The organism is Aequorivita sediminis, from assembly GCF_032080575.2.
GTDB lineage: Bacteria > Bacteroidota > Bacteroidia > Flavobacteriales > Flavobacteriaceae > Aequorivita > Aequorivita sediminis.
Genome location: NZ_JAVLSO020000001.1, coordinates 403,700 through 460,660 on the forward strand (window position 1 = coordinate 403,700; position 56,961 = coordinate 460,660).

At 36.1% G+C, this 56,961-nt stretch carries 65 protein-coding genes and 1 tRNA gene (2 of these 66 only partly in view); 14 read left to right on the plus strand and 52 right to left on the minus strand.

Translation table 11 applies throughout. The annotated features are described in order from the left end of the window. The 4 genes from RT250_RS01850 to RT250_RS01865 all read right to left on the minus strand — a co-directional run. Positions 1 to 198: the 5' end (the start) of a thioredoxin family protein gene (locus RT250_RS01850; protein ID WP_313111618.1), read on the minus strand. The gene continues 336 nt to the left of window position 1, outside the view; 198 of the gene's 534 nt are visible here — the first part of the coding sequence; the start codon lies at positions 196 to 198; its stop codon lies beyond the left edge, outside the window. Positions 199 to 283: 85 nt separating this feature from the next. Further along, positions 284 to 2,068, minus strand: coding sequence for a peptide MFS transporter (locus tag RT250_RS01855; RefSeq protein ID WP_313111620.1), 1,785 nt, complete (start codon positions 2,066 to 2,068; stop codon positions 284 to 286). A 35-nt stretch (positions 2,069 to 2,103) separates the two neighbouring features. Next, positions 2,104 to 3,507, minus strand: coding sequence for a peptide MFS transporter (locus tag RT250_RS01860; RefSeq protein WP_313111622.1), 1,404 nt, complete (start codon positions 3,505 to 3,507; stop codon positions 2,104 to 2,106). A gap of 33 nt (positions 3,508 to 3,540) precedes the next feature. After that, positions 3,541 to 5,691 (minus strand): S9 family peptidase, encoded by a 2,151-nt coding sequence (locus RT250_RS01865; protein WP_435373066.1) that lies wholly within the window; start codon positions 5,689 to 5,691, stop codon positions 3,541 to 3,543. Positions 5,692 to 6,075: 384 nt separating this feature from the next. Between RT250_RS01865 and mgtE the strand changes: the two genes are divergently transcribed. After that, complete coding sequence (gene mgtE / locus RT250_RS01870) at positions 6,076 to 7,392, plus strand: magnesium transporter (RefSeq protein WP_313111626.1); 1,317 nt, start codon at positions 6,076 to 6,078, stop codon at positions 7,390 to 7,392. A gap of 83 nt (positions 7,393 to 7,475) precedes the next feature. On the opposite strand, the gene RT250_RS01875 is transcribed toward mgtE, so the two are convergent. The 36 genes from RT250_RS01875 to rpsL all read right to left on the minus strand — a co-directional run bounded on the left by RT250_RS01875 (position 7,476) and on the right by rpsL (position 29,963). Beyond that, complete coding sequence (locus RT250_RS01875) at positions 7,476 to 8,390, minus strand: dimethylarginine dimethylaminohydrolase family protein (protein WP_313111628.1); 915 nt, start codon at positions 8,388 to 8,390, stop codon at positions 7,476 to 7,478. A 63-nt stretch (positions 8,391 to 8,453) separates the two neighbouring features. Then, positions 8,454 to 9,740, minus strand: coding sequence for a citrate synthase (locus RT250_RS01880; RefSeq protein ID WP_313111631.1), 1,287 nt, complete (start codon positions 9,738 to 9,740; stop codon positions 8,454 to 8,456). A 180-nt stretch (positions 9,741 to 9,920) separates the two neighbouring features. After that, positions 9,921 to 11,207, minus strand: a complete 1,287-nt coding sequence (eno, locus tag RT250_RS01885; RefSeq protein WP_313111633.1) for a phosphopyruvate hydratase — start codon at positions 11,205 to 11,207, stop codon at positions 9,921 to 9,923. A gap of 43 nt (positions 11,208 to 11,250) precedes the next feature. Continuing rightward, positions 11,251 to 12,360: a glutamine-hydrolyzing carbamoyl-phosphate synthase small subunit gene (carA, locus tag RT250_RS01890; protein ID WP_313111635.1), complete on the minus strand. Its 1,110-nt coding sequence runs from the start codon at positions 12,358 to 12,360 to the stop codon at positions 11,251 to 11,253. A gap of 138 nt (positions 12,361 to 12,498) precedes the next feature. Continuing rightward, complete coding sequence (gene rplQ, locus RT250_RS01895) at positions 12,499 to 12,975, minus strand: 50S ribosomal protein L17 (protein WP_313111637.1); 477 nt, start codon at positions 12,973 to 12,975, stop codon at positions 12,499 to 12,501. A 143-nt stretch (positions 12,976 to 13,118) separates the two neighbouring features. Further along, the gene (locus RT250_RS01900; protein ID WP_139855386.1) at positions 13,119 to 14,111 is read right to left on the minus strand and encodes a DNA-directed RNA polymerase subunit alpha; all 993 of its coding nucleotides are present in this window, start codon (positions 14,109 to 14,111) and stop codon (positions 13,119 to 13,121) included. Positions 14,112 to 14,133: 22 nt separating this feature from the next. Further along, positions 14,134 to 14,739 carry a 30S ribosomal protein S4 gene (rpsD, locus tag RT250_RS01905; RefSeq protein ID WP_237608352.1) on the minus strand — a complete coding sequence of 202 codons (606 nt, stop codon included), beginning with the start codon at positions 14,737 to 14,739 and terminating at the stop codon, positions 14,134 to 14,136. Positions 14,740 to 14,871: 132 nt separating this feature from the next. Continuing rightward, a complete protein-coding gene (rpsK, locus tag RT250_RS01910; protein WP_139855388.1) occupies positions 14,872 to 15,273 on the minus strand; it encodes a 30S ribosomal protein S11 in 402 nt (133 codons plus the stop codon). 11 nt (positions 15,274 to 15,284) lie between these two features. Continuing rightward, positions 15,285 to 15,659: a 30S ribosomal protein S13 gene (gene rpsM, locus RT250_RS01915; protein WP_139855389.1), complete on the minus strand. Its 375-nt coding sequence runs from the start codon at positions 15,657 to 15,659 to the stop codon at positions 15,285 to 15,287. A 3-nt stretch (positions 15,660 to 15,662) separates the two neighbouring features. After that, positions 15,663 to 15,779 carry a type B 50S ribosomal protein L36 gene (ykgO, locus tag RT250_RS01920; protein WP_009779203.1) on the minus strand — a complete coding sequence of 39 codons (117 nt, stop codon included), beginning with the start codon at positions 15,777 to 15,779 and terminating at the stop codon, positions 15,663 to 15,665. A 48-nt stretch (positions 15,780 to 15,827) separates the two neighbouring features. Beyond that, positions 15,828 to 16,043 carry a translation initiation factor IF-1 gene (gene infA / locus RT250_RS01925; RefSeq protein ID WP_139855390.1) on the minus strand — a complete coding sequence of 72 codons (216 nt, stop codon included), beginning with the start codon at positions 16,041 to 16,043 and terminating at the stop codon, positions 15,828 to 15,830. A gap of 104 nt (positions 16,044 to 16,147) precedes the next feature. Beyond that, positions 16,148 to 17,491 carry a preprotein translocase subunit SecY gene (gene secY / locus RT250_RS01930; RefSeq protein ID WP_139855391.1) on the minus strand — a complete coding sequence of 448 codons (1,344 nt, stop codon included), beginning with the start codon at positions 17,489 to 17,491 and terminating at the stop codon, positions 16,148 to 16,150. A 12-nt stretch (positions 17,492 to 17,503) separates the two neighbouring features. Beyond that, positions 17,504 to 17,956 carry a 50S ribosomal protein L15 gene (gene rplO, locus RT250_RS01935; RefSeq protein ID WP_139855392.1) on the minus strand — a complete coding sequence of 151 codons (453 nt, stop codon included), beginning with the start codon at positions 17,954 to 17,956 and terminating at the stop codon, positions 17,504 to 17,506. Between the two features lie 14 nt (positions 17,957 to 17,970). Next, on the minus strand, positions 17,971 to 18,150 hold the full coding sequence (gene rpmD, locus RT250_RS01940) for a 50S ribosomal protein L30 (RefSeq protein ID WP_139855393.1): 180 nt from the start codon (positions 18,148 to 18,150) through the stop codon (positions 17,971 to 17,973). An 11-nt stretch (positions 18,151 to 18,161) separates the two neighbouring features. Continuing rightward, complete coding sequence (gene rpsE, locus RT250_RS01945) at positions 18,162 to 18,686, minus strand: 30S ribosomal protein S5 (RefSeq protein WP_139855394.1); 525 nt, start codon at positions 18,684 to 18,686, stop codon at positions 18,162 to 18,164. Between the two features lie 8 nt (positions 18,687 to 18,694). Then, a complete protein-coding gene (gene rplR / locus RT250_RS01950) occupies positions 18,695 to 19,051 on the minus strand; it encodes a 50S ribosomal protein L18 (protein ID WP_313111654.1) in 357 nt (118 codons plus the stop codon). An 11-nt stretch (positions 19,052 to 19,062) separates the two neighbouring features. Beyond that, a complete protein-coding gene (gene rplF / locus RT250_RS01955; protein WP_313111655.1) occupies positions 19,063 to 19,605 on the minus strand; it encodes a 50S ribosomal protein L6 in 543 nt (180 codons plus the stop codon). A gap of 15 nt (positions 19,606 to 19,620) precedes the next feature. Continuing rightward, positions 19,621 to 20,022, minus strand: coding sequence for a 30S ribosomal protein S8 (gene rpsH / locus RT250_RS01960; RefSeq protein WP_139855397.1), 402 nt, complete (start codon positions 20,020 to 20,022; stop codon positions 19,621 to 19,623). An 89-nt stretch (positions 20,023 to 20,111) separates the two neighbouring features. Continuing rightward, positions 20,112 to 20,381, minus strand: a complete 270-nt coding sequence (gene rpsN / locus RT250_RS01965; protein ID WP_237608356.1) for a 30S ribosomal protein S14 — start codon at positions 20,379 to 20,381, stop codon at positions 20,112 to 20,114. Positions 20,382 to 20,384: 3 nt separating this feature from the next. Then, the gene (gene rplE, locus RT250_RS01970; RefSeq protein WP_313111659.1) at positions 20,385 to 20,936 is read right to left on the minus strand and encodes a 50S ribosomal protein L5; all 552 of its coding nucleotides are present in this window, start codon (positions 20,934 to 20,936) and stop codon (positions 20,385 to 20,387) included. 2 nt (positions 20,937 to 20,938) lie between these two features. Continuing rightward, positions 20,939 to 21,253, minus strand: a complete 315-nt coding sequence (gene rplX / locus RT250_RS01975; RefSeq protein ID WP_139855400.1) for a 50S ribosomal protein L24 — start codon at positions 21,251 to 21,253, stop codon at positions 20,939 to 20,941. 13 nt (positions 21,254 to 21,266) lie between these two features. Then, on the minus strand, positions 21,267 to 21,635 hold the full coding sequence (gene rplN, locus RT250_RS01980; protein WP_045079247.1) for a 50S ribosomal protein L14: 369 nt from the start codon (positions 21,633 to 21,635) through the stop codon (positions 21,267 to 21,269). Between the two features lie 2 nt (positions 21,636 to 21,637). Then, the gene (gene rpsQ / locus RT250_RS01985; protein WP_139855401.1) at positions 21,638 to 21,901 is read right to left on the minus strand and encodes a 30S ribosomal protein S17; all 264 of its coding nucleotides are present in this window, start codon (positions 21,899 to 21,901) and stop codon (positions 21,638 to 21,640) included. 15 nt (positions 21,902 to 21,916) lie between these two features. Further along, positions 21,917 to 22,108, minus strand: coding sequence for a 50S ribosomal protein L29 (gene rpmC / locus RT250_RS01990; RefSeq protein ID WP_165146668.1), 192 nt, complete (start codon positions 22,106 to 22,108; stop codon positions 21,917 to 21,919). Positions 22,109 to 22,119: 11 nt separating this feature from the next. Next, positions 22,120 to 22,539: a 50S ribosomal protein L16 gene (rplP, locus tag RT250_RS01995; protein ID WP_062622470.1), complete on the minus strand. Its 420-nt coding sequence runs from the start codon at positions 22,537 to 22,539 to the stop codon at positions 22,120 to 22,122. Positions 22,540 to 22,557: 18 nt separating this feature from the next. Next, on the minus strand, positions 22,558 to 23,280 hold the full coding sequence (gene rpsC, locus RT250_RS02000; protein WP_139855403.1) for a 30S ribosomal protein S3: 723 nt from the start codon (positions 23,278 to 23,280) through the stop codon (positions 22,558 to 22,560). A 4-nt stretch (positions 23,281 to 23,284) separates the two neighbouring features. Next, entirely contained in the window at positions 23,285 to 23,695 is a 411-nt protein-coding gene (gene rplV, locus RT250_RS02005; protein ID WP_139855404.1) for a 50S ribosomal protein L22, read from the minus strand. A 6-nt stretch (positions 23,696 to 23,701) separates the two neighbouring features. Further along, entirely contained in the window at positions 23,702 to 23,980 is a 279-nt protein-coding gene (gene rpsS, locus RT250_RS02010) for a 30S ribosomal protein S19 (protein WP_139855405.1), read from the minus strand. A gap of 3 nt (positions 23,981 to 23,983) precedes the next feature. Next, positions 23,984 to 24,808 carry a 50S ribosomal protein L2 gene (rplB, locus tag RT250_RS02015; RefSeq protein ID WP_313111666.1) on the minus strand — a complete coding sequence of 275 codons (825 nt, stop codon included), beginning with the start codon at positions 24,806 to 24,808 and terminating at the stop codon, positions 23,984 to 23,986. Between the two features lie 26 nt (positions 24,809 to 24,834). Continuing rightward, positions 24,835 to 25,125: a 50S ribosomal protein L23 gene (gene rplW / locus RT250_RS02020; protein ID WP_139855407.1), complete on the minus strand. Its 291-nt coding sequence runs from the start codon at positions 25,123 to 25,125 to the stop codon at positions 24,835 to 24,837. Positions 25,126 to 25,132: 7 nt separating this feature from the next. Beyond that, on the minus strand, positions 25,133 to 25,762 hold the full coding sequence (gene rplD / locus RT250_RS02025) for a 50S ribosomal protein L4 (RefSeq protein WP_313111667.1): 630 nt from the start codon (positions 25,760 to 25,762) through the stop codon (positions 25,133 to 25,135). Next, positions 25,762 to 26,373 (minus strand): 50S ribosomal protein L3, encoded by a 612-nt coding sequence (rplC, locus tag RT250_RS02030; RefSeq protein ID WP_139855409.1) that lies wholly within the window; start codon positions 26,371 to 26,373, stop codon positions 25,762 to 25,764. Before rplC ends, rplD begins: the two co-directional genes overlap by 1 nt. 207 nt (positions 26,374 to 26,580) lie before the next feature. Continuing rightward, the gene (gene rpsJ / locus RT250_RS02035) at positions 26,581 to 26,886 is read right to left on the minus strand and encodes a 30S ribosomal protein S10 (protein ID WP_010181931.1); all 306 of its coding nucleotides are present in this window, start codon (positions 26,884 to 26,886) and stop codon (positions 26,581 to 26,583) included. Between the two features lie 11 nt (positions 26,887 to 26,897). Beyond that, positions 26,898 to 29,027, minus strand: a complete 2,130-nt coding sequence (gene fusA, locus RT250_RS02040) for an elongation factor G (protein WP_313111670.1) — start codon at positions 29,025 to 29,027, stop codon at positions 26,898 to 26,900. 3 nt (positions 29,028 to 29,030) lie between these two features. Beyond that, a complete protein-coding gene (gene rpsG, locus RT250_RS02045; protein WP_139855411.1) occupies positions 29,031 to 29,507 on the minus strand; it encodes a 30S ribosomal protein S7 in 477 nt (158 codons plus the stop codon). Between the two features lie 81 nt (positions 29,508 to 29,588). Next, complete coding sequence (gene rpsL, locus RT250_RS02050; protein ID WP_073215344.1) at positions 29,589 to 29,963, minus strand: 30S ribosomal protein S12; 375 nt, start codon at positions 29,961 to 29,963, stop codon at positions 29,589 to 29,591. A 417-nt stretch (positions 29,964 to 30,380) separates the two neighbouring features. Here rpsL and RT250_RS02055 point away from each other — a divergent pair, with 417 nt between their 5' ends. The 5 genes from RT250_RS02055 (at position 30,381) to rlmB (ending at position 38,085) form a co-directional block, all read left to right on the plus strand. After that, the gene (locus RT250_RS02055) at positions 30,381 to 32,078 is read left to right on the plus strand and encodes a POTRA domain-containing protein (RefSeq protein ID WP_313111673.1); all 1,698 of its coding nucleotides are present in this window, start codon (positions 30,381 to 30,383) and stop codon (positions 32,076 to 32,078) included. A 121-nt stretch (positions 32,079 to 32,199) separates the two neighbouring features. After that, complete coding sequence (locus tag RT250_RS02060) at positions 32,200 to 35,250, plus strand: SusC/RagA family TonB-linked outer membrane protein (RefSeq protein ID WP_313111675.1); 3,051 nt, start codon at positions 32,200 to 32,202, stop codon at positions 35,248 to 35,250. Positions 35,251 to 35,273: 23 nt separating this feature from the next. Then, complete coding sequence (locus RT250_RS02065) at positions 35,274 to 36,704, plus strand: RagB/SusD family nutrient uptake outer membrane protein (RefSeq protein ID WP_313111676.1); 1,431 nt, start codon at positions 35,274 to 35,276, stop codon at positions 36,702 to 36,704. 19 nt (positions 36,705 to 36,723) lie between these two features. Further along, positions 36,724 to 37,152: a hypothetical protein gene (locus RT250_RS02070; RefSeq protein ID WP_313111677.1), complete on the plus strand. Its 429-nt coding sequence runs from the start codon at positions 36,724 to 36,726 to the stop codon at positions 37,150 to 37,152. Positions 37,153 to 37,347: 195 nt separating this feature from the next. Then, the gene (gene rlmB / locus RT250_RS02075; protein ID WP_313111679.1) at positions 37,348 to 38,085 is read left to right on the plus strand and encodes a 23S rRNA (guanosine(2251)-2'-O)-methyltransferase RlmB; all 738 of its coding nucleotides are present in this window, start codon (positions 37,348 to 37,350) and stop codon (positions 38,083 to 38,085) included. A 138-nt stretch (positions 38,086 to 38,223) separates the two neighbouring features. Here rlmB and RT250_RS02080 read toward each other — a convergent pair whose 3' ends face one another. Further along, positions 38,224 to 39,003 carry a rhomboid family intramembrane serine protease gene (locus RT250_RS02080; protein WP_313111681.1) on the minus strand — a complete coding sequence of 260 codons (780 nt, stop codon included), beginning with the start codon at positions 39,001 to 39,003 and terminating at the stop codon, positions 38,224 to 38,226. Positions 39,004 to 39,096: 93 nt separating this feature from the next. Between RT250_RS02080 and RT250_RS02085 the strand changes: the two genes are divergently transcribed. Next, positions 39,097 to 40,374 (plus strand): replication-associated recombination protein A, encoded by a 1,278-nt coding sequence (locus tag RT250_RS02085; protein WP_313111683.1) that lies wholly within the window; start codon positions 39,097 to 39,099, stop codon positions 40,372 to 40,374. On the opposite strand, the gene RT250_RS02090 is transcribed toward RT250_RS02085, so the two are convergent. The 6 genes from RT250_RS02090 to radC are packed head-to-tail and all read right to left on the minus strand — an operon-like array spanning position 40,371 to position 45,865. Then, positions 40,371 to 41,177 carry a hypothetical protein gene (locus tag RT250_RS02090; RefSeq protein ID WP_313111686.1) on the minus strand — a complete coding sequence of 269 codons (807 nt, stop codon included), beginning with the start codon at positions 41,175 to 41,177 and terminating at the stop codon, positions 40,371 to 40,373. The two genes, RT250_RS02085 and RT250_RS02090, sit on opposite strands and share 4 nt — an antisense overlap. Next, a complete protein-coding gene (locus RT250_RS02095; RefSeq protein WP_313111687.1) occupies positions 41,177 to 42,589 on the minus strand; it encodes a DUF5723 family protein in 1,413 nt (470 codons plus the stop codon). Before RT250_RS02095 ends, RT250_RS02090 begins: the two co-directional genes overlap by 1 nt. A 4-nt stretch (positions 42,590 to 42,593) precedes the next feature. Next, on the minus strand, positions 42,594 to 43,139 hold the full coding sequence (locus RT250_RS02100; protein WP_313111689.1) for a hypothetical protein: 546 nt from the start codon (positions 43,137 to 43,139) through the stop codon (positions 42,594 to 42,596). A gap of 49 nt (positions 43,140 to 43,188) precedes the next feature. Further along, a complete protein-coding gene (locus RT250_RS02105) occupies positions 43,189 to 43,878 on the minus strand; it encodes a YjjG family noncanonical pyrimidine nucleotidase (protein ID WP_313111691.1) in 690 nt (229 codons plus the stop codon). Continuing rightward, the gene (locus RT250_RS02110; RefSeq protein WP_494337393.1) at positions 43,868 to 45,163 is read right to left on the minus strand and encodes a DUF7033 domain-containing protein; all 1,296 of its coding nucleotides are present in this window, start codon (positions 45,161 to 45,163) and stop codon (positions 43,868 to 43,870) included. The genes RT250_RS02105 and RT250_RS02110 overlap by 11 nt, the downstream gene beginning before the upstream one ends. A 6-nt stretch (positions 45,164 to 45,169) precedes the next feature. Beyond that, positions 45,170 to 45,865: a RadC family protein gene (gene radC / locus RT250_RS02115; RefSeq protein WP_313111694.1), complete on the minus strand. Its 696-nt coding sequence runs from the start codon at positions 45,863 to 45,865 to the stop codon at positions 45,170 to 45,172. Positions 45,866 to 46,214: 349 nt separating this feature from the next. Here radC and RT250_RS02120 point away from each other — a divergent pair, with 349 nt between their 5' ends. From RT250_RS02120 to RT250_RS02150, 7 genes are all read left to right on the plus strand, one after another. Further along, the gene (locus tag RT250_RS02120) at positions 46,215 to 46,727 is read left to right on the plus strand and encodes a YceI family protein (RefSeq protein WP_313111696.1); all 513 of its coding nucleotides are present in this window, start codon (positions 46,215 to 46,217) and stop codon (positions 46,725 to 46,727) included. Positions 46,728 to 46,839: 112 nt separating this feature from the next. Beyond that, complete coding sequence (locus RT250_RS02125) at positions 46,840 to 47,718, plus strand: pirin family protein (protein WP_313111697.1); 879 nt, start codon at positions 46,840 to 46,842, stop codon at positions 47,716 to 47,718. 53 nt (positions 47,719 to 47,771) lie between these two features. Beyond that, entirely contained in the window at positions 47,772 to 48,749 is a 978-nt protein-coding gene (locus tag RT250_RS02130) for a quinone oxidoreductase family protein (protein WP_313111699.1), read from the plus strand. Between the two features lie 164 nt (positions 48,750 to 48,913). Further along, on the plus strand, positions 48,914 to 49,750 hold the full coding sequence (locus RT250_RS02135; RefSeq protein WP_313111701.1) for a DUF5996 family protein: 837 nt from the start codon (positions 48,914 to 48,916) through the stop codon (positions 49,748 to 49,750). 334 nt (positions 49,751 to 50,084) lie between these two features. Continuing rightward, positions 50,085 to 50,978 carry a pirin family protein gene (locus RT250_RS02140; protein WP_313111703.1) on the plus strand — a complete coding sequence of 298 codons (894 nt, stop codon included), beginning with the start codon at positions 50,085 to 50,087 and terminating at the stop codon, positions 50,976 to 50,978. Beyond that, positions 50,975 to 51,550, plus strand: coding sequence for a TMEM175 family protein (locus RT250_RS02145; RefSeq protein WP_313111705.1), 576 nt, complete (start codon positions 50,975 to 50,977; stop codon positions 51,548 to 51,550). The genes RT250_RS02140 and RT250_RS02145 overlap by 4 nt, the downstream gene beginning before the upstream one ends. A 4-nt stretch (positions 51,551 to 51,554) precedes the next feature. Beyond that, the gene (locus RT250_RS02150; protein WP_313111707.1) at positions 51,555 to 51,761 is read left to right on the plus strand and encodes a (4Fe-4S)-binding protein; all 207 of its coding nucleotides are present in this window, start codon (positions 51,555 to 51,557) and stop codon (positions 51,759 to 51,761) included. Positions 51,762 to 51,897: 136 nt separating this feature from the next. On the opposite strand, the gene RT250_RS02155 is transcribed toward RT250_RS02150, so the two are convergent. From RT250_RS02155 to RT250_RS02175, 5 genes are all read right to left on the minus strand, one after another. Next, a tRNA-Arg gene (locus tag RT250_RS02155) sits at positions 51,898 to 51,971 on the minus strand. 317 nt (positions 51,972 to 52,288) lie between these two features. Then, entirely contained in the window at positions 52,289 to 52,741 is a 453-nt protein-coding gene (locus tag RT250_RS02160; RefSeq protein ID WP_313111709.1) for a GatB/YqeY domain-containing protein, read from the minus strand. Positions 52,742 to 52,899: 158 nt separating this feature from the next. Continuing rightward, a complete protein-coding gene (ftsZ, locus tag RT250_RS02165; RefSeq protein WP_313111710.1) occupies positions 52,900 to 54,876 on the minus strand; it encodes a cell division protein FtsZ in 1,977 nt (658 codons plus the stop codon). A 50-nt stretch (positions 54,877 to 54,926) separates the two neighbouring features. Beyond that, positions 54,927 to 56,288, minus strand: a complete 1,362-nt coding sequence (ftsA, locus tag RT250_RS02170) for a cell division protein FtsA (protein WP_313111712.1) — start codon at positions 56,286 to 56,288, stop codon at positions 54,927 to 54,929. Between the two features lie 4 nt (positions 56,289 to 56,292). Then, positions 56,293 to 56,961, minus strand: the 3' portion of a protein-coding gene (locus tag RT250_RS02175; RefSeq protein ID WP_313111714.1) for a cell division protein FtsQ/DivIB. The gene runs 48 nt beyond the window's last position; only the last 669 of its 717 coding nucleotides appear in the window; its start codon lies off the right edge, out of view; its stop codon occupies positions 56,293 to 56,295.

Below are 56,961 nucleotides of genomic sequence, written 5' to 3' on the forward strand. Positions count from 1 at the left end.
TATTACACTTTTATCGCTAAATGTATTTTTGTCGAGCATTTTACACGGACCACACCAAGTGGTATAAACATCCATGAAAATTTTTTTCGGATTTTCTTTCTGGGCTGCTAAGGCTTCATTCATTGTCATCCAATTTATCTTTTGAGCATTAACACTACCTAGGGTAAACAGGAAAACAATTATTAAAATATTTCTCATTAAAATCTTTTTAGTAATTCAAAAGTAAAGAAACAAAAAACGTTCCACAAAATGGAACGTTTTTTTATAAATTAACGGATATGAATTAACGTATACCGTGCATCAATCTTTTTAATACTGGGTTTAAAAGCATTGCTATAAATCCAACAATAATTGGTACTACAGCAAAAATTAAGAAGAAAGTTCCTAAAGAATATTCCTCAGAAATTTTGTCAATCATACCTCCCATTGTATTTGCAGCTTTTTGCCCTACAGCAATTGCTAAATACCAAACTCCAAACATAAAACCTATCATTCGTGCAGGAACTAATTTACTTAGGTATGAAAGTCCTAATGGAGAAAGACAAAGCTCTCCCATAGTGTGGAATAGATATGCTAAGATTAAAAATATCATACTTACAGAGGCTGTTCTTGCTCCAGGAGGGATATCGGATGCACCATATGATAGTATAGCAAACCCAAGACCTAGTAAAACTAACCCAATTCCATACTTCATTGCAGCACTCGGATTGTATTTACTTTCCCACCATTTTGAGAATACCGGTGCTAAGGTAATAATGAAGAATGAATTTAGAATTCCAAACCAAGTAGCATCTACTTTTAATTCTTCTGAAAAAGCTTTATCATAAATACGATATAAAACCAATGCCCAAACTAGGATAAATGCTATTGCTAGAACAATATTAGAGGCACCAATTTTGGTAAATGTCTTTTTAAAAATTAATACAATTACATACGTTATAATAATCAAGGGAATTGTAGTTAATAGCCCATCGACTATTTTAAAGATTATAGCTGCATTTCCTTCTAAATTTCTATCGGTATAGTCACTTGCAAACAATGTCATCGATCCTAATGATTGCTCAAAGAAAGCAAAGAAAAACACTGTGAAAAGAGCGAAAATTGTAACTGCAATTAATCTATCTCTAACTATAGGCAAATATCTTGCAATACGTGTTATCAATAAGACTAAGAACATAACTAACGCGGCTAAAACAACCACATTTGTACCACTCATTCCTCCTACTTCAAATGGAACTAAAGATTTAGAATAGATTGTATCTAAAGGGTCATTAAAGAGATACAACAAACCACCAATTGAGGATAGCACTATTAACACATAATCGAATGTAGTAAACGGGTTAAGTTTTATCGCTGCTTCTACTTCTTCTTCAACTTCTTCTTTATCTGCACCTTTTTCAACATTTAATACTATATCTTTTTTCTTTGAAGGTCTAGCTCCAACTTTCCCGAAGATTTTATGAGCTAAAATAAATTGAAGCATTCCAAGGAACATGAATATACCTGCTAAACCAAAACCATATGCCCATCCGTAATTTTCAGCTAAGTAACCACATAACATCATTCCGAAAAATGCACCTGCATTTACTCCCATATAAAAAATGGTATAAGCCCCATCTTTTTTGGATTCACGCGTTTTATACATTTCAGAAATAATAGAAGTAATATTCGGCTTAAAGAAACCAGTTCCAATTACTAATAGCGCCAAGCCTAAATAAAATGAAGATGTTGTTTCTAATGCCATTGCTGCGTGACCAAGTGTCATTACAATACACCCAATTACAACAGCAACTCTATACCCTGTAAATTTATCGGCTATCCATCCTCCAATAATTGGGGTTAGATATAATAGTGAAGCATATGTACCTATTAAAGACAGCGCATGTTCGCGAGGCCAATCCCAACCAGGGTTATCACTCATTAAGGGAGCTGTTAAAAACAATATCAATAGAATACGCATTCCATAAAAGGAAAAACGCTCCCACATTTCAGTAAAGAATAAAATAAATAATCCAACTGGATGCCCTAAAACAGTGTCTTTAAATAAATTTTCAATATCCGTTTTCATTTGTATGTAGTTTGGTTTAAATAACTCGCTAAAAATTAATTACTTGATTTGATATCCTCATTTGCAAGTTCGTACGGTTCTTGTTCCATAATTTCACGCTCATTTTCTTCAGCACCATGAGTAAGACTTTCTAGTTTTCTTCTCACTAAAAGAACCAATATACCAAAAGAGACTGCAAAAATTGCTATCCCAGTAAATACGGTAAACTCTCCTAAATCTGAAGCTGACTGCCCCAACAAGCCGGCTAATAAATTTCCAAATCCTGTCATCGCAAAGTAAACACCCATCATTAATGAAGCGTACTTCAATGGAGCTAACTTCGTAATATAGGATAGGGCGACAGGAGAAAGGCAAAGTTCACCAATAGTATGGAACAAATAAGCTAAAACTAACCAATACATAGCTGAAGACCCTTCATTGTTATACTCACCAGCAGCAGCCGTCATAAAGAAGAAACCAAGTCCCATTATTACCAAACCAATACTCATTTTAAAGAGAGAAGTAGATACTTTTCCTTTTAATTTTCTTTTAGCCCAATAGGCCGCAACGACAGTACCGAATATTATGATAAACATTGCATTAAGAGATTGAAACCAGGATGCTGGCACTTCCCATCCTAGTAAGAAACGATCTGTTTTTTCTGAAGCATAAAGATTCATCAATCCACCAGCTTGCTCAAAAGCTCCCCAGAATACAATAACTAGAAGAAAAGAGATAAATAAAACTATCATTCTATCTTTTTCTATTTTAGTTAATGGTCTTTTCATTGCAGCTTGTTCTTCTAGATCAATAGATTTGTTTGTATTGTTTCCAACGTATTTTAAGTGTTTTTGACCAACTAAATACTGTAAAAGTCCTAATGCCATTCCAATTGCCGCAAGTCCAAAGCCATAATGCCATCCGTATGTCTCACCTACATAACCTACGATAATACTAGATAAAAAAGCACCTACGTTAATTCCTATATAGAAAATTGTAAACCCTTTATCTCTCCTAATATCACCATCTTTATAGAGTCCTCCAACCATTGTTGAAATATTCGGCTTAAGCATACCTACACCAGCTACAATTAGTCCAAGTCCAGAGTAAAAAGCCCACATTTCTTCTATAGAAAGTATGGCGTGACCTGCAACTAGCAGTATACCCCCAACAAGTACAGATTGTTTTTGACCTAAAAATTTGTCGGCAATCCATCCACCGGGAATCGATGCTACATAAACAAACATTGTGTACCAACCATAAACCGAAAGTGCTTCAGCATTCGTCCAACCTAATCCTGGGTTTGCACTCGTAGTTTCTGCTACTAAATAAAGAACCAAAATAGCACGCATTCCATAATACGAAAAACGTTCCCACATTTCGGTAAAAAATAGAATATAGAGTCCTACGGGATGACCGAATAATTCCTTTTGCTTTTGATATTGTAATGCGTCTGACATATATTAATGTTGATTTAAATTATTGTTGATATTTTACAAGTTATTCTTAATGAAATCAGTTAGTAAGGTATATAGATGTAAACGAGTGTTTCCTCCATATATACCGTGGTTTTTATCTGGGTAAATACGCCAGTCAAATTGTTTATTGGCTTGTACCAGTTCTTCAATTAAGCGCATTGCATTCTGTACATGCACATTGTCATCTGCACTTCCGTGAATTAATAAATATTTTCCTTCTAATCCGTCTACGTGAGAAAGCGGTGAATTATCATCATACCCTGATGCATTTTCCTGCGGAGTTTGCATATAACGCTCTGTATAGATGGAATCGTAGAATCTCCAGCTTGTAACTGGAGCAACAGCAATTGCCATTTCAAATGTATCTGGCGCTTGAAATAAAGCGTTAGACGACATAAATCCACCATAACTCCATCCCCAAATTCCAGTTCTAGAAGAATCGATGTATGGTAAACTACCTAGTTTTTTTGCTGCCGCGATCTGATCTTCAACCTCATACTTACCCAATTCTTTTTGAGTCATTTTTTTGAAATCACGACCTTTGAATCCTGTTCCACGCCCATCTACACAAACAACAATAATATCTAATTGATTTACTAGCATTTCGTGCCAAAAGTCATTTGTGCCCATCCAACTGTTAGAAACACTTTGCGAACCTGGTCCAGAATATTGAAACATAAATAATGGATACTGCTTAGACTCGTCAAAGTCTAAAGGCTTTATCATATACATATTTAAGTCTTCCCCATTCACATTGATAGTAGTGTACTCTTTTGGTGAAATATTATAAGAAGCTAATCTATTTTTTAAACCATTGTTGTTTTTAATCTCACGTAGTAGTTTACCAGTTTTAGCCTCGTGAAGTGTATATACAAAAGGTGTTTTAGAATCTGAAAATGTATTAATAAAATAAGTAAAATCTGAACTAAATGAAGCATTATTAGTTCCTATCTTTTGCGTTAAACGAACCTTATTTTTTCCCGATGGTAAAATAGAGTAAACATCGCGATTAATACTTCCGTTTTCAGTACTTTGAAAATATATACGACCCGTATTTTGATCGAAACCGTAATATCTAGTTACTTCCCAAGGACCACTAGTAACTTGATGAAGAAGTTTTCCGTCTTTATCATATTGATAAATATGGTTCCACCCATCTTTCTCGCTAGTCCAGAAGAAACTATTGTTATTTAAAAATGTAAGGTTGTCGGTTACATCAACATAGGCATCATCTTTCTCAGCTAAAATTAATTTTGAAGTATTGTTTAACGTATTCACAAAAACCAAATCAATAACATTTTGATGGCGATTGGTAAGTTGAACACTTAAAGTGTTATTGTCTTGCGTCCACAATAAACGCGGAATGTAGTAACTGTTATAGTTGGAAAGATCTACTTCAGAAGTTTTTTTGCTTTTAAGATCGTACAGTTGTAACGAAACTTTAGAGTTTTTCTCACCCGCTTTTGGATACTTAAAAGTATCGGCAGAAGGGTAAAGTTCCTTGCCGTATAAATCCATGTTGAATTGGGGAACTTCAGTTTCATCAAATTTTATGTAAGCTAATTTATCACCATTTACACTCCATTCAAAAGCACGAACAAAAGCAAATTCCTCTTCATAAACCCAATCAGCAATACCATTGATGATACTATTCTTTTTACCATCGGTAGTAATTTGGGCTGTTTCATTGGAATTTAAATCTTTAATAAAAAGATTATTTTTAAATCCGTAAGCTATTTTGTTCCCATCGTTACTAAGGGTCGGCTCCTGTATTTTATTAGTAGAAACAAGGGTAAATTCTTTAGTTTTTACATCGTAAACATAATATGTTCCCAATGTTGAACGACGATAAACCTGCTGTAGCTCTGTTGAAAAAAGAATTTTAGATTCGTCCTTACTCAATTCATAAGAAAGCACTAAATCGATTCCTTTTAAATCTTTAGTATTTAAAAGTGTTCTTACTTTTTTACCACTTTTATAATCGTAAACATCGATAGATGATTCTTTGGATTGTCGGTCGTAGTTAAGCACCGCATATTCTTTACCGTTCTTCAAGGAACGTAGAACATCAAGGCCTTGAGTTCGAAATGCACCACCCCAAATTTCTTCAAGAGTTATGTCTTTTTGCTGGGCAGTAATAGCAGAAAATGCTGTGAAAAACAGCATTATAAATGAAAGGGAAATTAATTTCTTCAAAGTGTTAAAATTTGATAGGCCAAGTTTACTAATTTTTTGTGAAATTGAAGGTCGTTTTTTTGTTAAATAAGCCATTATCGCACTATTTATTTGTAATTACAATCTGTTGTAACCCCACACAATCCAATCTACGTATAAGAAAATAAATTATAATTCATAAAAATTAATTTTACGAGGCTCCTTAAGCTTAATTAACAAGTTAATTTTATTATGTTAAAATAAATTACCGATAAACCATAAAGATTAAAATCTAATTTACATTAAAGCCCTTCTTACCTTTATTGATTATATTTACGCAAGTTCACCTTTCCTATTTCTAAAAATAACACTTCATATCATTGCAATTAGTTAGTTATGGTAAATTTTCAAAATCAACATCCAGCCGACGTAGCTGAGCAATTAAGAGAAATGGACAACGACGAAAGAAACTTGTCTTTTTTAATGCTTACACCTGAAAAAAAAACTGAGGTTTTTCGTTTTTTAGAGCCATCATTTCAAATAAAGATCATCAAAGCTTTAGGAAATCAAGAGCTATCTGATGTTTTAAACAATTTACCCCCTGACAACAGAACTAAGCTTTTTGAAAACTTTCCAGACTATCTTATTAAGACTTCCATAAACCTTTTAAACCCTGAAGAAAGAGAGATTGCACTCAGTTTAATTGGCTATAAAAAAAATAGTATAGCGCGATTGATGACCCCTCATTATATACAAACAAAAGCAGAGAAAACTGTTAGTGAAGTATTATCATTTATAAAAAAAGAAGGAAAAAAAGCAGAGACTTTAAACTTTGTTTATGTCGTTGATAATGAAAACAAACTCATTGATGACCTTAGGATAGGACAATTACTACTAGCCGATTCTGACACAGAGATATCCGAATTAATGGATCGTCACGTATTAGCCATCACCTCTACAACCGCTGTAGAAGATGCTGTGGAAATTTTTGATAAGTACGATCGCTCAGCCTTACCAATTATCACAGAAAGTGGTGTATTAGTAGGCATAGTAACTTTCGACGATATATTAGACAGAGTTCAAGAACAAACCACTGAAGAAATTCAAAAATTTGGAGGTACTAAAGGATTAGAAATGTCGTACACCGAATCAACGCTTTTTGACCTTGTAAAGAAAAGAGCAAGTTGGCTGGTGATTCTGTTTTTTGGTGAAATGCTCACCGCTTCAGCTATGGGGATTTTTGAAGGGGAAATTGAAAAAGCGGTTGTACTTGCGTTGTTTGTTCCACTTATTATTTCAAGTGGTGGTAACTCTGGTTCGCAAGCAGCATCATTGATTATTAGAGCAATGGCCTTAAAAGAATTAAAGCTAAGAGACTGGTGGTATGTAATGAAAAAAGAACTACTCTCAGGGGTGTTGCTTGGCGCAATTTTAGGATCTATAGGATTTTTACGAATAATGTTATGGCAAAAAATAGGATTCTACAATTACGGCGAGTTTTGGCTTGAAGTTGCATTAAGCGTTTCGGTTTCCTTAGTATTTATTGTTCTTTGGGGAACTCTTTCAGGATCTTTAATTCCCTTTATATTGAAATCACTTAAAATGGATCCCGCGACAGCTTCAGCCCCTTTTGTAGCAACCTTAGTAGATGTTACTGGTATAATAATCTTCTTTTCGATCGCTGCATTCTTCCTAGCAGGAAAATTATTGTAGCCAATATCATTTTAAAAATAGAAAGCCATCCGCACGTGGATGGCTTTTATATATTTTTTAAACTTTTAAAATGCGCAGATGTATTAATCTCGAATTAATGGCAATGTAGAGCAGCGCAGCAAACCTTCTTGCTTCGCAATCTCGGCATAAGGTACTTCTTCTACAGTAAAACCTTGTTCACGTAGCCAAGTGTTTAATCTTGTAAAATTCCTTTCTGAAATTACCACATCTGGAGAAATTGAAAAAATATTACTATTCATGTCATACATCTCTCTCTTGCTAATATGGAAACAATTTTCTTTACCGAAGAAATCAACGAGCCACTTGTACTCTTCTTCAACTAAAAATCCTTCTTTATGAATAATTGCTTTTCCTCTACCCAATGGCTGGAAACAGCAATCTAAATGAAGTGCATTATCTTCAGCCACAGTGTTACTTTTTCTAAGGCTAAATGATTTAACCGTTTTATGCGGAAACAATTTTCGAAGGTGTTCTACCCCCTTCATATTTGTTCTAGCCGTAATATAGTCTGAATAATCATCACCGTAATATGTTCCCACAAAAATATAATCTCCCCACGGCATTACATCTCCACCTTCAATATGTGCAGCTTCTGGGAATTCAATTATTTTTGAAGGGTCTATGTCATCAATTACCGAATGAATAGCATCTATTTCTTTACTTCTATCCTCAAGAATATTTGCTTTAAAGAACTTATCTTCAATAACGAAGGCAATATCTCTCGTAAAGATTTGATTGTAGTCTTCTATCGAATCTGGGCGGTAAACTTTTACGTTGTATTTTTCAAATACCGCAGCCACTGCTTCCATTTCCTTAACCATATCTTCATCTTTGGGATATGTACCGGCTTTTATATGTTCTGCAGATTTTGGATCGTATGCGTCTTCTAATTTAGGAACAGGACCATTACTATCTGCACGCCCGAGTACTACGGCACGTAGTTGTGAAATTTCATCGTTTATATTCAGCTTTATCATAATAGCAAATATAGAAAAAGCACCTCTATACCGAAGTGCTTTTAATTTTATTAGAAATAATATTTATCTGTTTTCAACTGTTTTAAATTCGCGCAACTTTTCACCAATATAAATTTGACGTGGACGTCCTATTGGCTCTTTGTTTAAGCGCATCTCCCTCCATTGAGCAATCCATCCAGGCAAACGACCTAATGCAAACATTGGCGTAAACATTTCTACTGGAATTCCTAAGGCACGGTAAATAATACCAGAGTAAAAGTCAACGTTAGGATATAGTTTTCTCTCTACAAAATACGGATCTTCTAAAGCTTCTTTTTCCAATGCTTTAGCGATATCTAAAATATCATCTTGGATTCCAAGATTTTCTAGAACATCATCGGCAGCTTTCTTTATGATTTTGGCACGTGGGTCGAAATTTTTGTAAACTCTATGACCAAAGCCCATTAATCTAAACGGATCGTTTTTATCTTTTGCTTTTGCCATGAACTTTTTAGTGTCACCACCATCTGCTTTTATTTCTTCAAGCATTTCAATAACAGCTTGATTCGCACCACCGTGAAGTGGCCCCCATAAAGCTGCAATTCCAGCAGAAATAGAAACAAATAATCCAGCGTGTGAAGAACCAACAATTCTCACTGTAGAGGTAGAGCAGTTTTGCTCGTGGTCTGCGTGTAGAATCAATAATTTATCTAATGCCTCTAAAACAATTTCATTAGTAGTGTAGTCTCCACTTGGCTTTTTAAACATCATCTTTAAAAAGTTGTCTACATACCCAAGAGTATCTCCACCGTAGTCTAATGGAAGTCCCATACGCTTTCTGTATGTCCAAGCAGTTAACACAGGGAATTTACCAAGAATCTTAACTATAGCCTTATACATATCCTCCTCACTATCAACATTGACAGACGATGGATTAAAAGCTACTAAAGCAGAAGTTAAAGAAGACAACACGCCCATTGGGTGTGCAGCTTTTGGAAATCCATCCAAGATTCTTTTTACATCTTCGTCAACGTGTGACTGCGCTTTAATATCTTCGTGGAATTTATTAAGCTGAACTTCAGTTGGCAATTCACCAAAAATTAGCAAATAGCATACCTCTAAAAAATGTGCTTTTTCAGCAAGTTCTTCAATAGCATAACCTCGGTAACGCAACACTCCTTTTTCACCATCTAAAAATGTAATAGCACTTTCACAAGCACCCGTATTCTTATATCCTGGATCTAAAGTTACAACACCACCGGTACTGCTCCTTAGAGTTTTTACATCTATACCAATTTCATTTTCAGTTCCTTCCACTACCGGGAATTCATATTTTTTACCTTCTATTTCGAGGGTCGCCATCTTTGCCATAAAGTATCGTGTATATTTAATTTTTTCAGAATCGCTAAATTACAAAATTTCAAGCAATTTTTTTAAGTTTTGCCCATTAAGTTAGGTTAAAAAAACCTTAATACGCAGGGCATAGACATCATTTTTATAGACATAAAAAAACCTCGTCTTAAACGAGGTTTTAATTTACTTTATAAATACCTAAATTTTAAAGGCATTTTGCTGTGGAAAGTATGCAACTTCACCCAATTGCTCCTCAATTCTAAGTAATTGATTGTATTTCGCCATTCTATCACTACGTGATGCAGAACCAGTTTTTATCTGTCCACAGTTTAATGCTACTGCAAGATCTGCAATAGTATTATCTTCCGTTTCTCCACTTCTATGACTCATCACCGAAGTATAACCTGCATTATGCGCCATATTCACAGCAGCTATAGTTTCAGTTAAAGTTCCAATCTGATTAACCTTAATAAGAATTGAGTTTGCTATACCTTCTGAAATCCCTCTAGAAAGTCTTTCAACGTTGGTTACAAATAAATCGTCACCTACCAGCTGAACTTTATCACCAACCTTCTCAGTAAGATATTTCCAACCTTCCCAATCGTTCTCATCCATCCCATCTTCAATAGAAATAATTGGATATTTTGAACATAATTCGGCTAAATAATCTGCTTGCTCTGTAGAAGTACGTACTTTTCCTTTTTCGCCTTCAAATTTGGTGTAATCGTATTTACCATCAACATAAAATTCTGCCGCAGCACAATCTAATGCTATCATAATATCATCTCCCAATTTGTAACCAGCTTTTTCAGTAGCTTTTGCAATAGTATCTAAAGCATCTTCTGTTCCGTCTAGCGTTGGAGCAAAACCACCTTCATCACCAACAGCAGTACTCAAACCACGATCGTGTAAAACTTTTTTAAGGTTATGGAAAATTTCTGACCCCATTTGCATAGCATGAGCGAAATTTTCAGCCTTAACTGGCATAATCATAAATTCCTGAAATGCAATGGGTGCATCACTATGAGAACCACCATTTATAATATTCATCATTGGCACAGGAAGTGTTTTAGCACTTACACCACCAACATATCTATATAAAGGCTGCCCTAATTCGTTTGCAGCCGCTTTAGCACAAGCCAAAGAAACCCCTAAAATAGCATTAGCCCCAAGATTTCCTTTGTTTGGAGTACCATCTAGCTCCATCATTGTTTTGTCTATAAGACCTTGTTCAAATACAGAAACACCTAATAGTGTACCTGCAATTTTTCCATTTACATTTTCAACTGCATTTAAAACGCCCTTGCCCATGTAATCTTTTCCACCGTCGCGAAGCTCTACAGCCTCGTGTTCCCCGGTTGAAGCTCCTGATGGCACAGCAGCACGGCCCATATATCCATTTTCAGTAATTACGTCAACCTCTATTGTAGGGTTTCCTCTAGAATCGAAAATCTGTCTAGCATTGATGTCGATAATGATACTCATTGCAATGTTATTAATTGTTAGTTGTTATTTGTTAAGTAAAATACTACTTATGTTTTTCTATTACATCAATAAATTGATCAAAAAGGTATGACGCATCGTGTGGTCCAGGACTTGCTTCTGGGTGATATTGTACAGAAAAAGCAGGTTTGTTTTTCAGACGAATTCCAGCAGCGGTATGATCGTTTAAGTGTTCGTGTGTTATTTCTATAATCGGATTAGTCTCAGCTTCTTCCCTATTGATTGCGAAACCGTGGTTTTGAGAAGTAATTTCACCTTTACCTGTAATAAGATTCATTACTGGGTGGTTAATACCACGATGACCGTTGTGCATTTTATAAGTAGAAACTCCATTTGCTAGGGCCAACATTTGATGTCCTAAACAAATTCCAAACATTGGAAGCTCCTTATCTAGGATAGTTTTTACAACTTCAATTGCACTTTTTAACGGCTCTGGATCACCAGGACCATTTGAAATAAAGTAACCATCTGGATTAAAAGCTTCTAAATCTTCAAAACTAGAATTGTATGGGAATACTTTTATATAACAATCACGCTCGGCAAGCATTCGTAAAATATTCTTTTTAATACCAAGGTCCAAAGCTGAAACTTTATACTTAGCATTCTCATCTCCGAAGAAATAAGGTTTTTTAGTTGAAACTTTTGAAGCTAACTCTAAGCCATCCATATTGGGAACATCGGCTAATTGCTTTTTTAGGCCTTCAATATTATCTACTTCCGTAGAAATTACGGCATTCATCGCTCCGTTATCTCGTATGTAATTTACTAACGCTCGTGTATCAACATCACTAATAGCAAGTAAATTATTTCTATTTAGAAATTCTTCTAGTGAGTCGTCAGCTGCCGGACGTGAATAGTGGTAACTAAAATTACGCACCACCAAGCCTGCAATTTTAATACCTTCCGATTCTACTTCTTCTTTATTAGTACCATAATTCCCAATGTGAGCATTGGTAGCTACCATAATTTGACCAAAGTAAGAGGGGTCTGTAAAAATCTCTTGATATCCCGTCATTCCAGTATTAAAACAAACTTCACCGAAGGCCGAGCCTTCTTTGTTACCTACCGCTTTACCGTAGAACACAGTTCCATCTGCTAATAAAATAAGTGCTTTTTTTCGTGTTTGATATTTCATCTTTTGAAGGCTTTCAACCCATCGATAATCTTTGGGTGACAATTATTAGGTTTCTCAAAAATCTTTGCAAAAATAGTATAAAAAAAAGGGATAAACGAAAACGCTTATCCCTTTGTTATTTTATGAATAAAAAATCATTTATTCTTCTTCTTTTTTAGCTTGTGTAGCTTTTGCTGGAGTAGCTTTTGCAGCACCACTTCCACGACGACTTCTACGAGTAGATTTCTTCTTGGTAGCTTTACCAACATTGTAGATTTCGTTGAAATCAACTAGCTCTATCATTGCCATATCAGCGTTATCACCTAGACGATTACCCAATTTAATAATACGAGTGTAACCTCCTGGACGATCACCAACTTTTGGTGCAACAGTTCTAAAAAGCTCTACAACTGCATCTTTTTGACGCAATTTAGCCATAACCAAACGACGGTTATGAGTAGTGTCTTCTTTAGACTTAGTTACTAATGGCTCAACAAATTGCTTAAGCGCTTTTGCTTTAGCAACCGTAGTGTTAATTCTCTTGTGCTCGATAAGAGAACTTGCCATGTTAGCCAACATTGAGTGTCTGTGGGCAGTTTTTCTTCCTAAGTGATTGTGTTTTTTTCCGTGTCTCATGACATTTTAGTTTTCATCATCTTGCTACAAAATCCGTTCATCGGAGAGCAAACTATGATGGGTTAATTTTAAAGATTTGAGATAATAGACGTGAGATATGAGACTAAAATCTAACATCTCACGTCGAAGGTCTCAAGTCTGTTCTAGTCTTTATCTAATTTATATTTTGCAAGGTCCATCCCGAAGTTTAGGCCTTTAACACTTACTAACTCTTCAAGCTCTGTAAGTGATTTTTTACCGAAGTTACGGAACTTCATCAAGTCGTTTTTGTTGTAAGATACAAGGTCTCCCAAAGTATCAACTTCAGCAGCCTTTAAACAGTTTAGCGCACGAACCGAAAGATCCATATCTACTAATTTAGTTTTAAGCAACTGACGCATATGAAGAGATTCCTCATCATAAGTTTCAGTTTGTGCAATCTCATCAGCCTCTAAAGTTATGCGCTCATCGCTGAACAACATAAAGTGGTGGATTAATGTTTTTGCAGCTTCAGTCAATGCATCTTTTGGGTGAATTGATCCGTCTGTTTGGATTTCGAAAACCAATTTTTCGTAATCTGTTTTCTGCTCTACACGGAAGTTTTCAATACTGTACTTCACATTTTTAATTGGTGTGTAGATAGAATCTGTAAAGATAGTTCCTAAAGGAGCATTGGCTTTTTTGTTCTCTTCTGCAGGAACATAACCGCGGCCTTTTTCGATAGTAATTTCGAAATTAAGGTTTACCTTCTTATCCATATTGCAAAGAACCATATCTGGGTTCAATACTTGGAAACCTGAAATAAATTTTTGGAAATCGCCAGCTTTTAACTGATCCTTTCCAGAAACTGAAATAGTAACTGTTTCGTTATCTATTTCTTCAATTTGTCTTTTGAAACGAACTTGTTTCAGGTTCAAAATAATTTCGGTAACATCTTCCACTACTCCGGCAATGGTAGAAAATTCGTGATCCACGCCTTCGATACGTACCGAAGTAATGGCGAATCCTTCCAAAGAGGATAGTAATACGCGTCTTAATGCGTTACCAATGGTAAGACCATAACCTGGTTCCAAAGGACGAAATTCAAATTTCCCTTCGAAATCGGTAGAGTTTACCATTATAACTTTATCAGGCTTCTGAAAACTAAATACTGCCATAATTGACTTTCTGTGTTTTTTATTATTTAGAATATAATTCTACAATCAACTGTTCGTTGATGTTTTCTGGAATTTGGATACGCTCAGGAATAGAAACAAAGGTTCCTTCCTTTTTCTCTCCGTTCCAAGTAATCCACTCGTAAACGTGACTAGCGTTAGCCAAAGAATCGTTGATTGCTGAAAGAGATTTTGATTTCTCTCTAACTGCCACTACATCTCCAGGCTTAAGTTGGTATGATGGAATGTTTACTTTTTCACCATTTACAGTGATATGACGGTGAGACACAAGTTGTCTAGCACCTGAACGTGTAGGAGAAATTCCCATTCTGTACACTACGTTGTCTAAACGAGACTCACACATTTGAAGCAATACTTGACCTGTAATTCCAGGAGCAGCATTTGCTTTCTTAAACATATTTCTGAACTGACGCTCTAAAATACCGTAAGTGTATTTTGTTTTTTGCTTTTCAGCAAGTTGAATTGCGTATTCAGATTTTTTTCCACGACGACGTGTGTTACCATGTTGTCCTGGAGGGTAATTTCTTTTTTCGAAAGATTTGTCGTCTCCGAAGATTGCTTCCCCGAATTTACGGGCGATTTTAGTTTTTGGACCAGTATATCTTGCCATTTCTAATTTAAGGTTTTGAAGAAAAACTAAATTAAGGTCGTTTTATAGAGAACACTTGGAGGCGCAATAAATTGCACCTCAAGCTCTCGATCCTTTAGTCTTTGATTCCTTCAGATTGATATTTACTATTTATTAAACTCTTCTTCTTTTTGGAGGACGGCATCCGTTGTGCGGCATTGGAGTAACATCGATAATTTCAGTTACTTCAATTCCTGCATTGTGGATAGATCTTATTGCAGATTCTCTTCCGTTTCCTGGACCTTTTACGTAAACCTTTACTTTACGTAAACCAGCGTCATGAGCAACTTTTGCACAATCTTCTGATGCCAACTGAGCAGCGTAAGGAGTATTTTTCTTAGATCCGCGGAAGCCCATTTTACCGGCTGAGGACCAAGAGATAACATCTCCATTTTTATTTGTTAACGAAACAATAATGTTGTTGAAGGAAGCCGTGATATGTGCCTCACCAACAGATTCAACATTAACTTTACGTTTTTTAACTTGTTTTGTAGTCTTAGACGTTGTCTTTGCCATAACTCTAGGTTTTATTTAGTTGCTTTTTTCTTGTTAGCAACAGTTTTACGTTTTCCTTTTCTAGTACGAGAGTTATTCTTAGTACGTTGTCCTCTTAACGGAAGACCTGTTCTGTGACGAATACCTCTGTAACAACCAATATCCATTAAGCGCTTAATGCTCAATTGAACTTCACTACGTAATTCACCTTCGATTTTGAACGATCCAACAGCGTCACGAATAGCACCGATTTCATCATCGTTCCATTCACTTACTTTTTTATCTTCGTCAACTCCGGCTTTGTTCAGAATATCTTGGGCACGGCTTCTACCGATTCCAAAGATATACGTTAACGCGATTACACCCCTTTTGTGCTTCGGGATATCTACACCTGCGATTCTTGCCATAACTTATCCTTGTCTTTGTTTGAACTTTGGGTTCTTTTTGTTAATTACATATAATCTACCTTTCCTGCGTACAATTTTGCAGTCGGCACTTCTCTTTTTTACGGATGCTCTTACTTTCATCTCTCTTTGATTTAATTTATTGTTCAATGAACCTGTGAGGTCCGTTGTTTAGTATCTGTATGTTATTCTCGCCTTAGTTAAATCGTAAGGGCTCATTTCAAGCTTTACTTTATCACCAGGCAACAATTTAATATAATGCATACGCATTTTTCCAGAAATATGAGCGGTTACAATATGACCATTTTCCAATTCAACACGAAACATAGCATTTGAAAGCGCTTCAACTATACTCCCATCTTGCTCAATTGCGTTTTGTTTTGCCATTTTTTATTATAATTTAAATTAAAGGTGATTTTTAAAGAGTGCAAAAGTACAATAAACTTTTTAAAATCTCATACTTGCACCTTAAATAGTTCACCCTATTACATTTAAGCTACCGCTTTTCTGTTTTTTCCTGTTTTCATTAAGCCATCGTAATGACGGTTTAATAAGTAGGAGTTTACTTGTTGCATGGTGTCGATAGCCACACCTACCATAATTAGTAGTGATGTTCCACCATAGAATAATGCCCAACCTTGTTGGATCCCCATTAACTTAACTACGAATGCAGGGAAAATTGCAATCAGCGCTAAGAAGATAGAACCTGGAAAGGTAATTTGAGACATAATTCGATCTAAATATTCTGCAGTCTGACTTCCTGGTTTAATACCTGGAATAAATCCACCACTTCTTTTTAAGTCATCAGCCATTTTGTTCGTAGGAACAGTAATAGCTGTGTAGAAGTATGTGAAAATAATAATCAAGATTGCGAATACTACGTTATACCAAAGGCCAAATATATCACTAAATGTAGCCTGAACACCTTGAGCGAATTCGCTATCAGATAGACTAGCTACAGCAGAAGGTACAAACATAATTGCTTGCGCAAAGATGATTGGCATAACTCCAGATGCATTTAGCTTTAATGGAATAAACTGACGAGCACCAAAAATATTCTTTTCATATCCGCCACTCGCTGTTCTTCTTGCATATTGTACTGGTATTTTACGAACTGCCATTACCAACATAATTGATAATAGAATAATCACAAACCAAATAACCAATTCAATAAGAATCATAATCAAACCTCCGTTTGATTCCATTACTCTTGAAACAAATTCTTGAGCAAACGATTGCGGCATATTTGCGATGATACCCACCATAATAAGTATGGAAATACCATTACCAACTCCTTTGTCGGTAATTTTCTCACCTAACCACATAGCGAATATTGTTCCTGTTACAAGTATAATTACAGATGAAACATAAAACATAAGGCTTTGCCCCATTACAAATGCTTCTGGTGGCACTCCCATTGCTGGAAGACCTGCAAGGTAACTCGGTGCCTGAACCAAACATATACCGATAGTTAACCATCTAGTAATTTGATTGATTTTTTTACGGCCACTTTCTCCTTCTTTCTGTAATTTCTGTAGGTATGGAACAGCAATTTGCATTAACTGTACAACAATAGAAGCTGAAATATAAGGCATAATACCTAAAGCAAAAACAGAAGCGTTGGCAAAAGCCCCTCCTGTAAATGCGTTTAGTAAACCACCAATACCGCCAGAGTCAAATTGACCTGCGAACTGTGCCAACATATCTGCATCTATCCCAGGTAAAACTACTTGTGCACCAAAACGGTACACTAATAGCATTCCTAACGTAAGCAAGATGCGGTTACGTAGCTCTTCTATTTTCCAAACATTTTTTAAGGTATCGATAAATTTCATCCCTATCTTTTGTTACAATATTACTACTTCACCTCCGGCAGCTTCAATAGCTTCTTTTGCCGAGGCAGTAAACTTGTGCGCAGATACTTTCAGTTTTGCTTTTATCTCTCCTCTACCTAAAATCTTAACCATTTCATTTTTTCCAGCAAGACCTAAACCAAATAAGGTTTCAAAGTCAACGGCATCTTTTATTTTCTTGTCGTCAACCAATTGTTGTAAAGTATCGATGTTGATACCTTTATACTCCTTACGGTTGATGTTTGTAAATCCAAACTTAGGAACACGACGTTGTAATGGCATCTGACCACCTTCAAATCCAAGTTTCTTTGAATATCCTGAACGTGATTTTGCACCTTTATGTCCGCGGGTAGCAGTGCCACCTTTACCGGAACCTTGTCCGCGACCTACTCGCTTGCCTTTGTTTTTCGCCGATCCTGCGGCGGGTTGTAAGTTACTTAAATCCATTTTTTCGTGTTTCCTTATTTAGTTTCAACTGAAACTAAGTGATTAACTTTATTGATCATACCAAGTATGCTTGGCGTATCTTCGTGTTCTATGGTTTGCCCTATTTTACGTAGGCCAAGTGCTTCCATAGTTTGTTTTTGGTCTTTTGGGCGATTAATTACGCTTCTAACCTTTGTTACTTTTATTTTTGCCATCGCTTTGATATTTATCCTTTGAATACTTTTTCAAGTGAAATCCCACGCTGGTCAGCAATTGTTTGAGCGCTACGCATTTGCAATAGAGCGTCAAAAGTTGCTTTAACAACGTTATGTGGGTTTGATGATCCTTGAGATTTTGATAATACATCGTGTACTCCAACAGCTTCAAGTACCGCACGTACAGGTCCACCAGCGATAACTCCTGTACCAGGCGCAGCTGGAATAAGATTTACGCGAGCACCACCGTACTTACCTTTTTGCTCGTGTGGAAGCGTTACTTTGTTAAGTGGAATACGAACTAAGTTTTTCTTAGCATCTTCAATAGCTTTTGCTATTGCGCTAGCAACGTCTTTGGATTTCCCAAGACCTTGACCAACCACTCCTTTCTCATCTCCAACAACTACAATAGCTGAAAATCCGAAGGCACGACCACCTTTGGTCACCTTGGTTACACGTTGTACACCTACCAAACGGTCTTTTAAGTCAAGCCCTCCTGGTTTTACTAATTCTACGTTTTTATAATCTTGATACATAATTTTACTTAGAATTTAAGGCCACCTTCTCGTGCACCTTCAGCTAATGATTTTACTCTTCCGTGGTATAGGTAACCGCCTCTGTCGAAAGCGATGGTTTCAACACCAGCTTTAACAGCTTTTTCTGCGATTAATTTCCCAACCATTTTTGCAGCTTCAACTTTATTTGCTTTTGAAGCGTCTATCTCTTTATCTCTTGAAGATGCAGCGGTAATGGTTTTTCCATTTACATCGTCAATTATTTGAGCGTATATTTCTTTGTTGCTTCTGTAAACAGCCAAACGTGGACGACTTTCAGTCCCCTCAACCGTTTTTCTGATTCGCATGCGCAAACGCTCTCTTCTTTCGTATTTTGATAATGCCATAACTCTATTTGTTATGCAGATTTACCTGCTTTTCTTCTTAATTGTTCACCTACAAACTTGATACCTTTTCCTTTGTAAGGTTCTGGCTTACGGAAACTACGAATTTTTGCAGCTACCTGTCCAACTAATTGCTTGTCGTGCGAAGTTAGTTTTACAATCGGGTTCTTACCTTTATCAGATACGGTTTCCACTTTTACTTCTGGAGCGATGTCCATAACGATGTTGTGTGAAAATCCTAAAGCTAAATCTAGTTTTTGTCCTTGGTTGCTCGCGCGGTAACCCACACCAACCAATTCTAATTGTTTAGTCCAACCTTTACTTACACCCTCAATCATATTATTAACTAAAGCTCTGTATAGACCGTGTCTTGCAGTGTGATCTTTAGAGTCTGAAGGGCGTTCCACTATTACGTGGTCATCTTCTACTTTCATGGTTATATCAGAATATTCCTGAGATAACTCACCTAATTTTCCTTTTACGGTAATTACGTTGTCTTTAATATCAACTGTAACTCCTTGTGGGATTACTACCGGGTTTTTACCTATTCTTGACATTTCTTTGTCTATTTTTTAGTAAACGTAACACAATACTTCACCTCCTACATTCTGAGCTTTAGCTTGCTGTCCTGTCATAACTCCTGAAGAAGTTGACACAATAGCAATTCCTAATCCGTTCAGAATACGTGGAAGTTCTGTTGAACCTGCGTATTTACGTAAACCTGGTTTACTAATTCTTTGAATTTTCTTGATCACTGGCTCTTTAGTAAGCTTATCATATTTAAGAGCGATTTTGATGATACCCTGTGGAGTACTTTCGTCATCAAATTTGTAGCTCAATATGTAACCCTGATCAAAAAGGATTTTTGTAATCTCCTTTTTAAGATTTGACGCTGGAATCTCTACTACGCGATGTCCGGCTTTTGCAGCATTTCTAACTCTAGTTAGATAATCTGAAATTGGATCTATATTCATTTATTGATATTTGCGGTTGTGGTTTTTGCCCGTTAATCGAAACAAACCTTCAACCAATTTATATTAAATTTTGGAACAAATTAATGTTCTTACCAAGATGCTTTACGAACACCAGGAATAAGGCCTTGGTTAGCCAATTCACGAAATGTAACACGTGAAATTCCAAAAGTTCTCATATACCCTCTTGGTCTTCCTGTAAGTTTACAACGGTTGTGTAAACGTACTGGAGAGGCATTTTTTGGCAGTTTTTGCAAACCTTCCCAGTCACCAGCTTCTTTTAAAGCTTTGCGCTTGGCTGCATATTTTGCTACCATTTTCTGTCTCTTAACCTCACGGGCTTTCATTGATTCTTTAGCCATCTCTTAGTTCTTTTTAAAGGGTAACCCTAATTCTTGTAATAATGATTTCGCTTCTTTATCGGTATTAGCTGAAGTAACAAATGTAATATTCATTCCTTCAATCTTCTTTACTTTATCGATATCGATTTCAGGGAAGATAATTTGCTCGGTAATTCCTAAAGAGTAATTCCCTCTTCCGTCAAAACCTGTTGCTTTAATTCCGTTAAAGTCACGTACCCTAGGCAATGCTGAAGTAACCAATCTATCAAAAAATTCGTACATGCGTTCTCCACGTAACGTAACTTTTACACCAATTGGCATACCTTTACGTAGTTTGAAGTTTGCAACGTCTTTCTTAGAGATAGTTGGAACCGCTTTTTGCCCGGTTATCTTAGTAAACTCATCAACCGAATAGTCAATAAGTTTCTTATCAGCTACTGCTGCACCCACTCCGCGGGAAACAACAATACGCTCTAATTTTGGTACTTGCATGACGTTTGTGTAACCAAATTCGTCAGTAAGAGCATTGATCACTCTGCTTTTGTACTCGTCTTTAAGTCTTGGTGAATATGCCATAACTATATTGCTTGATTCGATTGTTTTGAAAACCGTACTTTTTTACCATCTTCCATTTTATATCCTACTCTTGTAGCTTTTCCAGATTTTGGATCTACTAAAGATAGGTTTGAAATATGGATAGGAGCTTCTTTCTTAACGATACCACCTTGTGGGTTAGCAGCGCTAGGCTTCTCATGTTTAGAAACCATATTTACTCCTTCTACGATTGCTTTGTTTTTGTCAAGGAATATTTTCATTACTTTACCTTCCGAACCTTTATGGTCTCCGGCAGTAACTACTACTGTATCTCCCGATTTTATTTTAAGCTTTGTCATCTTAGTTTTCATATTAAAGCACCTCTGGTGCCAATGATACTATTTTCATAAATTGCTTGTCGCGAAGTTCTCTTGCTACCGGTCCAAATACACGTGTTCCTCTCATCTCACCTTGTGGGTTTAATAAAACACATGCATTATCATCGAAACGGATGTAAGAACCATCAGGTCTTCTAATTTCCTTCACAGTACGTACTACTACTGCTGTAGAAACTGCACCTTTCTTAATGTTTCCATTAGGAGTAGCTTCTTTTACTGAAACTACTATTTTATCACCTATAGAAGCATACCTTCTTTTTGTACCGCCTAATACACGGATGCAAAGTACTTCTTTAGCACCGGTATTATCTGCGACTTTGAGTCTTGATTCTTGTTGTAACATAATTACTTCGCTCTTTCAATTATTTCTACTAATCTCCAACATTTGGTTTTACTTAAAGGTCTTGTTTCCATGATCCTTACTGTATCACCTTCATTGCAGTTGTTTGTCTCGTCGTGTGCAACGTATTTTTTCGTCTTTGTCACGAACTTTCCGTACATAGGGTGCTTTAATTTCTTAACCTCTGCAACTACAATAGACTTATCCATTTTGTTACTGGTTACCACACCGATACGTTCTTTTCTTAAATTTCTTTTAATTTCTTCCATCTTTCAGCTGTACAATTATTGCACTTCTCTATTAGTTAGTTCGGTCGCTATTCTTGCTATCACTCTTCTTTGAGATCTTAGTTGAATTGGATTTTCCAACGGTGAAATGGTATGAGCCATTTTTAGGTCTACATAAGCCTTTTTAGTTTCAGCAAATGCTTCCTGAAGTTCAGCCGTGGTTGCTTTCTTAATTTCTGATTGTTTCATCTTTCAAAAAATTATGCTTGGAAATCCCGAGACATTACAAATTTAGTTTTTACTGGAAGCTTTTGTGCTGCAAGGCGCAATGCTTCTTTAGCTGTTTCAACTGGTACACCAGATACTTCGAAGAGTATTCTACCTGGTTTTACTACAGCAGCGTAATATTCAACAGCACCTTTACCTTTACCCATACGTACTTCAAGAGGTTTTTTGGTAATTGGCTTATCTGGGAAAATCATAATCCAGATAGACCCCTCTCTTTTCATAAAACGAGTAGCAGCAATACGAGCAGCTTCAATTTGTCTAGCTGTAAGAAATTCTGATTCCAACGATTTTATACCGAAGGTTCCATATGCTAATTGATTACCACGTCCGGCATCACCTTTCATACGGCCCTTTTGATGTTTACGGTATTTTGTTCTTTTAGGTTGTAACATTTTCTTCTGTTTAAAAAATTACTTTCTGCGGCGTGCTTTGTTGCCACCGCGTCCTTGAGCACCTTTACCACCTTTTTTGCCAGTCGAAAGACCAACTAGTGGTGAAAGTTCTCGCTTTCCATATACTTCGCCTTTCATAATCCATACTTTAACACCCAATCTACCATAAGTAGTGTGTGCCTCAACTAAAGCGTAGTCAATATCGGCTCTAAAAGTTGACAATGGAATACGACCTTCTTTGTAAGATTCTGAACGAGCCATTTCTGCTCCATTCAAACGTCCTGAAATTTGAACCTTAATACCTTCTGCATTCATACGCATCGTTGCTGCAATCGCCATTTTAATTGCACGACGGTATGAAATACGGCTTTCAATTTGGCGCGCAATACTTGCAGCTACCAAATACGCATCTAATTCAGGTCTTTTAATCTCATGAATGTTGATCTGTACTTCCTTGTCTGTAATTTTTTTAAGCTCTTCTTTTAGCTTGTCTACTTCCTGTCCACCTTTCCCAATAATAATACCAGGACGGGCAGTGGTTATAGTAACGGTTACAAGCTTAAGCGTACGCTCAATAATTACTCTACTCACACTAGCTTTACTTAAACGAGCGTGGATGTATTTCCTGATCTTGTCGTCTTCGGCTAATTTATCGCCGTAGTCGTTGCCTCCGTACCAGTTGGATTCCCAACCTCTAATGATACCTAAGCGATTTCCGATTGGATTTGTCTTCTGTCCCATTTAATTAATTGCTTTGTGTGTTATCGTTAGCTGCCAATACCAGTGTTACGTGGTTGGAGCGTTTTCTAATTCTGTGTGCACGGCCTTGTGGTGCAGGACGAAGTCTTTTTAACATCGTACCACCATCCACACGGATTTCTTTAACAAAAAGGTCTGCGTCTTCAATTGAAGCATCTTCGTTCTTTTGCTGCCAGTTTGCAATAGCAGATAAAAGTAGCTTCTCTAATTTACGAGAAGATTCTTTTGAACTAAATCTCAATATGTTAAGTGCTTTATCTATTTTCTCACCACGTACCAAGTCTGCCATTAAACGCATCTTTCTTGGTGAAGTGGGGCAATTGTTCAATTTAGCAAAGTATAATGTTTTCTTTGCCTCCTTGATTGCTTCTGCTCTTTCTCTTTTACGAACTCCCATGGCCTATTATTTTTTACCTTTGTTTTTAGCACCTGCATGACCACGGAATGATCTTGTAGGTGAAAATTCTCCTAGTTTATGCCCTACCATGTTTTCTGTTACATATACAGGAACAAATTGACGTCCGTTATGAACAGCAATGGTTTGACCAACAAAATCTGGAGTAATCATAGAAGCACGTGACCAAGTTTTGATAACGGTTTTCTTATTACCTTCAACATTTTGCTGAACTTTCTTGTCTAGTTTATAATGAACGTACGGTCCTTTTTTTAACGATCTTGCCATAACTTATTTCTTTCTACGTTCTAAGATATATTTATTACTTGCTTTCGTTCTAGTACGTGTTCTGTAACCTTTTGCAGGTACACCATTTCTAGAACGTGGGTGTCCTCCTGAAGCTTTACCTTCACCACCACCCATTGGGTGATCTACAGGGTTCATAACAACTGGTCTTGTACGAGGCCTTCTTCCTAACCATCTGCTTCTACCAGCTTTACCTGATACTAACAATTGATGATCGTGGTTTGAAACCGCTCCAATAGTAGCTAAACAATTAGCCAATACCAATCTAGTTTCACCAGATGGTAATTTAATAGTTGCATACTTACCTTCACGAGCCATTAGCTGTGCGAAAGTACCTGCACTTCTAGCCATTACCGCGCCTTGTCCTGGACGAAGCTCGATGCAAGAAATAACTGTACCTAAAGGGATTGCCGAAAGTGGCATTGCGTTTCCAATTTCTGGAGCAACTGAGTCACCAGAAACAATATTTTGTCCAACTTGTAGACCGCTTTGCGCAATTACATATCGCTTTTCACCATCTTGGTAATTTAAAAGCGCGATAAACGCTGTACGGTTTGGATCGTATTCAATACTAGCAACTGTAGCAGGAATTCCCGCCTTGTTGCGTTTGAAATCGATAATTCGATATCTTCTTTTATGACCACCACCTTTGTAGCGCATGGTCATTTTTCCTTGACTGTTTCTACCACCAGATTTTTTAATCGGAGCAAGTAAAGACTTCTCCGGCTTATCGGTTGTAATGGCGTCAAAACCATTAACAACCCTAAAACGCTGACCTGGGGTGATTGGTTTTAATTTTCTTACTGACATTTTTGTCTAATTAGATCTAAGTTATCTTAGATGTTACTGTAAAAATCTATTGTATCACCTTCCGCCACCTGTACGATTGCTTTTTTGTAAGCATTCGTTTTACCAGTTTGGACACCTGTTTTTGTATAACGGGTCTTCCTATCAGGGCGGACATTTATTGTGCGAACTTTTTCAACAGAAACTCCGTAAGTGGCCTCAACCGCTTTCTTGATTTCTATCTTATTCGCCTTTGGGTTCACTACGAAACCAAAAACGTTATTGTCTTCAGCATCTTTAGTAGCTTTTTCCGTAATTATAGGTTTAATTAAGATGTTCATCCTGTTTCTATTTACTTAAGTTTGTTTCAATTCCTTCCAAAGAACCTTCAAACAGCACTAAACTGTTTGCATTCATAATTTTGTATGTACTTAATTGTGAGCTAGTTACAACTTCAGTACCTTTCAAATTGCGAGAGGACAAATATACATTATTATTTAAGTCTCCCAACACAAATAAAGATTTTTTATCGTCTAGTCCTAAGTTCTTTAAAACCGACACAAAATTCTTTGTTTTAGGTGCATCAAAATTCAACTCTTCCATGACGTAGATCGCTTTGTTATTTGCCTTCATAGATAGGGCAGATTTACGAGCTAAACGCTTAAGGTTTTTGTTTAATTTGAATGAGTAGTTACGTGGACGAGGTCCAAACATTCTACCACCACCTTTAAAAACACCAGACTTGATGCTACCCGCACGAGCAGTACCAGTTCCTTTTTGTTTCTTTATCTTTCTAGTAGAACCAGCGATCTCAGCGCGTTCTTTTGATTTATGCGTCCCTTGTCTTTGATTTGCAAGGTATTGCTTTACATCAAGATAAACTGCGTGATTGTTAGGCTCTATTCCGAACACAGCTGAAGAAAGTTCAACTTTTCTACCTGTGTCTTTTCCGTTTATGTCTAATACAGCTACCTTCATTATTTCTCAATCATTACATAAGAGTTTTTGTGTCCTGGGATTGCTCCTTTAACAACAAGTAAGTTCTTTTCAGCAACTACTTTTAAAACTCTTAAATTTTCTACTTTTACTCTTTCGTTGCCCATTTGTCCAGCCATACGCATTCCTTTGAATACTCTCGCAGGATATGATGCAGCTCCAATAGAACCTGGTGCACGTAAACGGTTGTGCTGACCGTGTGTAGCTTGTCCTACACCGCCAAAACCGTGACGCTTAACAACTCCTTGAAAACCTTTACCTTTAGATGTACCTACTACATCAACGTACTCTCCTTCGGTAAAAAGTTCCACAGTAAGTGTGTCACCCAATTTGTAATCTTCTTCAAAATACTTGAATTCGGCGACTTTGCGTTTTGCAACGGTTCCTGCTTTTTTTGCGTGCCCTTCAGCAGCTTTAGTAGCAGTCTTCTTGTCATCGAAACCAAGTTGAAGAGCTTCGTACCCGTCAACCTCTTTGGTTCTGACTTGGGTAACAACACAGGGTCCTGCTTCGATAACGGTACACGGAATATTCTTTCCGTTCTCGTCAAAGATGCTGGTCATCCCTATCTTTCTTCCAATTAACCCAGACATATTTATTAAATTAAAAATTATGAATTTCAAATGCAGAAGTCGATTCCTACATTCTTCCTTCGATTGTTTACTATTTATTGTTTGAAAAACAAACGGGATCAAAATAAATCCGATCCCGAATGTTACTTTGTTTTCCGTTTTTCCGTTGCTAACAAGCTCGGGACATTTTAGTGATCCTGAATTCAGAAAACTGAACTCAAAATTTTATCACACTTTAATCTCTACTTCTACACCACTTGGCAACTCTAACTTCATTAGAGCGTCAATCGTTTTTGAAGAAGAACTGTAGATATCCAAAAGTCTTTTGTAAGAACTTAATTGGAATTGCTCTCTACTCTTCTTGTTTACGTGTGGAGAACGTAATACTGTAAAGATTTTTTTATGTGTTGGTAAAGGAATAGGTCCTGTTACTACAGCTCCAGTACTCTTTACGGTCTTTACGATTTTTTCAGCAGATTTGTCCACCAAATTGTGATCGTAAGATTTTAGTTTAATTCTAATTTTTTGACTCATTGCTGAAATTATTATTCGTTAGCGGTTCCTCTTGCTGCTGCAATTACACTTTCTGATATACTAGAAGGTGTTTCAGCATAATGTGAAAATTCCATTGTTGAAGTAGCACGACCTGATGACAATGTTCTTAATGTAGTTACATAACCAAACATTTCAGAAAGTGGCACTTCAGCTTTGATAACTTTAGCACCGGCACGGTCACTCATACTAGAGATTGTTCCACGACGACGGTTAAGGTCACCAACTATATCACCCATGTTTTCTTCAGGTGTAAGCACCTCAAGTTTCATAATAGGCTCAAGAATTACAGCTCCGGCTTTCTTAGCAACTTCTTTGAAACCAATTTTTGCAGCTAATTCAAAAGATAATGCATCAGAATCCACAGGGTGGAAAGATCCATCTTTTAAAGTAACTTTCATAGCATCAACCTCAAAGCCTGCAAGTGGTCCATTAACCATTGCTTGAGTGAAACCTTTTTCTACAGCTGGGATAAATTCTTTTGGTACGTTACCACCTTTAATAGCGTTAACAAATTCCAATCCAATTTTTCCTTCTTCAGCTGGCTCAAGTGTAAATACAATATCTGCGAATTTACCACGACCACCAGATTGTTTCTTGTAAACCTCTCTATGGTCTGCAACTTTAGTTACAGCTTCTTTGTACTCAACTTGTGGTTGACCTTGGCTTACTTCTACTTTAAATTCGCGACGTAAACGATCAACGATAACATCTAAGTGAAGTTCACCCATTCCCGAGATAATTGTTTGTCCAGAAGCTTCGTCTGTACGAACTTGGAATGTTGGATCTTCTTCAGCAAGCTTAGATAAAGCCATACCTAATTTATCAACATCCGCTTTTGTTTTTGGCTCTACCGCAACCCCGATTACTGGGTCTGGGAAATCCATACTTTCCAAAATAATTGGATGCTTTTCAGCTGTTAGTGTATCACCAGTTTTAATATCTTTAAAACCAACTCCTGCACCAATATCTCCAGCTTCAATAAAATCGATAGCATTTTGCTTGTTAGCGTGCATTTGGTAAATACGTGAAATACGCTCTTTATTACCAGTACGGTTATTTAGAACATATGATCCTGCATCTAAATGACCAGAGTAAGCACGGAAGAAAGCTAAACGACCTACGAATGGGTCAGTAGCAATTTTAAATGCAAGTGCCGCGAAAGGCTCTTCTACACTTGGCTTACGTAATTCTTCTTTTTCAGTATCAGGATTAACACCTACGATACCTTCTTTATCCATTGGAGAAGGCAAGTAACGACATACAGCATCAATTAAGAACTGCACTCCTTTATTTTTAAATGAAGAACCACAAATCATTGGAATGATACTCATATCCATTACAGCGGCACGAAGGGCAGCATGCACTTCATCCTCAGTAATAGAATCTTCATCCTCCATATATTTTTCTAGAAGGTTTTCGTCGTAGGCAGCAACTTCTTCAATAAGCTTACCACGGTACATACGAACTTCCTCTTTCATATCTTCAGGAATTTCAACAACGTCGAAAGTTGATCCAAATGTGTCATCATGCCAAACAATAGCACGGTTTTTCACCAAATCAACAATTCCTTTAAAATCAATCTCTTCACCTAATGGCAATACGATAGGCACTGCATTAGAACCTAACATATCTTTAACCTGCTGGCACACGCCTAAAAAGTTAGACCCATTACGGTCCATCTTATTAACGAAACCAATACGAGGCACCTTATAGTTATCAGCAAGTCTCCAGTTTGTTTCAGACTGTGGTTCTACACCATCAACAGCACTAAACAAGAAAACCAACCCATCTAGTACACGCAATGAACGGTTTACCTCTACGGTAAAATCTACGTGACCAGGAGTATCGATTATATTAAAGTGGTATTCTTTAGTTTCTGGTAATGGCTGTGCATTTTCCATTGGAAATTTCCACTTACAAGTAGTAGCAGCAGAGGTAATTGTAATACCACGCTCTTGCTCTTGCTCCATCCAGTCCATAGTAGCAGACCCTTCGTGAGTTTCTCCTAACTTATGGTTTACCCCAGTGTAAAAAAGGATACGTTCTGTAGTTGTTGTTTTACCGGCATCAATATGCGCGGCGATTCCGATGTTTCTTGTGTATTTTAAATCTCTTCCCATTGTTTAGAATCTGAAATGTGAGAATGCCTTATTAGCTTCTGCCATTTTATGAGTATCCATGCGTTTTTTAACCGCAGCTCCTTCCTCCTTTGCAGCAGCAAGAATCTCAGCAGCTAATTTAGCAGCCATAGATTTCTCGTTTCTTTTTCTTGAATATGTAATTAACCATTTCATTGCAGTTGCAATTTTACGGTCTGGACGAATTTGCATAGGAATTTGGAAGGTTGCCCCACCAACTCTACGACTACGCACCTCTACGTGAGGCATAACATTAGAAAGAGCATCTTTCCAAAGTTCTAACGCAGTTTTTTCGTCGTCTTGCTTCTTTTCTTCTACAATATCAATTGCATCGTAGAAAACTTTAAAAGCCACACTCTTTTTTCCATCCCACATCATGTTGTTTACAAAACGTGTAACCAACTGGTCGTTAAACCGTGGATCTGGTAAAAGGGGTCTTTTTTTGGCCTGTTTTTTTCTCATCTGTTGTTTTGTTAATTGTTAATCGTCAATGCTAATTATATAACCTAGGCTATAAAGCATCAGCTATTAACCGTTTTCATTTTACTTCTTTGGGCGTTTTGCTCCATACTTAGATCTACGTTGCGTGCGGCCTGCAACACCTGCGGTGTCTAAAGCTCCACGAACAATGTGGTATCTAACTCCTGGCAAATCTTTTACCCTTCCACCTCTAACCAATACTATCGAGTGCTCTTGGAGATTATGACCTTCGCCTGGGATGTATGCGTTAACTTCTTTACCATTTGTAAGCCTCACCCTTGCAACTTTACGCATTGCAGAGTTAGGTTTCTTAGGCGTAGTAGTATATACACGCGTACAAACACCACGACGTTGTGGGCATGAATCCAAAGCAACCGATTTACTCTTCTTGGTTATTCTGGTTCTTCCTTTACGTACTAATTGTGAAATTGTTGGCATATAAAATATGTATTATTACTGTTTAAAAATAAAACACCCCTATTTTTAGGGGATGCAAATGTAGAATAAATTTTTTACTAATCAAACCATACTGAATTAATTTTCAGCATACTTCCAATTTTTTTTATAAAATATGGAAATTAGGAAGTTGAAGCTTTAATTTTGAAGACTGCAAACTTAAACTTATCAAAATCATTCAACAACAATTAAATAGCATATCACGTTTAAGGTTATTCAACAAATAACAAATTCAACATTAATAAATACACTTTGGCTACCTAATAGGAAAGCCTAGCCAAACCAACTTATGGTATTTTTATGTATTAGTAAAACAACAGAGTTACATACAGATATAAAAAAATAACAATTTCTATTGAAAACTAAACTTTATCAAATACCAAGAAACTAGATTAAAATTTGAAACAAGCTACAACACTATTTTTACTCCTTAATATATATACCTGTTTAATCTTAGGAATAAACGCTCAGGACCTTACCCTTTCTGTAAAGACGGAAAAACCTATTTCAAAAAATCTCATTGACTCGCTACAAATTCCAAAAACCTTTCAAAACTATTCAGAAATTGAAAGAGAGACAGATACTATTTCACTGAAACTTCAACGCATGGGATTTATTGAAAGTGAATTCCTTCAAATAATTAAAGAAAACGATAGCAGCTATGTTGCAGCTTTTAATCTAGGACGAAAATACGATGAAATAAAAATATATTATTCTGAAGAAAATTTCACCCGAAAAGAATTACAACGAATTTCAAACAATATTACAAATTCCTATTTTACGATAAATTTTGAAACAATAACAAGTTCACTAAACAAACTAACCGCTATACGAAATCAAAAAGGAAATGCTTTTGCGCGTTTACGATTAACAGAATTTCACATTGAAGATAACAACTTGCTCTCGGCATCTCTTTTTGTAGACAACAAGGAAATAAGAACAGTCGACTCTATTATAGTAAAAGGCTATGAAAAATTTCCTATTTCATATTTAAAACACTATGCAGGGACAAAAAAGGGTAAAGTTTTTAACAAAGCAAAACTTCTTAAGCAAAACGACAATTTAAACAATCTAGGATTTGCGTCATCCACAAAACCACCGGAAGCACTTTTTAGAAAAGATTCGACTACGGTGTATTTCTATCTAGAAAAACAAAACAACAACTTATTTGATGGAATACTTGGTTTTGCTACAGATGAAAAAACGCAAAAACTTAACTTCAATGGGTTTTTAAACCTCGAATTAAACAACAATTTAAACTACGGCGAACAACTACACATCAATTATAAAGCTGATGGAGAAGAACAAGTGAGCTTTAGAACAAAGCTCACACTCCCCTATTTGTTCCAATCGCCTTTTGGCCTAAGCGGAGAGCTCAAAATTTTTAAAAGAGACAGTACATTTATCACCTCGGAGCAACAAGTACGAACTACATATCAAATCAACCCCAAATCGGCTACATATATAGGATACAAAAGTTACGACTCTAGTAATCTATTAGATGAGGCTATTGCTGGCAATCCTATTGAAGATTTTAAATCTAATTTCTTTATAGCTGGCGCTTCCTATATAACCACTCAAAACAAAAAGCTTTTCCCTATAAAAAGCAGATTCACCTTAGAAGGAGGAATTGGGAATCGAAAAAAGAACAACATCAATGAAGATCAAATAGGTATCGAAGCACTTATCAGCAACATTTTTAATTTAAACTTTAAAAACTCGATATTTATACAAAACACTACCAACATTTTAATTAGCGATAGCTACCTAACAAATGAACTTTTCCGTTTTGGAGGCATAAATAGCATACGGGGATTTAATGAAAACAGTATAGACGCATCATTCTTTTCCATTATTAACACCGAATATAGATACCAATTCAATGAAGAAGTGTTTGTACACAGCATTATAGACTTAGGATATTTTGAAAACCAAACGCTTACTTTAAAACAAAATCTATACAGCTTTGGTTTTGGGCTTGGGATCAACACCAACACCGGTTTGTTCAGATTAAATGTTGCAAACGGCAACACCGAAAACCAAGATTTTAATTTTTCAAACACTAAAATTCACATCAGTGTTTCGTCAAAATTTTAATAAATCCTTATAACACAAGGATTCACTTTAAAAAGGAAAGTTAAAAATTGGGAGTAAATACTTGTGTAATTAACTTTTTATTGTGATTTTTGCCGTTGGCTAATTCAAATAATTTATAAAAATGAGAACAAAGTTTAGTGGAATCTTAACGCTACTACTAGCGTTAGTTGTGCAGCTTACCTTCGCACAACAAAAAACTATTACAGGTACGGTGACGGACGATACAGGTCTGCCATTGCCTGGTGCAAACGTTATAATAAAGGGTACAAGCTCTGGAACACAATCAGACTTTGATGGATTATACTCCATCTCAGTTAATGTGGGTCAAACGCTTACCTTTAGTTATGTAGGTTTTGACACCAAGGAAGTTAAAGTAGGAGCGCAAAACAGTATTAACGTTACTTTAAATCCAGGTGCAAGCCTAGAAGAAGTAGTTGTTACTGGGTATTCTACTCGTAACCAAACTGTGCAAACTTCAGCTGTTGTATCAATTTCAGCAACTGAACTTTCTCAAATGGCACCTACTACTAGTGTAGATAATATGCTACAAGGTAAAGCCGCTGGGGTGCAGGTAACTGCTGCTAACGGTAAGCCAGGACAAGGAGCTTTCGTTCGTATTCGTGGAACAGGATCTCTTGTTGCTGGTGCATCTTCTCCATTATACATAGTGGATGGCGCGCCAATTAGAGAGCAAGATCTTGCAGGTATCCCACCAGAGGATATCGAAAATATTTCGATTCTTAAAGATGCTCCAACTACAGCTAGATATGGTTCTAGAGGGGCTAACGGAGTAGTTGTAATTACTACAAAGAGCGGTAACAGAAATAGAGAAGCAAAAGTTCGCTTTAGCTCTAGATATGGTACTACTGCTAGAATTACACCAAACTTCGACATGATGAATGCTACTGAAAAGATGGCTTTCGAAGCTCAAATGTATGCTATGGGTGTTGGTAACTCAACTCTACCTGGTGTAGCAACAAATCCTGGGTCTCCAGAAAGAAATTTCTTATTACAAAATGAGACAGATTGGGAAGACTTAATCCTTAAGGATGGTATTATCCAAAACAACAGTGTTTCTATTTCTGGTGGTGCTGAAAAAGTAGATTACTACTTCTCTGTAACAAACGACAGAAACTCTGGTATTATCGATCAAATTGATGGTTTTGAAAGATTAGGTTCACGTTTAAACGTAAACTTTGAAGCAAAAGAATGGTTAAACGTTGGTGTAAACGTAGGTTACTCTCGCTCTATGAGTGATGAGCCACGTGACCGTAACAACGCTCAAAACCCATTCCGTGCAATGTTGGACTACAACCCATACGAAACTGAATTCTTATTAGACGAAAACGGAGAGGTGATTTTAGACGATAGTGGTAACCCAACTTACAACCCAACACGTGGTGGTTTCCCAGTAAGAGGAGCTCTATTAACTGAGCCAGCTGAGGATATCACCAACACATTACTTGGTAGTGTAGATGCAACAGTTACTTTTAACAAGAACTGGAGTTACACTTTTGCAGTTGCAGCTAACTGGAACGCAAAAAGAAGAGAGAGCTACTCAATGCCAGGAGGTATTCTTGACGTTATCTTAGAAGGTGCTGATAACCCTACAGGTAACAAGTTTGATGATCAACAACACCGTGTAGATCTTACTGTAAGTAATAGATTAAACTATCACTTCAATAGAAACAACCACGATTTTAACATCATGGGATTATACGAATACAATATGTACGAGTTTAACCGTCAGTTTGTAAGAAGTAAAGGTTTCCCTTCTCCATTATTGACTACTCAAGCTAACGCAGCTACATTGGATGATGGTTACACAAGTAGACAAAGATTAACGCTGGTATCATACGGAGCTTTTGCCGAGTACGATTACGATGAGCGTTATTTAGTGGGTGCTACAATACGTAGAGACGGATCTTCAAGTTTTGGTAGTGATGTAAAATACGGTACTTTCTATAGTGGAAGTCTTGGGTGGAACATAGCAAAAGAGAACTTCTTCTCTGTAGAGTCTATCGACGACCTTAAACTTAGAGCAGCTTACGGTACTGTAGGTAATAGATTAGGAATTCCTAATTATGCATCACAAGGTACAGTAACTTTCGGTTCTTACCCTGGAGGTTCTTCAACGCTTCCAAGCCAAATTGCCAACCCAGACCTTCAATGGGAAACAACGGAAACGATTAACTTTGGTGTAGAGTTGAACATGTTCAATAAGCGTTTGCGTTTTGTATCTGACTACTTTATTCGAAACACTACTGAATTGTTATTCAGCATTCCTAAAGCATGGGAGTCTGGTGTAGGAACTATCCCAGGTAACTTAGGGGAGATTCAAAACAAGGGTCTAGAAGTTGCATTACAAGGAGACATCGTACGTAACGACGATTTCAAATGGACTTTAGGAGGTAACATTATCTTCTTAGAAAACGAAATCGTTTCTTTACCTGACGGTCAAGATATTACTCCAAATGCATTTAGCATTTTATTTAGAGAAGGTTCTAAAATTAACGAGCACTACTTAGTAAGATATGCAGGAGTTGACCCACAAACTGGACAAGCTCTTTACTACGGTGCTGACAATGAAAAATACACCGCTAACAACCTTCCAGAAGGGGAAAACCGTGTGTTACAAGGAAAGTCAACATTGGCTGACAAAGAAGGTGGATTCTTTACTGATATCAACTACAAAGGTTTCGGTCTTAGAACTGATTTCATCTTCAAATACGGAAACTGGATTAACAACATTGTAAGAGCACAACGTGAAGATCCAACCGACATTGATTCAAACAGATCTACAAGTGCGTTTAACTACTGGAAACAACCAGGTGATACCGATGTACTACCTAGCCCACGTTATGCCAACACTGATGCAGCTGTTGATTCTGATCAATACTTAGAAAAAGGTGATTATATAAGAATGAGAAACATTACTCTATCTTATACATTCCCTAATAGATTCTTAGATAAGACTCCTATTAGCAGCTTAAGAATTTATGCTCAAGGACAAAACTTATTGACATTCTCTAAATTTTGGGGAGATCCTGAAGTAGGTATTTCATCGGGTGAAACAATCTCATATGCGAACACTGTTGCTCCAGGAGAGGTTACATTATACAGTTACCCAAATACTAAGTCATACCAGTTAGGGATAGACGTAAGTTTCTAATTTTAAAAAAACAATAGCAAAAAATGAAAAAATTAATTTATAAAATAGCAGTTTTTGTTTTAGTTGTGGGAAGTTTAACTTCTTGCGATGATAAACTAGAGCAGATTCCTTTTGACGAATTTGGAACTGAGAATGCCTATACGAGTGCAAGAGATTTTGAAAATGCCGTAAGAGGTATCTACTCAACACTTACTTCTGGAACGTTTTATGGTGGAAGTGATGCAGGGGGTATGCTAGACATGCCAGATGTACTTTCAGACAACGTTACTTTAGCACAGATTGGACGTCAATCTAGAGCAAATAACCACAACTTTAGGTATGAAGCATCACAACCAGCGATGTCTGGATTGTATTTCGATGCTTACACGTTAATCTTTAGAGCTAACACCTTATTAGAAAAGGCTGTAGGTTTTGAAGGTGAAACTAAAGCAAACTTCGTTGCAGAAGCTAAAGCGCTAAGAGCACTTGCTTACTTTGACTTGGTTAGATTCTTCGGAAAAATACCAACGCAATCAGGTGATGCTAATGGAAGTTTAGGGGTTCCTTACCTTTCTGAACCAGCACCAAATGCACAGCCAGCACGTGAAACTGTAGGATTCATATACGATCAGATTGTAGCTGACTTAGAAGAAGCTGCTGCAAACATCAATGACACTAACGGGGAAGGCCGTATGGGTAAAGATGCAGTTAACACACTTCTTTCTACAGTTTACTTATACATGGGTAATTGGCAAGAATCTGTTAACGCTGCAAATAGAGTAACTACTTCAGTGGCTTCTAGAGCAGATGTTCCTGGAATATGGACAGACGAAAACGAAAGTGGATTATTATTCCACATTCCAATCGAGCCACCAGTACTTTCTAATACTATTGGTGTAATGTGGAGCCAAGGAGGATTAAACTCTATAACTCCTGAGTACGTAGTTTCTTACGAATTATTCCAGTTATATAGTGATGACGATATCCGTAAAGAGGCTTATATTGCAGAAGGTTCTAAAAGTGGAAGTGACTTTAACGTAATCTACAAATACTTTGGAAGACCAGGTGGTACTCAAGGACAAGTAGACATCAAAATCTTAAGAGCTGAAGAAGCTGTATTAAACAAAGCGGAAGCTTTATTTAACTTAGGACAAGAAGGACCAGCTAGAACGGCTTTAGATGTAATAAGAACTAAGCGTTACACGACTCCTCCAAGTGGAGAAACAGGAACTGCTCTTAGAGATGCTATCCGTTTAGAGCGTAGATTAGAATTTGCATTCGAATCTCATAGATTCTTCGACATTAAGCGTTGGGGTCTTGGTGTAGACCGTGAAAGTTTTGGTGATTTAGCTGATGGTACAGGAGCTGCTTCTGATGTATTGAACTTAGCTGCTGGAAGTAATAAATTCCAAATGCCAATTTCGCAAACTGCCATGGACTTAAATCCAAACTTAATTCAGAATCCTGGTTACTAATTTTTAAATACCAATACAAATGAAAAATATTAAAACAATAATCGCATTTTTATTTACAACGGTACTATTAGTATCTTGTGAAACTTATGAAGATTACGACTCTGAGGCAACTGTTGTAGGTTTTACTAAAAACTCTAGTAACATTAACAGAGTACCAGAAGGGGGAACTAAAGAAGGTACAGTAACATTGTACGTATCTGATGTTTCTAACGCAGACAGAACTTTTACATTAGTGGATCTTCCTGCTGACGAATTCCCAACGGCAACAGATAACTACGAATACCCAAGTTCAGTTACTATTCCAGCTGGAGTTAGAGAAATTGAAGTTACTGTTACTGCTATTGACAACTCAATTTCACCAGACGACAGAACTTTCTTTATTCTTGCAGTACAAGCAGGTGAAGGATATGTTGCTGGAGGTCAAGTACTAATTGGTCTTAAAAACTAAGAACAAATAGGTTAGTACAAACCTTGAATTATATTAAACACCCTTTGGAGTTTCCAAAGGGTGTTTTTGTTATATATAGCTATAAATATATCAACTATGCAAACAAGAGTTTTTGAATTTAAAATTACAAGTATTAGTTTGTCAGTTAATTTATCTAATTTTACCAAAAGCTAAAAAAATAATACTAAGAACTCAATGAGCGATAAGAACAACACTATTTTCGGTATATATCCAGTTAAAGAAGCTTTGTCATCTAATGTAATTTTTGATAAAGTATTTATTCAAAAAGGGGTTGATAGCGATAAAATTGATGGGTTAATAAAAGATCTTGAAAAGGCGAATGTTACAATAAATATAGTGCCTTTTGAAAAGTTGAATAGATTAACTCGTGGTAATCATCAAGGAATTGTAGCAGTAACATCTCCTGTCGCATTTCACAGTTTAGAAAGTGTTGTGGAGCAAACATTAGAAAGCAATAAGACTCCCCTATTTCTAATCTTAGATCAAATAACTGATGTTAGAAATTTTGGAGCAATTTTACGTACTGCAGAATGTACAGGTGTAGATGCCGTTATAATTCAAAAATCAGGAGGTGCACCAGTTTCTGGGGATACCGTAAAAACTTCTGCTGGAGCCATATTTAAAATTCCTATTTGTAAAGTAGATCATATTAAAGATGCAATCTTTTACCTACAAGGCTCAGGAATTTCCACCATTGCCGCAACTGAAAAAACTGATTCTGAAATTTATGGCTTAGATTTAAAAAAGCCCTTAGCTATTGTAATGGGTTCTGAAGGAAAAGGAGTTTCTAAATCTGTATTAACACTAGTAGACGAACGCGCTTCCCTCCCACTACTTGGAGAGATTAATTCGTTAAATGTTTCGGTAGCTTGTGGAGCATTTTTATATGAAGTGGTGCGCCAAAGACTATAAGTAATTCTAGCTCCCAATTAAAACTTGTTAGCATCCCAGATATAATCTATTACCGCATAAATTTACATTGGTGAATTGTAAAAAAATTGATGAACTATAAAATAGATTTAACCGAATATAGTTTTAATGTTCACTTGATCAGTTTTCGTCACTAATGCTATCCGAATTCTTTTTAAACGTATAAACAATTTTAACCCGTTTGGTAATTTGCTCAACGGGTTTTTCATTTTCTATAGTCTCTTCAACAACCTCTTTAGGCAGTTCAATAAAATTTCCATTTTCATCAAATTGTTTTAAAAATGGATCGTCATCGGGATTATAATCTTCTTTTTCCCATTCGTATTTTTTATTTTGAATGGGATTTGTTTTAAAAATAAAGGAAAAAACAAGACCTACTAAAAAGCCTGATAGATGTCCTTCCCATGAGATTTCAGGATTTACCGGAAATACATACCACAACAATCCACCATATAGAAATACCACAGCTAGGGCTAAAGCAGTTAGCTGAAATTGTTTAGAAAAGATTCCTTTGAAGAATAAAAAAGCAGCTAACATATACACTACTCCGCTGGCTCCTATATGAAGCGATTCTCTCCCTATTCCCCAAGTAGCAATACCTGTCAATAAAAGCCCGAATAATAAAACCTTCCACCTGATATTTCTATAGAAATAAAACAAAGCTGAGGATAGAACAAACAAAGGAATGGAATTGTTAAACAGGTGTTTTAAACTTCCGTGAATAAACGGACTAAATACGATGCCTCTTAAGCCCTCTATATGTCTTGGATATACACCAAATTTATTAAAGTTTACTCCAAAGCGAGATTCAAACCAAAATACTATCCATATCGACATTACAAACAGTAATGGATAACCAAAAACATCGGGCGTAAATTTTAATTGATTAGCGTTTTCCATAATCGAGAAGTAAGTTACAAAAAACAATCCCAAAATAAATTTATGATATAATGTCAGTGAATCCGATAGTATAAAATTGTAATTTTGGCGTCTATGAACGCACCACTTGCAGAACGAATACGCCCCACAACTCTTGAAGGATATTTAAGCCAACAACACTTAGTTGGTCCAAAAGGATCATTAACTTCGCAATTAAGCACAGGAATGATTCCATCGATGCTTTTTTGGGGTCCTCCAGGAACTGGAAAAACTACCTTAGCCAATATTATTGCTAATTATACAGATAGGCCTTTCTATACATTAAGTGCTATAGACAGTGGCGTAGCTGCAGTGCGTGAAGTAATTGAAAAAGCTAAAAAAAGCGATAATCTATTTTCTACAAAAAATCCAATTCTCTTTATCGATGAGATTCATCGATTTAGCAAGTCGCAGCAAGATTCACTGTTAGGCGCCGTAGAAAAAGGATGGATAACACTTATTGGTGCTACAACAGAAAATCCAAGTTTTGAGGTAATTCCGGCATTATTGTCTAGATGTCAGGTTTACATTTTAGAATCTTTTAGCCGTGAAGACATGGAAGCGCTTCTAAAAAGAGCTTTAAAAGAAGATGAAATTCTTTCAAAGAAAGACATAAAACTACAAGAAACCGAAGCTTTAATAAGACTTTCTGGCGGAGATGCACGAAAACTTTTAAATATATTAGAGCTTGTTGTTCTATCAGAAAACACCGAGATAATTACAATTACCAACGATTTAGTTATGCAAAAGGCACAAAAAAATACCGTGCTTTACGACAAAACTGGCGAGCAGCATTACGATATTATTTCGGCGTTTATAAAATCAATTCGAGGAAGCGACCCTAATGCGGCAGTTTATTGGTTGGCAAGAATGATTGAAGGCGGAGAAGATATAAAGTTTATAGCTAGAAGGATGGTGATTTTAGCATCCGAAGATATTGGTTTGGCCAACCCAAACGCATTATTATTGGCAAACAGTACTTTTCAAGCCGTTAATTTAATTGGTTATCCAGAAGCTCGAATTATTTTAAGTCAATGTGCCATCTACCTAGCTACCTCAGCAAAGAGCAACGCATCATATAAAGCTATAGGTGAAGCGCAGAGCTTGGTTAGACAAACCGGCGACTTATCTGTTCCTTTATCCATTAGAAACGCTCCAACAAAGCTTATGAAGCAATTAGGCTATGGGAAGGAATATGAATATGCACACAATTATGAAGGCAATTTTGTGCCTCACGAGTTTTTACCTGAAGAAATAAAAGGGACTACCTTTTATAAACCTGGAAATAATGCAAAAGAAAACTCACTTAAAACGTATTTAAAACAGCTTTGGAAGGATAAATACGACTTTTAATTTTGAAGTTTATAAACTTTTAAAAATGCTCCATCGTTAATTTTAAGATCACCAGAAGCATCAAACGCCGCCTTTCCTGTTACACCTGAAGTATCTGTATATTCTAAATGGTTGTTATTAATAACCAAGGTACCTCTTAAAAGCAGACCATCGTTAGCTTTATTAGATTCTTCATAAAGTGAAAAACCTTTATCAGTTTTACGTAGCAAAAACGTTTTTCCTAAGTAAGAATAATTTGAAAACTTAGCTTCTGGAATGTAAATCTGCTTTTTAGTATTTGTATTCTCCTTAACTGTAGATGAAACTACCTCTTCTTTATGTGTTTCTTTGATAGTAACAACTTCTTTATTAGCTGTAGAATTTTCACTCAAAAGAACTACATCTTTTTGCTCAACGCGAAGTGAATTAAAACTATTAAACGCTTTTCTTAACGCATCTTGATATGCTTTGTCGTATTGTTTAAATTTAGTTCTCCCTTCATGAGTTCTAAAAACTTCTTCCCCATTACAATCTCTCAACACTACTTGAAGCTTAATGCCAATTATACTTTTCATTTTTTCAACATCAGCAAAAAGACCATCGCAACGATTGGCATTTGGTGCAAGATTTGCCATATATGCATTAAATCCATTTTTTTCTAAATAGAATTCTGTCATAGAATTCAATTTATACATATCCTTTCCGTTTAAAAAATCGAATTGCTCTGGCACAACTACATAACTGTAATCGCTCAATGTTTTGTTCTGAGAATTCACTGTTACACTTAAAAATAATGCCGCTAAAAAAAATAATATTTTTGTCATTAATCGTCGATAATAATGTTGAAACCTAGCTGTAAAGATACACTTTTTGCTTTTGCCAAATTACCGTATTTAAGAAGGTTGTCGGCAGCCAAATAAAAATTTACCGACCCAACATCAGCAGAAAGTCCTAGACCTACGTTCGAAAAAGAATAAGAATCTACGGTATAAGTAGCTTTTGCTGAAACAAACTCGTTTAGTCTTCTTTTGTAATAGAGCGTTCCTGCCAACTGTTGCCCTTTAGGTCGAAAAATAGAATAAAATTGAACTCCTACATTCTGTTTGTGCAAAACACCTTTATCCATATTCATGCAATCACAATCGTCTGAAGCAAAAAATCTTCCAAAACCAAAACTCAGGCCTGCATTAATTTTTACAGGTCTAAACTGAGTGTAGTTATTGTGAATTGTATCGATTGGGATTTCACGTTCAAATTCATCCTCAATATCATCGTAATAAGGATAAGTAGATTCACCGTCACTTAATGCTGGAAAAATTAAATTAATTCCGTCGAGCGTATAATTTCCATGGGCACGATAATTCTCTACATCTTTTCTATGAAAAATAGCTCCTACATCCAAAGCGCTAGCCGTAAGTACAAAAGCATCGTTAATTTCATAAGTAAAGCCCAAATCTACTCCCACTCCAAAATTTCCACCAAAGAAAGCTCTACCTAACACTTCTTTTATTACTTCATTTGGGCCATCTAGTTCTCGCAAGGAGGCATAACCAGAAGTTTCAACGCTTACATCGGCATTTTCTACGGTATGTTCATAAATATTTTCCGAATTTTCATCGCCAAGTCGGGTGACAAAGGTTCCGGTATTATTCACACTTCGATAACTAAACATACTCGAATAGAGCTTTAATCTAGCCCCAACAGTAAGTTTTTCATTAATCTTTTTATTCATTCCAAAATGATAAACCGTCATAAAATCGCCAGTAGTGCTAACTTCACCTAAATCAAATTTATAGTCTAAATAATCACTGTTGCCTTCCCAAGCCAATATTGCTAAATCTTTAGGGAAGTAACTTATAAAATCGAATTCTTGATAGATTCCGCCAGAAAAAAAGATTTCATTCTTTGCCCTCCACCCAAAGTTTATCAACTCTAATTGCTGAGTAACAGTAAAGAAATCGGTATTCTTCATTTCAAATATCTTTTTCGTGATTCTATCATTAATATTATCATTGCCATTATTAAAAATATCATAAACCGATACACCGGAAGAACCACCGTTAATGTGAATTTGGGACAACAACGGAATTCCATAATGCTTTTTATGAATTACTTTACTTCCAGGGTTTAACATTAGGGATTGTGGGGTATCATCAAAACCGTAGAGTATTTGCTTGTTTTGAGAAATAGCCAATACTCCTACTAGGAAAAACATTACAGTCAAAAAATTTCGCATAGTATTAATATTCCAAAAAATATGTGGTTTTGGATTTCATATTGAGCGTTCCTTGTAAGTTTTGGTCGGAAGATGGAATAGTTACCGAAACAACAACCTTATTTGCTAATGTAAGTTGCGATATAGCTTCGCCTTCAACAATATGTGTAAATTCGGTTATTACAGGTGTTGAAACTTCTCCTTGCTCTACGGCAGTACCAGTTGTATAGGTAGTATTGTTTTCTTCGCTTAAAAACTCAAAGTCAACTTGAAAACTTCGCGGAATAGAATTTGTAAATTTGAAATAAAAATCAGCGCGTTTTAAACTCTCTTGTAAAGTGCTATCGTCCAAAAATTTAATTTCGGTTGTATCCCGCAATGTTAGAATGGGTGTACCATTAATTGTATCATAAAAGTCACGTGCCTGTAGATTGAAATAGATTAAATCTAATTCCATTATTGGAGATAATGAAATATCTTCAGCTTGATCGAAATCGGTATCTTTAACGCACGCTGTAAAAAAAAGGCATAAAAAAAGAGTGGAAATCGATATTGCTAGCGTTCTTATCATGAGTTTCTTTTGGGTACTTATGCATAACGCCTTAAAAATTAAATTATTACTAGAGATAGTCCTTAATTTCAGATAGTTCTTTAACGGCAATAAAAGGTTTATTTACTGTTTCATTTCGATAGTTATAAAACAATGTATGCATTCCAGCATTTTGTGCACCTAGGATATCGGCTTCAAAACTATCTCCAATCATTATGCTTTTGTCGGGAGTAACAGAAGCTTTTTCCATGGCGGTATAAAAAACAGTTGGATGTGGCTTTTTTAATCCAACTTCTTCCGATGTAGTTATAGTTGCGAAGTATTTTTTTATACCGCTATTATTTATTTTTTTACGTTGAACTTCTTCAAAGCCATTGGTTATAATATGAAGTGTATATTTTTCTGAAAGATAATCCAAAGTTTCAAAGGTATTGCTAAACAAGTAATTGTCTCCAGGCAACTCATCTATATAACTATTCGCGAGTGAGTCAAGTAAATCTATGGTATAATCGAATGTTAATACATCAAATGTTTTTGACAATCTCCCTCTTCTGAGTTCTTGTTTTGTCACGCGTTCTTCACGAAACTTTCTCCAATACTCAAGATTAATCGGTTCGTAAACTTTTAAAAAATCGGGAAGTGGAATTTCTATTTTATGCTTTCTAAAAACACGTTGGAATGCCAATCCAGAGTTTTTATCGAAATCCCAAAGTGTGTGGTCGAGATCAAAAAATACATCCGTTATTTTATTATTGAGCATATTCTTGTAGTTTTTCTGAAAATATTTTACGCCATACCTTTTTATTATCTAAGGCAGAAAAGTCTTTGTTAGAGAAAGTCATTGTAAAAGTTCCATTAACATTATCTACCGCTTTAAGCATTGTAGATACTGTTTTATCAATATCTGAAGCGTATTTCTTGTTGAATGCCAATGTAGTCATTGCTGATGGATGAATAATTAATGGAGTTTTAATTTCATAATCCAAATCATAAAAAAGAAAAGGGGTACAAGTCCCTGCTCTAAACCCAACAGTGTCACGAAAAACCATAGTGAAATCTCGTTTTACTTCAAGTTCTACTAAGTATCTATATAAATCAGGAAGATTTACAAGATACTCTGAGTTCATCGAACTAGTTAGTGCGCGATTTGTAATTTCTTGCATCCTTCTTTTTTCATCTTTCAACATTTCATAATTACCCAACGCATTGAACGAGAACATTAAACCAACTTCCTTATAGTCTGAAACATACTTTATAAGGAGCTTAAACTTTTGTCGATGCGTGTTCATACTTTCGTTAAAAGACAAAGCGTCTCCTAGCATAAAAAAAACTGTAAGTTTAAAATTACTTCTCGTAGATTTATTCACCATCCACTTAAAAGTATCTAGAGGATCTCGCTTAACCCCTAAAATTACTTGGGTACGTAATATGATATCTCTAAATTTTGCTCGAAAAAAGCTATCTAAATACCCCACAACTGTTCGGAATAAACCTTTTTGTTTATAGGCAAATGTTTGCGACGCTTCAATTACTGGGTGAATAACAATTTTCTTTTCGGGGAATTCCATTTTTGGAAAAGCCTCCAACAGTTGATCTTTAAATTTATATGCCCAGATATCGACAATTGGTTGCTGCAAAAAACCTTCTTTATACGCCAAACTTTCCGAGGCCATAAAACGTCCTAATTCATCTTTTACATGTGGGAGGTATTCTTCATAGCGAGTAATCATATAAAAGCTAGCCGAAAAAATATCAAAGGGTAAAGAACTTAGGTTTGAGACTGCAAAAAACCCAAAAGTATCATCCCATTTTTTAACCGTAATATCGGTAGCTTCAATCCCTTGTTGTTCTAATAGTCCGTGACTTTGGAAAAAAAGTTCATTCCCCATTGGTTTTTTTCCATATGAAATTTTAGGGCCATGATGTGCAATAAATTCCTCAATTCCTGAAGTGAATGTAGTATCAATACCTAATATCCGCAAACATATATGCTTGAATATATAAGAAATTCTAGGAGTTACTTTTTTAGTGTAGATTAACAACATAGTGCGTTAAAGCATATTTTCATCGGCAAAGCTAAAATACGCTTTTTCAGTAATTATAAGGTGATCTAGCACCTTAATGTCTAAGCTTTCTCCAGCAACTTTGAGTTTTTTTGTTAATTGTATATCTGCGTGACTTGGTTTTAGAGTGCCCGAAGGGTGATTATGGGCCATAATTATTCCTACAGCTCCTATTTGCAGAGCTTCCTTGAATGCCAAACGAATATCAACCACAGTACCTGTAATACCACCCTTACTCAGCTGGACGCTTTTTATTATTTTGTTTGAATTATTTAAGTAAAGAATCCAAAACTCCTCGTGAGGGAGTTCCCCAATTATTGGTTGAACATACTCAAAAACTGATTTACTTGAAGTAATCTTTTTTCTTTCTAATGCCTCACCTGTTCTTCTTCGTCTGCCCAATTCCATTGCAGCAGTAATTGAAACTGCTTTAGCCTCACCTATCCCTTTAAACTCTGTTAAATCGGATATTGAAAGCCTTCCTAATTCGCTTAAGTTATTGTTTACCGAAGCAAGTATTCGCTGACTTAAAGACACAGCACTTTCGTTTCGGCTACCAGATCCAATTAATATTGCAATAAGCTCTGCATCGCTCAGAGCTATTCTACCTTTCAACAACAACTTCTCACGAGGGCGATCGTCTTCGTTCCAGTTTTTTATAGAAAATGAATGGTTTTCCTCCATAATACTGTAATTAACTCTTTAAAGATAGTGATGAAAAATGAGAAAGCGAAAACTAAAAAAAATTAATATACTGATAGTCAACACTTAAAGCTATGCCCAAAAAACTAAGCGCTGAAATAAATTTTGATTTGTATTTCAGAATTATTGTTACCAAGTAAACTTCTCACTTTTCACTATTTTCGATCTCATCAGGAAGATTTTCAGTGGTATTATTGGTATAATCTACTAAGCTTTAATTATTTAAAATAAGAACGATAAATCACTTCTTAACATACATCAATGCACAGTAGAATTATGAGCCGTAATTTTATCTTAAATAATCACGTTTAACCTAAAAAAATATAAAAAGATGAAAACAAACTGGAAATTAGACCCGACTCACTCAGAAATAGAATTCAAAGTTAAACATATGATGATTTCAACTGTAACTGGTAGCTTTAAAGTATTTGATGCTACTGCAGAAACAGAAGAAGATTCATTTAAAAATGCTGAATTCGCTTTTAATGCAAAAGTTGACTCAATTAGCACCAAAAATGAGGATAGAGACACGCATTTAAAGTCGGATGATTTTTTTAATGCTGAGCAATTCCCACAACTTACATTTAAGTCTAAGTCATTTGACGGTGAAAAAATGGTTGGGGACTTAACCATTAGAGATGTAACAAAAGCAATCACTCTTGACGTAGACTTCAATGGTATAGCTGTAGACCCATACGGGCAAACTAAAGCTGGATTAGAAGCAACAGGAACAATAAACCGTAAGGACTTCAATTTAAGCTGGAGCGCAGTTACTGAAGCAGGTAATATTGTAGTGAGTGATAAAGTAAAATTAATCGCTAACCTTCAGTTTATCAAACAATAATAATAACACTTTAGTTTTTATTTTAAAGGTCGGTAGATTAATGCTTCAAAATCGTTCAATCGATCTGAAACTTTCTATCGACTTTTACTTTTTAATTTAAATCCTCGAAAATATGAAAACAAAATCAGTAGAATTTACAGCTAGCCCAAGAGAGCCGCATTTTGTTGGAGATGGTTTTAGGGTACATAATTTTATTCCTAGCGGTTTTCGTTTAGACATGCATCGAATGAATCCTTTTATAATGTTGGATTATAATTCACCTTATAACTTCCCACCGTCTGATAAACCAAAAGGGGTTGGTGTACATCCACATAAAGGCTTTGAAACTGTAACTATAGCGTATAAGGGTAAAGTTGCGCATCACGATAGCAGTGGCGGTGGTGGTGTGATTGGTGAAGGTGATGTACAGTGGATGACAGCAGCTAGTGGAGTTTTACATAAAGAATATCACGAAGAAGAATGGAGTAAAAAAGGTGGTGAATTTCAAATGGTACAACTATGGGTGAATCTACCTGCAAAGGACAAAAAATCTAACCCAAAATATCAAGCGATAAAAAATCAAGATATTCCCCGTTATAATTTATCAAATAACGCAGGAGTAATTGAAGTAATTGCAGGTGAATACCAAGACACAATTGGTTCCGCATCTACTTTTACGCCAGTTCATTTATTTAATGCCAAACTTAAAAAAGACGGAAAAGCTAATTTTAGTTTTCCATCACATTACAACACTGCTTTGCTAGTTTTAGAAGGTAATATAATAGTAAATGGAGAAGAAAAAATAACAACAAATCATTTTGCATTAATGGCAAACGACGGAGAAAACTTCGAAATTGAAGCTACAGAAGATGCATTAGTACTAGTTTTAAGTGGCGAACCAATAAACGAACCTATAGTAGCACAAGGTCCGTTTGTAATGAATAGTAGAGAGGAATTGATTAAAGCTTTTAACGATTTTAACCTTGGTAAGTTTGGATATTTAGAAGACTAGTTAAATCTTCATTTTCTAAAAGTAAATATTTTTAAAAACTATATGTTACAAAAATGAAAGCAGCTATAATAGAAAAATTGGGTGAAACTCCTAAGTACAAGGATTTTCCAACTCCAAAAATTGAAAGTAACAATCAGTTATTGCTAAAAGTAAAGACGGCAGCCGTAAAAAATCTGGACAAAATTCGAGCTAGTGGAAAACACTACGCTAGTCACAAAGAAATGCCTGCTATAGTTGGAATGGATGGCGTTGGGTTTTTAGAAGACGGCACTCGAGTTTATGCACAGGGTATAACTGGGATGATTGCTGAAAAAGCTTTAATTGATAAAGATGGTTATACATTAATTCCTGAAAGCCTCGACTTTAGTACAGCTGCGGCATTGCCAAACGCAGTGTTGGGAGGTGCAATGGCGCTAAAAGTTAGAGGAGAAATCAAGCCTGGATCTACTGTGCTAATAAATGGTGCTACAGGTGTAACTGGACAACTAGCTGTTCAACTTGCAAAATATTACGGTGCAAAAACCATCATTTCTACAGGACGAAATCCTGAGAATTTAGAAAAAACAAAGCGCTTAGGAGCTGATAAAACCGTAAGCCTAAAGCAAGAGGATTCAGCTTTAATTGCCGGAATTCAAAATATCCATAAAGAAACTCCTATCGATTTAGTTATTGATTATCTGTGGGGAAAACCAGTAGAGTTAATAATTACTGCTTTAAAAGGTGGTGGACTTAATAATTTCACCCACAAAACGCGAGTTGTAACTGTAGGTTCGATGGCGGGAGAAAATATAAATTTAGCTTCAGGTATTTTAAGAAGTTCCGCTATTGAAATTTTAGGGTCAGGATTTGGAAGCCTTTCAAAAATAGATTTAGAGAGTTTTCATAAAGAAGTTCTTCCAGAAATGTTCCAGTTAGCTGCAGATGGCAAACTAACAATCGAATTGGTTGAAGGTGATATTAAAGACGTTGAGCGTTTATGGGAACAGAAAATAGATTCAGGCAAACGCCTAGTAATTTCAATTAACCAATAGTTCTAAAGTATTAATTATATGTTGTAATTCACTAACCATCCTGTGATTGCCACAAAAAAGCAGGAAATTTAGTAACTTGATAGACTTTTAACGTTTTTCAAAAACTAACTAATACTTGAAAATTATATTCATCGTTTTTTAAATTCTAATCTAAAATAAACAGCATGAAAAATCAAATTCAATTACCTAGTCTTCCTTATAAGGAGAATGTGCAAAAGAAGATGACCTTACATCTGTTTTTACAAATTATTGGTAAAATTCGTTTAAAAATGACTCCCAGAAAAAATCACTGGTGGTATATTACAGAATATATAGAAACTCGTGGTTTTACAACGGGTCCTATTCCTTATAATTCGGGGATAGATCAGTTTGATATAACAATTAATGTACAAGATCATCAATTAGAAGTTAATACAAGTCGAGGAGAATATGAGCACTTCCCTTTAACCGACAAACTTACGGTCGCAGATTTTTATATAAATTTAAAGGAGATACTTAATAACCTCAACATATCAGTTTCAATAGTAGATAAGCCTTTTGATTTAAATATTAATAAACCATTCTCAAAGATTACGGAATATCATCACTACGAGAAAAAATACACTAAAGATTTATGGAGATCGATGATATGGATAGGCAATGTTTTTAAAGAATTTAGTGGTCGTTTTTATGGTAAATCCTGTCCCGTTCAGCTTTATTGGCATTCTTTCGACCTGGTAGTTACTAGATTCAATGGAAATGAAGCACCACCTATGTCTGCGGAAGCGAGATTATCTGATAAAGATGCTTATTCGCATGAATGTATAAGCTTTGGCTTTTGGGGAGGCGACGAAAATGTTCCAGAACCTGCATTTTACTCTTATACCTATCCATCTCCAAAAGGGATTGACAAGGAAGAAATATCACCCAAATCTGCCGAATGGATTGAAAGTAATGGCAGTCCGATGGCACTTTTAAAGTATGAAGCTTTGTTGAAATCAGACAACCCTAGAAAAGATTAACTTGACTTTCTAGAGACAACTTATCAAGCAGGAGCTAAAAAAGCTAATTGGGATATTGAGAAATTTAAAGTTCCTGAGTTAGATAAATTATAATTAGTAATTTATATTTAGGAGCACTTAAAACAAAAATAGAAGACAAAAATGAATGATAAGTTTGGTGGAAAGGATATGCCTAGCAACTTGTATTTGCAAGTGTAGATTACGCTCGTTAGAACTACTTAAAAATTATCCCACCTCGTCCATCGACAAAATTGAGATTTGATAGAAATGAGAGTTTAAGAGATGTCTTGGCTTAAAGTTAAATAATAAATTCATTTAAAAAATAAAATAAATTATGTCTAACACCGAATTAATTATAGAAGAACGCGCTGCCGATATAGGAAACTTTATGGTTGGACGTTTATTGCCTTTCAGACAAAAACGATCTGTAGGGCCATTTACATTTATAGACCATATGGGACCTGCAACGATGACTAAGAACCAAAATCTTGATGTTGCTCCCCACCCTCATATAGGCTTATCAACCCTAACCTATTTGTTTGAAGGATCTATACAACATAAAGACAGCCTAGGTTCCGATATCGAAATTAAGCCTGGAGCTGTAAACTGGATGACTGCTGGTAAAGGAGTGGTTCATTCTGAAAGAACACCTGATTATTTAAGAAATACCGAAAAAACCTTACACGGACTTCAGATTTGGGTAGCCTTACCAAAGCATTTAGAACATTCAGAGCCTACTTTTTTTCATATAAAAGAAGAAGATATTCCTCAATGGAAAGAACAAGGCGCAGAATTTAAACTAATTGCTGGTAAAGCTTTTGACAAAACCTCGCCAGTTCCTGTACACAGTGAGTTGTACTTTATCGAAATAAAAAGCACAGATAAACAACAAATCACCATTGGAGAAGATCTTTATGGAGAAAGTGCTTTATATATCTTGGAAGGCAGTATCAATGCCGACGGTTACAATTACGAGCCTAAGCAAATTCTAGTTGCCAAGGATAGTACATTGTGTTCCTTTGAAATGGAACCGAATACTACAGTTTATATTTTTGGAGGAGTACCTTTTGAGGAGGAACGATATATCCACTGGAATTTTGTGAACTCGGACAAGGATGTTATTGAAAAAGCTAAGAAAGATTGGAAAGAGCAAAATCTAGATGCTTTTCCAAAAGTGGTTGGAGATGAAGACGAGTATGTTCCACTTCCAGAGCCACGCAGGTTATGAAAACTGGGAGATTAGAGGCCTTTAGCGACGGCGTATTAGCCATAATAATTACTATTATGGTTTTAGGTATGAGTGCTCCTGAAGGTTATACTTTTGATGCTTTAAAGCCTATACTACCTGTATTTCTTACTTATGTATTAAGCTTTGTATATGTAGGGATTTATTGGAATAATCACCATCATCTTTTACAAGCGGTGAATAGAGTAAACGGCAAAATTTTATGGGCCAACCTTAACTTATTGTTTTGGCTTTCGCTTTTCCCATTTGCCACAGATTGGATGGGTAAAAACCATTTTGAAGCAAATCCGACGGCAATTTACGGTGTAGTATTATTTATGGCTGCTGTAGCCTTCAAAATAATGGTATACTGTGTAATCCTTAGCGAAGGTAAAGATTCGAACATAGGTAAGGTTTATAGCAAAGACAAAAGAATGAATCTATCACTTTTATTATACTTTACAGGCGTTGTTTTTTCTTTCTTTTTCCCAATCATTAGCTTATTGATATACTTAGGAGTTGCCTTGATGTGGATAGTGCCCGACCCGAGAATTGAAAGAACCCTAAAGGATTAATACTATGACTACAAAAGAGTATACAAATGGAGAAGTAATCATTTTATGGAAAGCGGAAAAATGCATCCACTCAGGTATATGTGTAAAAACATTACCAAAAGTTTACAATCCTAAAGATAGGCCTTGGGTAAAACCAGAAAATGCGACATCAGCAGAGTTAATTAATCAAGTTTCTAAATGCCCATCTGGAGCTTTAAGTATAAAACAATAAGTCAAATTTGAATAATAAAAAGTATTAATAAAATCGATTTTAACTTGCTTTAACCTCTAGGCAGTATTATAAAATGAAAAAGCTATACTCAAATTCAATTTTATTTGAATTGATGTATAGCTTTTTACTCTATTAGTGACCGCGGAGGGATTCAAACCCCCAACCCTCAGAGCCGAAATCTGATGCGCTATTCAGTTGCGCCACGCGGCCATTAACATTGTTTAAACACGAAATATTTTTTTCTTATAAATTCATATCGATCACAGCCGAAATCTGATGCGCCCCGCCCGAACGTGCCTAACGACAGTTCGGCTCGGGCGGGTATTCAGTTGCGCCACGCGGCCATTAACATTGTTTAAACACGAAATATTTTTTTCTTATAAATTCATATCGATCACAGTCGAAATCTGATGCGCCCCACCCGAACGTGCCTAACGACAGTTCGGCTCGGGCGGGTATTCAGTTGCGCCACGCGGCCAATAAAGTTTTCAAAAATATCTTCTTTTCAAGAATTAATAAATTCTAAACTAGGAGGACAATCTTGATTTTACAACTGTCGATATCGTTTTGCCATCTGCTTTTCCTGCCAATTTTCCACTAGCAATGCCCATAACTTTTCCCATATCTGCCATTGAAGAAGCTCCAGTTTCTGCGATAATTTCATCTACTATTTTGCTTACTTCTTCAACACTTAGTTGCTTTGGCAAAAATTGCTCGATTACTTTAGCTTGAAGCAATTCTGGTTCAGCAAGATCCTCACGCCCTTGTTCGTTATAAATGGCTGCACTATCTTTTCTTTGCTTTACTTGCTTTTGAAGAATTTTAATTCCTTCTTCTTCAGATATCTCTTGTTTTGAACCTGTTTCAGTTTGAGCTAGAAGCAATGCTGATTTAACAGATCGCAAAGCTTCCAATGATTGAGTGTCCTTTGATTTCATAGCGGCTTTCATAGCCTCCATCACCTTATCTTGTAAACTCATAATAGTGTTTTTTTGTATGCACGAAGATACTTATTTAAGCTGAAATTTATCTGCTTAAAGATTGACTTTTTTTAATCTTAAATACCATAAATCAAAAAGGTCCGAAACCAATTAAGATTTCGAACCTCTACTTTAAGTGGGGAGAAATATTCACTTAATTAATCTACATTATCGTGTAAAAATGAGTTGTTTCTACGCAATTCAATCTCATCATCTTCTATATTCACAGAAGTTCTAGAAATTGTTGATTCTTTATTGGTATCATTAAGATCTATGCCCATACGCTTATAAGCGGGTTGTTTTTCAATTTCATCAATACGTGAAGGACTGTTCTTAAACTTGTAATTAAACTCTTTCATTTTGCGCTTTCGCTCTTCTGTACGATCGCTTAGTATCTTTGAAATAGGAGAGTTTAACGGGTCTTCAATTTCATTACTTTCGCTATCATCTGGAGATTGCTCAGTTACTGTTTTTTTATCAAATTCAATTTCATTTTCTTCAACAGCTTCTGCCTTATTGTTTGATGGTTTTGCATTATTTAAAGTGTTTTCAACCTCTTGATAATCATCAAGACTATACCTCTTAATTCCATCGTCAGAAACTTCCGTTACAGGCACAACTTCTACGTGGTCTTCCACCTCTATTTCTTCGAGATTGAAAATTGTTTTTTCTTCTCTGTTATTCGTTTCTGCTGGCTTTCTTTCAACAGGTTTTATAGGTAGATCAAACATTAATATTTGATCGTCGTTGTCTTCAACTCCTGTCTTAGACTGTCTAACTTCTTTCGCAGTATTTTTTGCTGAAGCCTCAACAATAACAAATTCGTTTACATTAATTTTATCTACTTCTACTTGATCAAACTCTTCAATTCTTTCAGCTTTTACCTCTTGATATGAAACCGGTAAATTCTTTAGAAGCTCTGAAGTATTTATATATCCTTGAAACGATGGTTTTTGTTCAATTTCATCATCGTCAAAAAGCGTGTGTTTAACCACAGGGGCTTCAGCTTTTGGCTGAGCACTGATAGGATTTTCCGGCAACCTTACAGGTCCAGAAGTAGCTTTTGGTGTAAGGTTTTGCTCCGCTTTTTGATCATCTCCAAGCGTGTGGATTATTTTTTTTGTTTCGGTATTTACAATTTCATTTTGTTGTTCAAAATTAAATCCTGTGGCGATTACAGTAATAGAAATCGATCCTTCTAAGCTTTCATCTTCACCAACACCCATTATAATATTGGCGCTGTGTCCAGCTTCATTTTGAATGTGATCACTGATTTCTCCTATCTCATCGATGGTAATCTCGTCGGATCCGGAAACGATAAGCAGCAATACATTTTTGGCACCTTTAATTTTATTATCGTTAAGTAATGGAGAATCTAGTGCTCTTCCTATACCTTCTTTTGCTCTATTTGCACCAGATGCAGTAGCACTACCCATGATAGCTGTTCCACTATTAGAAAGAACTGTTTTAGCATCTCTAAGGTCAATGTTTTGAGTGTAGTGATGTGTTATAACTTCGGCTATACCACGAGCAGCGGTGGCCAAGACTTCATCAGCTTTAGAGAAACCAGCTTTAAAGCCTAAGTTCCCATAAACTTCACGGAGTTTATTATTATTAATTACCACTAATGAATCTACATTTTGACGTAGTTTTTCTACTCCAATTTGAGCTTGTTCATTTCTTGTTTTACCTTCAAATTGGAAGGGGATGGTGACAATACCCACAGTAAGTATATCCATATCCTTTGCCATTTTAGCGATAATTGGAGCGGCACCGGTCCCGGTACCTCCACCCATCCCAGCGGTTATGAATATCATTTTGGTATTTGTAGTTAGCATAGTTTTAATTTCTTCCATACTTTCTACTGCAGATTGTTCACCAACCATCGGATTTGCTCCCGCACCTAGACCTTCAGTTAAGGAAACCCCTAATTGAATTTTAATGGGCACTGGGCTATTTTCTAATGCCTGTGCATCTGTATTACAGATCACGAAATCTACTCCCTTTATGCCCTGGCTAAACATATGGTTAATTGCATTACTACCTCCACCACCAACGCCAATAACTTTAATCACATTTGATTGGTTTTTTGGCAAGTCGAATGAAATGTTCTCAAATTCTGTGTTGCTGCTCATATTTTTGTTTTTAATTGCAATTTTTATTTTTCTTCTCTTTTTTTCTTTTATTACTCTGCGTTATCGAGGAACTCTTTAAATTTTTCGGCCCATTTATCAAAAATACCTCGACCACGTCTAGTTCCTTTTTTTTCTTCTTCTTCTACTTCTTCTCTTTCAATTTCTACTTCAGGTTGCTGAACCGTTTCTTGTTTTTCAGTCTCTTTAACTTCCTCTTCCGTTGGGAAAGTTCTCATCAATGATGATTTTTCCTTGCTTTCAAGACTATTCATCACTAGTCCAACTGCTGTTGCATACATCGGACTGGTAGTTTCAGGGTCGCTATCTCCAGCCAAATGTTCGTTTGGATATCCAATTCGTGTATCCATACCTGTTGCATACTCTACAAGCTGTTTAATATGTTGAAGCTGAGCTCCCCCACCTGTTAATACAATACCTGCAATTAGTTTCTTTTTCTGCTCTTCATGCCCGTAGTTTTTTATCTCGATATACGCTTGCTCAATGATCTCCATAACTCGAGCGTGAATAATTTTTGAAAGGTTTTTTAAGCTAATTTCTTTTGGCTCTCTTCCTCTTAATCCTGGGATTGAAACAATTTCATTGTCTTTATTCTCTCCAGGCCAAGCAGATCCAAATTTTATTTTAAGAAGTTCAGCTTGTTTCTCTATAATCGAACAACCTTCTTTAATATCGTCTGTGATTACATTACCCCCAAAAGGAATTACTGCCGTGTGACGAATAATTCCATCTTTAAATATCGCTAAGTCAGTTGTACCACCTCCTATATCGATTAGTGCAACTCCAGCTTCTTTTTCTTCTTGGCTTAATACAGCTCTTGCTGAGGCTAAGGGTTCTAGGGTGATGGCTGATAGCTCTAACCCTGCACTTTTTATACAACGCCCAACATTTCTAATTGAAGAAACCTGCCCTACAACTACGTGAAAGTTTGCTTCTAATCGCGCACCATACATCCCAATAGGCTCTTTAATTTCTGCCTGTCCATCAACTTTATAATCCTGTGGTAATACATGTAAAATTTCTTCCCCAGGAAGCATTACAAGCTTATGAACTTGGTTACATAAAGCATCAATATCCTCATCTTTAATTACCTCTTCTCCATCTGGTCTAGTAATGTAATCGCTATGCTGAAGGCTTCTAATATGTTGTCCTGCGATACCAACAACAACATCCTTAATCTTCATTCCTGAAGAAGTTTCTGCATCTTGCACCGCCTGTTGAATGGATTGAATGGTTTGTGTAATGTTATTTACAACACCACGATGAACGCCAAGACTTTTTGCCTTGCCTATCCCCAACACTTCCATTTTACCATAATCATTTTTTCTACCAATCATAGCTACTATCTTGGTAGTTCCTATATCCAACCCTACAGCAATATTATCGTTTTCCATGGCCTTACTTTTTTGTGGCTATAACTTGACTATCAAATTTCAAGTTCACCTTGTTGTACCCGTATAGCGTACTATCTTTTTTTGTTTTTTTATAAAATGCTTTAAAGTTTTGAAACTTTTTTTCAATGTTCACTGGATGCCCAAAAAAAACATTAAAATTTACTTTTCTCAATTCCAGTTCAATTTCCCCATCTGCCCTTTGATGAACGCCAATAACGCTCCTTTTCATAAGCTCATCCTCCTTTATTTTCAACAATAAGTCGGTAAGTTCAGAGAACTCACTTTCTGAAACACCAGTAATAATAGGCACTCTTGCTGAATACACTTCAGACAACGGCATTACTTTTCCATCTGAATCCAAGTAATAATCTGGTGTAGCAGACACTCTACCAATGGGTTCGCGCTGTTCTATCCTAGCACATAACTTTCCATCAATAGTTACATACACCTGAGCATCGCGAATCATGGGATTTCCTATTAATCTATACTCCATCTCTCTCAAAGCTAAGGCTTCTTTAGATATGTCCGAAACCTTCTGGTAACTTTGTATCAACAATTTATTAACGTTTTCAAAAGTGATAAAAGGGCTGTTACTATCAACAAAAACAACGTCTATTTTGCTAATTTTTCTCGCTTCATTACGCTTTTTTGTAAAGCTAAAAAGGAAGCCAAT

Bases quoted from the DNA above. Each gene is read 5' to 3' on its own strand.
- RT250_RS01855 (WP_313111620.1), bottom strand. From the start codon at position 2,068: ATGAAAACGGATATTGAAAATTTATTTAAAGACACTGTTTTAGGGCAT.
- RT250_RS01860 (WP_313111622.1), bottom strand. From the start codon at position 3,507: ATGTCAGACGCATTACAATATCAAAAGCAAAAGGAATTATTCGGTCAT.
- RT250_RS01865 (WP_435373066.1), bottom strand. From the start codon at position 5,691: ATGCTGTTTTTCACAGCATTTTCTGCTATTACTGCCCAGCAAAAAGAC.
- mgtE (WP_313111626.1), top strand. From the start codon at position 6,076: ATGGTAAATTTTCAAAATCAACATCCAGCCGACGTAGCTGAGCAATTA.
- RT250_RS01875 (WP_313111628.1), bottom strand. From the start codon at position 8,390: ATGATAAAGCTGAATATAAACGATGAAATTTCACAACTACGTGCCGTA.
- RT250_RS01880 (WP_313111631.1), bottom strand. From the start codon at position 9,740: ATGGCAAAGATGGCGACCCTCGAAATAGAAGGTAAAAAATATGAATTC.
- eno (WP_313111633.1), bottom strand. From the start codon at position 11,207: ATGAGTATCATTATCGACATCAATGCTAGACAGATTTTCGATTCTAGA.
- carA (WP_313111635.1), bottom strand. From the start codon at position 12,360: ATGAAATATCAAACACGAAAAAAAGCACTTATTTTATTAGCAGATGGA.
- rplQ (WP_313111637.1), bottom strand. From the start codon at position 12,975: ATGAGACACGGAAAAAAACACAATCACTTAGGAAGAAAAACTGCCCAC.
- RT250_RS01900 (WP_139855386.1), bottom strand. From the start codon at position 14,111: ATGGCAGTATTTAGTTTTCAGAAGCCTGATAAAGTTATAATGGTAAAC.
- rpsD (WP_237608352.1), bottom strand. From the start codon at position 14,739: ATGGCAAGATATACTGGTCCAAAAACTAAAATCGCCCGTAAATTCGGG.
- rpsK (WP_139855388.1), bottom strand. From the start codon at position 15,273: ATGGCAAAGACAACGTCTAAGACTACAAAACAAGTTAAAAAACGTAAA.
- rpsM (WP_139855389.1), bottom strand. From the start codon at position 15,659: ATGGCAAGAATCGCAGGTGTAGATATCCCGAAGCACAAAAGGGGTGTA.
- ykgO (WP_009779203.1), bottom strand. From the start codon at position 15,779: ATGAAAGTAAGAGCATCCGTAAAAAAGAGAAGTGCCGACTGCAAAATT.
- infA (WP_139855390.1), bottom strand. From the start codon at position 16,043: ATGGCAAAACAAAACGCAATTGAGCAAGATGGGAGTATAGTTGAAGCG.
- secY (WP_139855391.1), bottom strand. From the start codon at position 17,491: ATGAAATTTATCGATACCTTAAAAAATGTTTGGAAAATAGAAGAGCTA.
- rplO (WP_139855392.1), bottom strand. From the start codon at position 17,956: ATGGATTTAAGTAACTTACAACCCGCCGCAGGATCGGCGAAAAACAAA.
- rpmD (WP_139855393.1), bottom strand. From the start codon at position 18,150: ATGGCAAAAATAAAAGTAACAAAGGTTAGAAGCGTAATTAATCGCCCA.
- rpsE (WP_139855394.1), bottom strand. From the start codon at position 18,686: ATGTATCAAGATTATAAAAACGTAGAATTAGTAAAACCAGGAGGGCTT.
- rplR (WP_313111654.1), bottom strand. From the start codon at position 19,051: ATGGCATTATCAAAATACGAAAGAAGAGAGCGTTTGCGCATGCGAATC.
- rplF (WP_313111655.1), bottom strand. From the start codon at position 19,605: ATGTCAAGAATAGGTAAAAACCCGGTAGTAATCCCACAAGGAGTTACA.
- rpsH (WP_139855397.1), bottom strand. From the start codon at position 20,022: ATGAATATAGATCCAATTTCAGATTATCTAACTAGAGTTAGAAATGCT.
- rpsN (WP_237608356.1), bottom strand. From the start codon at position 20,381: ATGGCTAAAGAATCAATGAAAGCCCGTGAGGTTAAGAGACAGAAAATG.
- rplE (WP_313111659.1), bottom strand. From the start codon at position 20,936: ATGGCATATTCACCAAGACTTAAAGACGAGTACAAAAGCAGAGTGATC.
- rplX (WP_139855400.1), bottom strand. From the start codon at position 21,253: ATGACAAAGCTTAAAATAAAATCGGGAGATACAGTAGTAGTTACTGCC.
- rplN (WP_045079247.1), bottom strand. From the start codon at position 21,635: ATGTTACAACAAGAATCAAGACTCAAAGTCGCAGATAATACCGGTGCT.
- rpsQ (WP_139855401.1), bottom strand. From the start codon at position 21,901: ATGGAAGAAATTAAAAGAAATTTAAGAAAAGAACGTATCGGTGTGGTA.
- rpmC (WP_165146668.1), bottom strand. From the start codon at position 22,108: ATGAAACAATCAGAAATTAAGAAAGCAACCACGGCTGAACTTCAGGAA.
- rplP (WP_062622470.1), bottom strand. From the start codon at position 22,539: ATGTTACAACCTAAAAGAACAAAATACCGTAAACATCAAAAGGGCCGT.
- rpsC (WP_139855403.1), bottom strand. From the start codon at position 23,280: ATGGGACAGAAGACAAATCCAATCGGAAATCGCTTAGGTATCATTAGA.
- rplV (WP_139855404.1), bottom strand. From the start codon at position 23,695: ATGGGAGTTCGTAAAAGAGAAAGAGCAGAAGCAATCAAGGAGGCAAAG.
- rpsS (WP_139855405.1), bottom strand. From the start codon at position 23,980: ATGGCAAGATCGTTAAAAAAAGGACCGTACGTTCATTATAAACTAGAC.
- rplB (WP_313111666.1), bottom strand. From the start codon at position 24,808: ATGTCAGTAAGAAAATTAAAACCAATCACCCCAGGTCAGCGTTTTAGG.
- rplW (WP_139855407.1), bottom strand. From the start codon at position 25,125: ATGAACATCTTAATTAAACCTATAATTACGGAAAAAGCTACTAAAGAT.
- rplD (WP_313111667.1), bottom strand. From the start codon at position 25,762: ATGAAGGTAGCTGTATTAGACATAAACGGAAAAGACACAGGTAGAAAA.
- rplC (WP_139855409.1), bottom strand. From the start codon at position 26,373: ATGTCTGGGTTAATTGGAAGAAAGATAGGGATGACCAGCATCTTTGAC.
- rpsJ (WP_010181931.1), bottom strand. From the start codon at position 26,886: ATGAGTCAAAAAATTAGAATTAAACTAAAATCTTACGATCACAATTTG.
- fusA (WP_313111670.1), bottom strand. From the start codon at position 29,027: ATGGGAAGAGATTTAAAATACACAAGAAACATCGGAATCGCCGCGCAT.
- rpsG (WP_139855411.1), bottom strand. From the start codon at position 29,507: ATGAGAAAAAAACAGGCCAAAAAAAGACCCCTTTTACCAGATCCACGG.
- rpsL (WP_073215344.1), bottom strand. From the start codon at position 29,963: ATGCCAACAATTTCACAATTAGTACGTAAAGGAAGAACCAGAATAACC.
- RT250_RS02060 (WP_313111675.1), top strand. From the start codon at position 32,200: ATGAGAACAAAGTTTAGTGGAATCTTAACGCTACTACTAGCGTTAGTT.
- RT250_RS02065 (WP_313111676.1), top strand. From the start codon at position 35,274: ATGAAAAAATTAATTTATAAAATAGCAGTTTTTGTTTTAGTTGTGGGA.
- RT250_RS02070 (WP_313111677.1), top strand. From the start codon at position 36,724: ATGAAAAATATTAAAACAATAATCGCATTTTTATTTACAACGGTACTA.
- rlmB (WP_313111679.1), top strand. From the start codon at position 37,348: ATGAGCGATAAGAACAACACTATTTTCGGTATATATCCAGTTAAAGAA.
- RT250_RS02080 (WP_313111681.1), bottom strand. From the start codon at position 39,003: ATGGAAAACGCTAATCAATTAAAATTTACGCCCGATGTTTTTGGTTAT.
- RT250_RS02085 (WP_313111683.1), top strand. From the start codon at position 39,097: ATGAACGCACCACTTGCAGAACGAATACGCCCCACAACTCTTGAAGGA.
- RT250_RS02090 (WP_313111686.1), bottom strand. From the start codon at position 41,177: ATGACAAAAATATTATTTTTTTTAGCGGCATTATTTTTAAGTGTAACA.
- RT250_RS02095 (WP_313111687.1), bottom strand. From the start codon at position 42,589: ATGCGAAATTTTTTGACTGTAATGTTTTTCCTAGTAGGAGTATTGGCT.
- RT250_RS02100 (WP_313111689.1), bottom strand. From the start codon at position 43,139: ATGATAAGAACGCTAGCAATATCGATTTCCACTCTTTTTTTATGCCTT.
- RT250_RS02105 (WP_313111691.1), bottom strand. From the start codon at position 43,878: ATGCTCAATAATAAAATAACGGATGTATTTTTTGATCTCGACCACACA.
- RT250_RS02110 (WP_494337393.1), bottom strand. From the start codon at position 45,163: ATGTTGTTAATCTACACTAAAAAAGTAACTCCTAGAATTTCTTATATA.
- radC (WP_313111694.1), bottom strand. From the start codon at position 45,865: ATGGAGGAAAACCATTCATTTTCTATAAAAAACTGGAACGAAGACGAT.
- RT250_RS02120 (WP_313111696.1), top strand. From the start codon at position 46,215: ATGAAAACAAACTGGAAATTAGACCCGACTCACTCAGAAATAGAATTC.
- RT250_RS02125 (WP_313111697.1), top strand. From the start codon at position 46,840: ATGAAAACAAAATCAGTAGAATTTACAGCTAGCCCAAGAGAGCCGCAT.
- RT250_RS02130 (WP_313111699.1), top strand. From the start codon at position 47,772: ATGAAAGCAGCTATAATAGAAAAATTGGGTGAAACTCCTAAGTACAAG.
- RT250_RS02135 (WP_313111701.1), top strand. From the start codon at position 48,914: ATGAAAAATCAAATTCAATTACCTAGTCTTCCTTATAAGGAGAATGTG.
- RT250_RS02140 (WP_313111703.1), top strand. From the start codon at position 50,085: ATGTCTAACACCGAATTAATTATAGAAGAACGCGCTGCCGATATAGGA.
- RT250_RS02145 (WP_313111705.1), top strand. From the start codon at position 50,975: ATGAAAACTGGGAGATTAGAGGCCTTTAGCGACGGCGTATTAGCCATA.
- RT250_RS02150 (WP_313111707.1), top strand. From the start codon at position 51,555: ATGACTACAAAAGAGTATACAAATGGAGAAGTAATCATTTTATGGAAA.
- RT250_RS02160 (WP_313111709.1), bottom strand. From the start codon at position 52,741: ATGAGTTTACAAGATAAGGTGATGGAGGCTATGAAAGCCGCTATGAAA.
- ftsZ (WP_313111710.1), bottom strand. From the start codon at position 54,876: ATGAGCAGCAACACAGAATTTGAGAACATTTCATTCGACTTGCCAAAA.
- ftsA (WP_313111712.1), bottom strand. From the start codon at position 56,288: ATGGAAAACGATAATATTGCTGTAGGGTTGGATATAGGAACTACCAAG.